This is a genomic window from Pseudomonas guariconensis (assembly GCF_900102675.1).
GTDB lineage: Bacteria > Pseudomonadota > Gammaproteobacteria > Pseudomonadales > Pseudomonadaceae > Aquipseudomonas > Aquipseudomonas guariconensis.
The window spans coordinates 457469-512811 of record NZ_FMYX01000003.1 but is presented as its reverse complement, the minus strand read 5'-3'; the positions used below and the strand labels follow the sequence as shown (position 1 = coordinate 512811).

The 55343-nt window shown below is 60.2% G+C and carries 61 protein-coding genes and 1 pseudogene (2 of these 62 running past the window's edge); 11 read left to right on the top strand and 51 right to left on the bottom strand.

All coding sequences use genetic code 11. The features are described 5' to 3' along the window. The 9 genes from BLS27_RS07780 to BLS27_RS07740 form a co-directional block, all read right to left on the bottom strand. Positions 1 to 514, bottom strand: partial view of an ABC transporter ATP-binding protein/permease gene (locus BLS27_RS07780; protein ID WP_090343998.1) — the start only. It extends 1304 nt beyond the left edge of the window; only the first 514 of its 1818 coding nucleotides appear in the window; it begins with the start codon at positions 512 to 514; its stop codon lies off the left edge, out of view. Between the two features lie 179 nt (positions 515 to 693). Continuing rightward, the gene (locus BLS27_RS07775; protein WP_070571044.1) at positions 694 to 909 is read right to left on the bottom strand and encodes a formate dehydrogenase subunit delta; all 216 of its coding nucleotides are present in this window, start codon (positions 907 to 909) and stop codon (positions 694 to 696) included. Continuing rightward, on the bottom strand, positions 906 to 3791 hold the full coding sequence (gene fdhF, locus BLS27_RS07770) for a formate dehydrogenase subunit alpha (protein WP_090343996.1): 2886 nt from the start codon (positions 3789 to 3791) through the stop codon (positions 906 to 908). Before fdhF ends, BLS27_RS07775 begins: the two co-directional genes overlap by 4 nt. Beyond that, entirely contained in the window at positions 3788 to 5347 is a 1560-nt protein-coding gene (locus tag BLS27_RS07765) for a formate dehydrogenase beta subunit (protein WP_043212921.1), read from the bottom strand. Before BLS27_RS07765 ends, fdhF begins: the two co-directional genes overlap by 4 nt. Beyond that, a complete protein-coding gene (locus tag BLS27_RS07760) occupies positions 5341 to 5823 on the bottom strand; it encodes a formate dehydrogenase subunit gamma (protein WP_043212943.1) in 483 nt (160 codons plus the stop codon). The genes BLS27_RS07765 and BLS27_RS07760 overlap by 7 nt, the downstream gene beginning before the upstream one ends. A gap of 409 nt (positions 5824 to 6232) precedes the next feature. Beyond that, the gene (gene hutH / locus BLS27_RS07755) at positions 6233 to 7756 is read right to left on the bottom strand and encodes a histidine ammonia-lyase (protein WP_090343994.1); all 1524 of its coding nucleotides are present in this window, start codon (positions 7754 to 7756) and stop codon (positions 6233 to 6235) included. 12 nt (positions 7757 to 7768) lie between these two features. Next, positions 7769 to 8587 (bottom strand): quaternary amine ABC transporter ATP-binding protein, encoded by an 819-nt coding sequence (locus BLS27_RS07750; protein WP_371906654.1) that lies wholly within the window; start codon positions 8585 to 8587, stop codon positions 7769 to 7771. 11 nt (positions 8588 to 8598) lie between these two features. Further along, positions 8599 to 9450 (bottom strand): ABC transporter permease, encoded by an 852-nt coding sequence (locus tag BLS27_RS07745; RefSeq protein ID WP_070571041.1) that lies wholly within the window; start codon positions 9448 to 9450, stop codon positions 8599 to 8601. 75 nt (positions 9451 to 9525) lie between these two features. After that, positions 9526 to 10494 carry an ABC transporter substrate-binding protein gene (locus BLS27_RS07740; RefSeq protein WP_043212914.1) on the bottom strand — a complete coding sequence of 323 codons (969 nt, stop codon included), beginning with the start codon at positions 10492 to 10494 and terminating at the stop codon, positions 9526 to 9528. Between the two features lie 174 nt (positions 10495 to 10668). Here BLS27_RS07740 and BLS27_RS07735 point away from each other — a divergent pair, with 174 nt between their 5' ends. Continuing rightward, positions 10669 to 11583, top strand: a complete 915-nt coding sequence (locus tag BLS27_RS07735) for a LysR family transcriptional regulator (RefSeq protein ID WP_043212912.1) — start codon at positions 10669 to 10671, stop codon at positions 11581 to 11583. A 91-nt stretch (positions 11584 to 11674) separates the two neighbouring features. Here BLS27_RS07735 and BLS27_RS23970 read toward each other — a convergent pair. Then, positions 11675 to 11842, bottom strand: a pseudogene (locus BLS27_RS23970) (site-specific integrase); the annotation flags it as partial. A gap of 539 nt (positions 11843 to 12381) precedes the next feature. Here BLS27_RS23970 and BLS27_RS07725 point away from each other — a divergent pair. Then, positions 12382 to 13638, top strand: coding sequence for a hypothetical protein (locus BLS27_RS07725; protein ID WP_090343990.1), 1257 nt, complete (start codon positions 12382 to 12384; stop codon positions 13636 to 13638). A gap of 179 nt (positions 13639 to 13817) precedes the next feature. Here the strand turns inward: BLS27_RS07725 and BLS27_RS07720 are convergent, their stop codons facing one another. After that, positions 13818 to 14021, bottom strand: a complete 204-nt coding sequence (locus BLS27_RS07720) for a hypothetical protein (protein ID WP_372340663.1) — start codon at positions 14019 to 14021, stop codon at positions 13818 to 13820. Between the two features lie 186 nt (positions 14022 to 14207). Here BLS27_RS07720 and BLS27_RS07715 point away from each other — a divergent pair, with 186 nt between their 5' ends. Next, the gene (locus BLS27_RS07715) at positions 14208 to 14507 is read left to right on the top strand and encodes a helix-turn-helix domain-containing protein (protein WP_090344058.1); all 300 of its coding nucleotides are present in this window, start codon (positions 14208 to 14210) and stop codon (positions 14505 to 14507) included. A gap of 9 nt (positions 14508 to 14516) precedes the next feature. Here the strand turns inward: BLS27_RS07715 and umuC are convergent, their stop codons facing one another. Next, positions 14517 to 15788 (bottom strand): translesion error-prone DNA polymerase V subunit UmuC, encoded by a 1272-nt coding sequence (gene umuC / locus BLS27_RS07710; protein ID WP_090343985.1) that lies wholly within the window; start codon positions 15786 to 15788, stop codon positions 14517 to 14519. Beyond that, positions 15778 to 16206 (bottom strand): LexA family protein, encoded by a 429-nt coding sequence (locus tag BLS27_RS07705; RefSeq protein WP_090344056.1) that lies wholly within the window; start codon positions 16204 to 16206, stop codon positions 15778 to 15780. The genes umuC and BLS27_RS07705 overlap by 11 nt, the downstream gene beginning before the upstream one ends. Before the next feature lie 104 nt (positions 16207 to 16310). On the opposite strand from BLS27_RS07705, the gene BLS27_RS07700 reads away from it, so the two are divergent. Beyond that, positions 16311 to 17030, top strand: a complete 720-nt coding sequence (locus BLS27_RS07700) for an SOS response-associated peptidase family protein (RefSeq protein ID WP_090343983.1) — start codon at positions 16311 to 16313, stop codon at positions 17028 to 17030. A 131-nt stretch (positions 17031 to 17161) separates the two neighbouring features. Further along, positions 17162 to 18514 carry an MORN repeat-containing protein gene (locus BLS27_RS07695; RefSeq protein ID WP_090343982.1) on the top strand — a complete coding sequence of 451 codons (1353 nt, stop codon included), beginning with the start codon at positions 17162 to 17164 and terminating at the stop codon, positions 18512 to 18514. 36 nt (positions 18515 to 18550) lie between these two features. On the opposite strand, the gene BLS27_RS07690 is transcribed toward BLS27_RS07695, so the two are convergent. From BLS27_RS07690 to BLS27_RS07525, 34 genes are all read right to left on the bottom strand, one after another. Next, complete coding sequence (locus BLS27_RS07690; RefSeq protein ID WP_090344054.1) at positions 18551 to 19075, bottom strand: lysis protein; 525 nt, start codon at positions 19073 to 19075, stop codon at positions 18551 to 18553. A 23-nt stretch (positions 19076 to 19098) separates the two neighbouring features. Beyond that, complete coding sequence (locus tag BLS27_RS07685) at positions 19099 to 19650, bottom strand: glycoside hydrolase family 19 protein (protein ID WP_090343980.1); 552 nt, start codon at positions 19648 to 19650, stop codon at positions 19099 to 19101. 48 nt (positions 19651 to 19698) lie between these two features. After that, positions 19699 to 20748: a phage late control D family protein gene (locus BLS27_RS07680; RefSeq protein WP_090343978.1), complete on the bottom strand. Its 1050-nt coding sequence runs from the start codon at positions 20746 to 20748 to the stop codon at positions 19699 to 19701. Between the two features lie 57 nt (positions 20749 to 20805). Continuing rightward, positions 20806 to 21012: a tail protein X gene (locus BLS27_RS07675; RefSeq protein WP_090343976.1), complete on the bottom strand. Its 207-nt coding sequence runs from the start codon at positions 21010 to 21012 to the stop codon at positions 20806 to 20808. Continuing rightward, a complete protein-coding gene (locus tag BLS27_RS07670) occupies positions 20987 to 21832 on the bottom strand; it encodes a phage tail protein (protein ID WP_167358072.1) in 846 nt (281 codons plus the stop codon). The genes BLS27_RS07675 and BLS27_RS07670 overlap by 26 nt, the downstream gene beginning before the upstream one ends. 9 nt (positions 21833 to 21841) lie before the next feature. Further along, positions 21842 to 24613: a phage tail tape measure protein gene (locus BLS27_RS07665; protein ID WP_090343974.1), complete on the bottom strand. Its 2772-nt coding sequence runs from the start codon at positions 24611 to 24613 to the stop codon at positions 21842 to 21844. Positions 24614 to 24744: 131 nt separating this feature from the next. Then, complete coding sequence (locus BLS27_RS07660; protein WP_090343972.1) at positions 24745 to 25041, bottom strand: phage tail assembly protein; 297 nt, start codon at positions 25039 to 25041, stop codon at positions 24745 to 24747. 27 nt (positions 25042 to 25068) lie between these two features. Further along, positions 25069 to 25578, bottom strand: coding sequence for a phage major tail tube protein (locus tag BLS27_RS07655; protein ID WP_090343970.1), 510 nt, complete (start codon positions 25576 to 25578; stop codon positions 25069 to 25071). A gap of 12 nt (positions 25579 to 25590) precedes the next feature. Further along, on the bottom strand, positions 25591 to 26757 hold the full coding sequence (locus BLS27_RS07650) for a phage tail sheath subtilisin-like domain-containing protein (RefSeq protein ID WP_090343968.1): 1167 nt from the start codon (positions 26755 to 26757) through the stop codon (positions 25591 to 25593). Between the two features lie 84 nt (positions 26758 to 26841). Next, positions 26842 to 27234 carry a phage tail assembly chaperone gene (locus BLS27_RS07645; protein WP_090343966.1) on the bottom strand — a complete coding sequence of 131 codons (393 nt, stop codon included), beginning with the start codon at positions 27232 to 27234 and terminating at the stop codon, positions 26842 to 26844. Next, positions 27234 to 28190 (bottom strand): glycine-rich domain-containing protein, encoded by a 957-nt coding sequence (locus BLS27_RS07640; RefSeq protein ID WP_139205745.1) that lies wholly within the window; start codon positions 28188 to 28190, stop codon positions 27234 to 27236. The genes BLS27_RS07645 and BLS27_RS07640 overlap by 1 nt, the downstream gene beginning before the upstream one ends. Before the next feature lie 14 nt (positions 28191 to 28204). After that, a complete protein-coding gene (locus BLS27_RS07635; protein ID WP_244155217.1) occupies positions 28205 to 28579 on the bottom strand; it encodes a phage tail assembly chaperone in 375 nt (124 codons plus the stop codon). A gap of 65 nt (positions 28580 to 28644) precedes the next feature. Next, positions 28645 to 30717 carry a phage tail-collar fiber domain-containing protein gene (locus tag BLS27_RS07630; RefSeq protein ID WP_090343959.1) on the bottom strand — a complete coding sequence of 691 codons (2073 nt, stop codon included), beginning with the start codon at positions 30715 to 30717 and terminating at the stop codon, positions 28645 to 28647. Next, positions 30710 to 31321 (bottom strand): phage tail protein I, encoded by a 612-nt coding sequence (locus tag BLS27_RS07625; protein WP_090343957.1) that lies wholly within the window; start codon positions 31319 to 31321, stop codon positions 30710 to 30712. Before BLS27_RS07625 ends, BLS27_RS07630 begins: the two co-directional genes overlap by 8 nt. A gap of 1 nt (position 31322) precedes the next feature. Beyond that, a complete protein-coding gene (locus BLS27_RS07620) occupies positions 31323 to 32195 on the bottom strand; it encodes a baseplate J/gp47 family protein (RefSeq protein ID WP_090343955.1) in 873 nt (290 codons plus the stop codon). Positions 32196 to 32197: 2 nt separating this feature from the next. Continuing rightward, positions 32198 to 32524 (bottom strand): GPW/gp25 family protein, encoded by a 327-nt coding sequence (locus BLS27_RS07615; protein ID WP_090343953.1) that lies wholly within the window; start codon positions 32522 to 32524, stop codon positions 32198 to 32200. Positions 32525 to 32530: 6 nt separating this feature from the next. Further along, on the bottom strand, positions 32531 to 32755 hold the full coding sequence (locus BLS27_RS07610; protein ID WP_090343951.1) for a hypothetical protein: 225 nt from the start codon (positions 32753 to 32755) through the stop codon (positions 32531 to 32533). Positions 32756 to 32800: 45 nt separating this feature from the next. Further along, positions 32801 to 33382, bottom strand: a complete 582-nt coding sequence (locus BLS27_RS07605) for a phage baseplate assembly protein V (protein WP_090343949.1) — start codon at positions 33380 to 33382, stop codon at positions 32801 to 32803. Further along, entirely contained in the window at positions 33379 to 33879 is a 501-nt protein-coding gene (locus tag BLS27_RS07600) for a hypothetical protein (RefSeq protein WP_090343948.1), read from the bottom strand. The genes BLS27_RS07605 and BLS27_RS07600 overlap by 4 nt, the downstream gene beginning before the upstream one ends. Further along, positions 33872 to 34534, bottom strand: coding sequence for a hypothetical protein (locus tag BLS27_RS07595; protein WP_090343946.1), 663 nt, complete (start codon positions 34532 to 34534; stop codon positions 33872 to 33874). Before BLS27_RS07595 ends, BLS27_RS07600 begins: the two co-directional genes overlap by 8 nt. Further along, a complete protein-coding gene (locus BLS27_RS07590) occupies positions 34489 to 34845 on the bottom strand; it encodes a head-tail joining protein (protein WP_090343944.1) in 357 nt (118 codons plus the stop codon). The genes BLS27_RS07595 and BLS27_RS07590 overlap by 46 nt, the downstream gene beginning before the upstream one ends. 2 nt (positions 34846 to 34847) lie before the next feature. Next, positions 34848 to 35843 carry a major capsid protein gene (locus tag BLS27_RS07585; protein WP_090343942.1) on the bottom strand — a complete coding sequence of 332 codons (996 nt, stop codon included), beginning with the start codon at positions 35841 to 35843 and terminating at the stop codon, positions 34848 to 34850. Between the two features lie 63 nt (positions 35844 to 35906). Continuing rightward, positions 35907 to 36254, bottom strand: coding sequence for a head decoration protein (locus tag BLS27_RS07580; protein WP_090343940.1), 348 nt, complete (start codon positions 36252 to 36254; stop codon positions 35907 to 35909). Positions 36255 to 36256: 2 nt separating this feature from the next. Beyond that, positions 36257 to 37423, bottom strand: coding sequence for a head maturation protease, ClpP-related (locus BLS27_RS07575; protein ID WP_090343938.1), 1167 nt, complete (start codon positions 37421 to 37423; stop codon positions 36257 to 36259). Beyond that, positions 37420 to 38913 (bottom strand): phage portal protein, encoded by a 1494-nt coding sequence (locus tag BLS27_RS07570; RefSeq protein WP_090343936.1) that lies wholly within the window; start codon positions 38911 to 38913, stop codon positions 37420 to 37422. Before BLS27_RS07570 ends, BLS27_RS07575 begins: the two co-directional genes overlap by 4 nt. After that, the gene (locus BLS27_RS07565; RefSeq protein WP_090343934.1) at positions 38910 to 39116 is read right to left on the bottom strand and encodes a phage head-tail joining protein; all 207 of its coding nucleotides are present in this window, start codon (positions 39114 to 39116) and stop codon (positions 38910 to 38912) included. Before BLS27_RS07565 ends, BLS27_RS07570 begins: the two co-directional genes overlap by 4 nt. A gap of 1 nt (position 39117) precedes the next feature. Continuing rightward, the gene (locus BLS27_RS07560; RefSeq protein WP_090343932.1) at positions 39118 to 41163 is read right to left on the bottom strand and encodes a phage terminase large subunit family protein; all 2046 of its coding nucleotides are present in this window, start codon (positions 41161 to 41163) and stop codon (positions 39118 to 39120) included. A 4-nt stretch (positions 41164 to 41167) separates the two neighbouring features. Continuing rightward, the gene (locus tag BLS27_RS07555; protein ID WP_090344050.1) at positions 41168 to 41755 is read right to left on the bottom strand and encodes a terminase small subunit; all 588 of its coding nucleotides are present in this window, start codon (positions 41753 to 41755) and stop codon (positions 41168 to 41170) included. Between the two features lie 149 nt (positions 41756 to 41904). After that, positions 41905 to 42945, bottom strand: coding sequence for a hypothetical protein (locus BLS27_RS23610; RefSeq protein WP_139205744.1), 1041 nt, complete (start codon positions 42943 to 42945; stop codon positions 41905 to 41907). A 154-nt stretch (positions 42946 to 43099) separates the two neighbouring features. Then, complete coding sequence (locus tag BLS27_RS07545) at positions 43100 to 43447, bottom strand: phage holin family protein (RefSeq protein ID WP_090344048.1); 348 nt, start codon at positions 43445 to 43447, stop codon at positions 43100 to 43102. Between the two features lie 511 nt (positions 43448 to 43958). After that, positions 43959 to 44324 (bottom strand): PA0613 family protein, encoded by a 366-nt coding sequence (locus tag BLS27_RS07540; RefSeq protein ID WP_090343929.1) that lies wholly within the window; start codon positions 44322 to 44324, stop codon positions 43959 to 43961. Further along, the gene (locus BLS27_RS07535) at positions 44321 to 46537 is read right to left on the bottom strand and encodes a virulence-associated E family protein (RefSeq protein ID WP_090343926.1); all 2217 of its coding nucleotides are present in this window, start codon (positions 46535 to 46537) and stop codon (positions 44321 to 44323) included. The genes BLS27_RS07540 and BLS27_RS07535 overlap by 4 nt, the downstream gene beginning before the upstream one ends. Next, the gene (locus tag BLS27_RS24185; RefSeq protein WP_425262098.1) at positions 46527 to 46649 is read right to left on the bottom strand and encodes a TraR/DksA C4-type zinc finger protein; all 123 of its coding nucleotides are present in this window, start codon (positions 46647 to 46649) and stop codon (positions 46527 to 46529) included. Before BLS27_RS24185 ends, BLS27_RS07535 begins: the two co-directional genes overlap by 11 nt. Before the next feature lie 88 nt (positions 46650 to 46737). Continuing rightward, positions 46738 to 47256, bottom strand: a complete 519-nt coding sequence (locus tag BLS27_RS07525) for a phage regulatory CII family protein (RefSeq protein WP_090343922.1) — start codon at positions 47254 to 47256, stop codon at positions 46738 to 46740. Between the two features lie 661 nt (positions 47257 to 47917). Here BLS27_RS07525 and BLS27_RS07515 point away from each other — a divergent pair. Further along, positions 47918 to 48625 (top strand): LexA family protein, encoded by a 708-nt coding sequence (locus BLS27_RS07515; protein WP_090343920.1) that lies wholly within the window; start codon positions 47918 to 47920, stop codon positions 48623 to 48625. Position 48626: 1 nt separating this feature from the next. Here the strand turns inward: BLS27_RS07515 and BLS27_RS07510 are convergent, their stop codons facing one another. Further along, the gene (locus BLS27_RS07510) at positions 48627 to 49835 is read right to left on the bottom strand and encodes a HEPN domain-containing protein (protein WP_090343918.1); all 1209 of its coding nucleotides are present in this window, start codon (positions 49833 to 49835) and stop codon (positions 48627 to 48629) included. Between the two features lie 312 nt (positions 49836 to 50147). Between BLS27_RS07510 and BLS27_RS07505 the strand changes: the two genes are divergently transcribed. From BLS27_RS07505 to BLS27_RS07475, 5 genes are all read left to right on the top strand, one after another. Further along, the gene (locus BLS27_RS07505; protein WP_090343916.1) at positions 50148 to 50459 is read left to right on the top strand and encodes a hypothetical protein; all 312 of its coding nucleotides are present in this window, start codon (positions 50148 to 50150) and stop codon (positions 50457 to 50459) included. Between the two features lie 9 nt (positions 50460 to 50468). Continuing rightward, the gene (locus BLS27_RS07500) at positions 50469 to 50753 is read left to right on the top strand and encodes a phage antirepressor KilAC domain-containing protein (protein WP_090343915.1); all 285 of its coding nucleotides are present in this window, start codon (positions 50469 to 50471) and stop codon (positions 50751 to 50753) included. Positions 50754 to 50911: 158 nt separating this feature from the next. Beyond that, positions 50912 to 51226 carry a pyocin activator PrtN family protein gene (locus tag BLS27_RS07490; protein WP_090343911.1) on the top strand — a complete coding sequence of 105 codons (315 nt, stop codon included), beginning with the start codon at positions 50912 to 50914 and terminating at the stop codon, positions 51224 to 51226. Positions 51227 to 51283: 57 nt separating this feature from the next. Next, positions 51284 to 52204: a hypothetical protein gene (locus BLS27_RS23890; RefSeq protein WP_208599406.1), complete on the top strand. Its 921-nt coding sequence runs from the start codon at positions 51284 to 51286 to the stop codon at positions 52202 to 52204. Positions 52205 to 52700: 496 nt separating this feature from the next. Continuing rightward, positions 52701 to 52976: a pyocin activator PrtN family protein gene (locus tag BLS27_RS07475; RefSeq protein ID WP_090343909.1), complete on the top strand. Its 276-nt coding sequence runs from the start codon at positions 52701 to 52703 to the stop codon at positions 52974 to 52976. 227 nt (positions 52977 to 53203) lie between these two features. Here the strand turns inward: BLS27_RS07475 and BLS27_RS07470 are convergent, their stop codons facing one another. The 3 genes from BLS27_RS07470 to BLS27_RS07460 form a co-directional block, all read right to left on the bottom strand. After that, positions 53204 to 53920 (bottom strand): hypothetical protein, encoded by a 717-nt coding sequence (locus BLS27_RS07470; RefSeq protein ID WP_090343907.1) that lies wholly within the window; start codon positions 53918 to 53920, stop codon positions 53204 to 53206. A gap of 41 nt (positions 53921 to 53961) precedes the next feature. After that, positions 53962 to 54657 (bottom strand): hypothetical protein, encoded by a 696-nt coding sequence (locus tag BLS27_RS07465; protein WP_090343905.1) that lies wholly within the window; start codon positions 54655 to 54657, stop codon positions 53962 to 53964. A 138-nt stretch (positions 54658 to 54795) separates the two neighbouring features. Then, positions 54796 to 55343 carry the final stretch of a tyrosine-type recombinase/integrase gene (locus tag BLS27_RS07460; protein WP_090343902.1) on the bottom strand. The gene runs 574 nt beyond the window's last position, so 548 of the gene's 1122 nt are visible here — the last part of the coding sequence; its start codon lies beyond the right edge, outside the window — the gene reads right to left on this strand; its stop codon occupies positions 54796 to 54798.

Here is a 55343-nt window from a genome sequence, read left to right as displayed (position 1 = left end):
TGACGTCCAGTTCGATACGCTGGTCAGGGTTGTCCACCGGCTCGGCGAGAAACCGCCCGCGGTAATAGGCATCGCCCTTCATCCAGTCTGCGGTCAGGCGCTCGGTGAGCCAGACACGCCAATCAATGTTGAACGCCTGGGTGACGTAATAGGTGAACAGCGAGCGCAGCACATGGATGGTGGCCAGCACCGCGAACACGCCCAGCAGGTACCAGAAGGCTGTCTGGTCCAGGGCCTGCAAGGCGCTGTAGAAGCCGTTGTACCAGAACGAGAACAGCACGTTCAGGCGCACCGAGAACAGCGTCAGCACCAGCAACAGGGCAAACACCAACAGCGGGCGCCAACTGCGTCTGAAACTGAAGTAAGGCCCGGCGAGGGACCAGAATTGACGCCCCCAACGCGTAAAACGCACCGCCAAAGCGCCAGCGGCGGTGAAACCGATGAGGGTGATGATGGAGGCGATTGCGAGCCAGCTCAGGCTTTCTTGCAGGGCCTGGTGCCAGTTCATGTCCATAGCGGGGTATCCATTTGCGAGGTTTTTGCGAGCGTAGCATTCCCCGACGATTTATCTGGCATCCATGACGGACTTTTCATGTTTGCCAGGCGCCAATCGCGGGACACGTCGAAGCGCCTAACCTGCGCACCGGCTTGCCCCGCGATCGGACTGCAAAGCAGCCCTGCTGGTCTACGGCCTCACGCCGCCTGCTGCAGCGCCTCCTTCACCAACGGATCCACCCCCTCCCCGCCATCAGCCTGCAGTCGCTCCCCCAACTGCCGACGCATCGCCGGCGTCCAGAAGCTTTGCAAATGCTGCCTCACGCCCTGCACTGCCAGCGCCCGGTCAGGCTCGCTGGCAAAGTACTGGGCAATCTGGTTGGCCATCTTGACCAGGCTGTCATGACCGCTCATCGACGCACCTCGGCTTTCTCGGATTTCTCGGCCTGGCGACGCTCCTTGAGCAGGCGCTGTTGCTCGTCACTGAACGCCTGGTAACGCTTCTGCCATTCCGAGGGCTGGAACACCTTGACCACCTCTACCGCCGTCACTTTGTACTCAGGGCAATTGGTGGCCCAGTCGGAGTTGTCGGTGGTGATCACGTTGGCGCCGGATTCGGGGAAGTGGAAGGTGGTGTACACCACCCCCGGTGCTACGCGGGAACTGACCTTGGCCCGCAGTACGGTCTGCCCTGCCCGGCTGCCCACGCCCACCCAATCGCCATCGCTGATACCACGAGCCTCGGCGTCGTTGGGGTGGATCTCCAGGCGGTCTTCGGCGTGCCAGGCGACGTTGCCGGTACGTCGGGTCTGGGCGCCGACGTTGTATTGGCTGAGTATACGGCCAGTGGTCAGCAGCAGCGGGAAGCGGCTGTTGACCTTCTCGTCGGTAGGCACGTAGCCGGTGAGCATGAAGCGCCCCTTGCCACGCACGAACTGGTCGATGTGCATGGTCGGGGTGCCGTCGGGCGCTGCGTCGTTGCACGGCCATTGCAAGCTGCCATGGCGGTCGATCTCGGCATAGCTGACCCGGTGGAAAGTCGGCGTCAGGCGCGCGATTTCGTCCATGATCTCGGACGGATGACGGTAGTCCATCCGATAGCCCAGGGCGTTGGCCAGGGCGACGGTGGCTTCCCAGTCGGCCTTGCCGGCCAGCGGGTCCATGACCTTACGCACCCGCGAGATGCGGCGCTCGGCGTTGGTGAAGGTGCCGTCCTTCTCCAGGAAGGAGCTGCCCGGCAGGAACACGTGGGCGAACTTGGCCGTCTCGTTGAGGAAGATGTCCTGCACCACCACGCACTCCATGGCCATCAAGGCCGCGGTGACGTGCTGGGTGTTGGGGTCGCTCTGGGCGATGTCTTCGCCCTGGCAGTAGAGCGCCTTGAAGCTGCCATCGAGGGCCGCCTCGAACATGTTGGGGATGCGCAGGCCCGGATCAGGCTGCAGGGTCACGCCCCAGGCCTGTTCGAACTCGGCGCGCACGGTTTCGTTGGAGATGTGCCGGTAGCCCGGCAGCTCGTGAGGGAACGAGCCCATGTCGCAGGAGCCCTGCACGTTGTTCTGTCCCCGCAGCGGGTTCACGCCCACGCCTTCACGGCCGACGTTGCCGGTGGCCATGGCCAGGTTGGCGATGCCCATCACCGCGGTACTGCCCTGGCTGTGCTCGGTGACCCCCAGGCCGTAGTAGATCGCCGCGTTGCCGCCGGTGGCGTACAAGCGGGCGGCTTCGCGGATCTGCTCGGCAGGCACGCCGCACACCGGGCCAAGCGTCTCCGGGGCGTTTTCCGGCAGGCTGACGAAATCACGCCAGCGGGCGAAGTCTTGCGCCTCGCAGCGAGCATCGACGAACGGCTGGTCCACCAAGCCTTCAGTGACGATCACATGGGCCAGGGCATTGAGCATGGCCACGTTGGTACCCGGACGCAGTTGCAGGTGCAACTCGGCGCGGGCGTGGGGCGAATCCACCAGGTCGATGCGCCGTGGGTCGATGACGATCAGCCGCGCGCCCTGGCGCAGCCGGCGCTTGAGCTGAGAGCCGAACACCGGGTGGGCGTCGGTGGGGTTGGCGCCGATCACCAGGATCACATCGGCCTGCATCACCGAGTCGAAGCTCTGGGTACCGGCGGATTCGCCCAGGGTCTGCTTGAGGCCATAACCGGTCGGCGAATGGCACACCCGCGCGCAGGTATCGACGTTGTTGTTGCCGAAAGCGGCGCGTACCAGCTTCTGCACCAGGTACGCTTCTTCGTTGGTGCAACGGCTGGAGGTGATGCCGCCGATGGAGTCACGTCCATGCTTGAGCTGGATACGCCGGAACTCGCTGGCGGCATAGTTGACCGCCTCGTCCCAGCTGACCTCTTGCCACGGGTCGTTGATGTGCTTGCGGATCATCGGCTTGGTGACGCGATCCGGGTGGGTCGCATAGCCCCAGGCGAAGCGGCCCTTGACGCAGGCGTGGCCGTGGTTGGCGCCGCCGTTCTTGTCCGGGACCATGCGCACCAGTTGGTCGCCCTTCATCTCGGCGCGGAACGAACAGCCCACGCCGCAGTAGGCGCAGGTGGTGATCACCGCGCGCTCGGGCTGGCCCAGCTGGATCAGGCTCTTCTCGCTCAGGGTCGCGGTCGGGCAGGCCTGCACGCAGGCGCCGCAGGATACGCACTCGGAGCTCAGGAAGTCGTCACCACCGGCAGCCGCCACGCGGGACTCGAAACCACGACCGGTGATGGTCAGGGCGAAGGTGCCCTGGATATCTTCGCAGGCGCGCACGCAGCGGCTGCAGACGATGCACTTGCTCGGCTCGTAGTCGAAGTACGGGTTGGAGACGTCCTTCTTCTCCTTCAGGTGGTTGGCACCGTCGTAGCCGTAGCGCACCTCGCGCAGGCCGACCTGGCCCGCGACCGTCTGCAATTCGCAGTTGCCGTTGGCCGAACAGGTCAGGCAGTCCAGCGGGTGGTCGGAGATGTACAGCTCCATGACATTGCGCCGCAGATCGGCCAGGCGCGAGGTCTGGGTCCGCACCACCATGCCTTCGCTCACCGGCGTCGTGCACGAAGCCGGGTAGCCGCGCATGCCCTCGATTTCGACCATGCACATGCGGCAGGAGCCGAAGGCTTCCAGGCTGTCGGTGGCGCACAGTTTGGGAATGGTGGTGCCAAGCAAGGCCGCGGCGCGCATCACCGAGGTGCCGGCAGGCACGCTGATCTCACGGCCATCGATGACCAGGCTGACCTGCACGTCGCTTTCGCGGGCGGGGGTTCCCAGGTCGAGGTCGTTGGTGGGGTCGAAGAAATTGATCACTGGGCGGCCTCCGTGGTGGTCAGACCGAAGTCAGCAGGGAAATACTTGAGGGCACTGGCCACCGGATACGAGGTCATCCCGCCCATGGCGCAGAGCGAGCCGTACTGCAGGGTGTCGCACAGGTCGCGCAGCAACAGCGCCTGGTCTTCACGCTCGGCCATGTCGGTGCTGGCGATCAGCCGATCCACCACTTCCATGCCGCGGGTCGAGCCGATCCGGCAAGGGGTGCATTTGCCGCAGGATTCCTCGGCGCAGAACTGCAAGGCAAAGCGGGCCATGCTGGCCATGTTCAGCGTGTCGTCAGCTACCACCACACCGCCATGACCCAGCATCGCGCCCATGGCAGCGAAGGCCTCGTAGTCCAGCGGCGTGTCGAAGCCACTGGGCGGCACCCAGGCGCCCAACGGCCCGCCCACCTGTGCGGCCTTGAGCGGCCGGCCACTGGCCGTGCCGCCACCGTAGCCTTCCACCAACTCACGCAGGGTAAGACCGAAGGCACGCTCCACCAGCCCACCGTGGCGAATGTTGCCAGCCAGTTGGAACGGCATGGTGCCCAGCGAGCGGCCCATGCCAAAGTCGCGATAGAACGCCGAACCCTTAGCCAGGATCACCGGCACCGAGGCCAGGGTGAGCACGTTGTGCACCAAGGTTGGCAGGCCGAACAGGCCTTCGAGGGCTGGCAACGGTGGCTTGGCCCGCACGATCCCCCGCTTGCCCTCGATGGACTCGAGCAGCGCGGTTTCCTCGCCGCAGATATAGGCGCCGGCGCCGACCCGCACTTCCAGGTCGAAGGCCAGGCCGCTGCCGGCGACGTCATCGCCCAGGTAGCCTGCCGCGCGGGCGATGTCGAAAGCGGCATTCAGTGCACGGATCGCATCCGGATACTCCGAACGCACATAGATGTAGCCCTTGGTGGCGCCGACGGCCAGGCCGGCGATGGCCATGCCCTCGATCAGCAGGAAGGGGTCGCCTTCCATCAGCATGCGGTCGGCGAACGTGCCGGAGTCACCTTCGTCGGCATTGCAGACCACGTACTTCTGCGCAGCCTGCGCGTCACGTACGGTGCGCCACTTGATACCTGCCGGGAATGCCGCACCACCCCGGCCACGCAGGCCAGAGTCGAGCACCGCCGCGACCACGTCCGCGCCATCGAGCGCCACGGCCCGGGTCAGGCCTTCGAAGCCCCCGTGGGCGCGGTAGTCCTCGAGCGACAAGGGCCGGGTGATACCGGCACGGGCGAACAGCAGGCGCTGCTGGGTTTTCAGATAAGGGATCTCGGCCACCGGCCCAAGGGCCAACGAATGGCCCGCCGGCTCGCTCACCAAGGCATCCAGCAGGCTCGGCACATCCTCGGCGGCAACCGGGCCAAAGCCCAGGCGCTCGCCGGCTTGTTCCACTTCGACCAGCGGCTCCAGCCAATAGAGGCCGCGAGAGCTGGTGCGTTGAATGTCCACCGGCAGCTGTCGGCGCTCGGCCTCGCGGGCCAGTGCGTCGGCGACCTGGTCGGCGCCTACCGCGCGGGCGACCGAATCGCACGGAACGAATAGCTTCAGCATGCTTCTTCCTCCCGGCAGCCGTTGACCAAGGCGCTCAGGCGCTCAGGGGTCAGGCGCGCGTGCAGTTGCCCGTCCAGTTCCAGGGCTGGCGAACAGGCGCACGCACCCAGGCAATACACCGGCCGCAGACTGATGGCGCCATCGGCGGTGGTGCCGTGATCGTCCAGCGCCAACTGCTCACGCAATTGCGCGGCCAGCGCCTCGGCGCCCCGGCTCTGGCAGGACTCGGCCCGGCACAGGCGCAAGGTATGGCGCGCCGGGGGCGACGTACGGAAATCGTGATAGAAGCTGATCACCCCGCGCACCTCAGCCAGGCTGAGGTTCAGGGCATGGGCGATTTCAGGGACGGCGACGTCAGGCACGTAGCCTGCGTCTTCCTGGATGGCATGGAGGATCGGCAGCAAGGCACCGGCGGTGTCCTTGTAGCGCTCCAGCACGCGCTGGATCAATGGCAGGTGAAGCGTCTCTTCAGGCATACAGCGGACCTCGGCATCACGGACCGCTGCAGGGCAAGCGTCCGGCGTCTTCTGCTGCGGCGCACCGTCCATGTCACGGTCACATGGTCACCGGGCGCCCTCCGTACCTAGGCCCTGCGTCTGCGCGCAGTGGGTCCGTAGGCATCCTGCAAGCATGGCACCCCTGGCGCTGGAAGGTTGCGCCCAAGCGACAGGGCTCATTCTGAAACCGACGCGGGGATGGTACCTCTGCGATCGAATCTGCCTGGCGTCTTGCGGCGCCTTGGTTTTCCAAAGCCAAAGCACAACGCCGCCAAGCAGAAGAACGATTGTCACGCCCAACGCTCTCTCAGCTGGCACTTTGCCGATATTGCATCGGCATGTGACCTGCACGATTCGAAGCCATGGGAGCGTCAGGCGCTTACATCTGTCACAACAGGTCGGGGAACGCAGCGCCAAGCAGGACCGGATCCTTCAGGATCGATGCACTGCTGGCGATATCCGGGGCCAGCCAACGGTCCTGGGCATAGGCCGGGACCCGTTCGCGCAACAACCGCCAGGCAATGTGGGTACCGGCGCCAAAGCGTTGCTGCTTGAGAAACTCGAACGCTTGGGCCGCCAACAGGTATTCGATGGCGAGGATCTGCGTACAGTTCTCCAGAGCCCGGTGCAGCTTCAACCCGGCATTGGTGCCCATGCTCAAGTGGTCCTCCTGCAGCCCGGAGGTGACGTAGTTGTCGATGACTGCCGGTTGTGCCAGCTGACGGTTTTCAGCACAGAGTGAAGCGGCCACGTACTGAACAATCATCATGCCCGAATTCACACCCGGTTGGCTGACCAGAAAAGCCGGCAAACCGCTTACCAACGGGTTGATCAGGCGATCGAGACGACGCTCGGCAATGGCCCCGATCTCGGCCACCGCGATGGCCAGCAAGTCGGCCGCCATGGCCACGGACTGGCCGTGCGGGTTGGCCTGGGAAACCACCCGGTACGACTCGGGTGTACCCAGCAACATCGGGTTGTCGGTAGAGGAGTTGAGTTCGGTCTCGATCTGCCGCGCCGCGTGTGCCAACTGATCGCGCGCGGCGCCATGCACCTGCGGAATCGAGCGAATGCTCAAGGCATCCTGGGTGCGAATGCCACGGCTGCTGGCAATGATCTCGCTGCCGTCCAGCAGGCGGCGCAAGTTGCTGCCCACACGCTGCATGCCCGGGTGCGGTTTCATCGCGATGATTTCAGGGTCGAAGGCATCGAACTGGCCACGCAGGGCCTCGAAGCTCATGGCGCCGATGACATCGGCCCATTGGCTCAAGCGCGTGGCGTCGTCCAGGGACAGGCAGGCCAGGCCGGTCATGCACGGGGTGCCGTTGACCAAGCACAGACCATCCTTGGCTCCCAGTTTCAGCGGTGACAGGCCGACCTCGGCCAAGGCTTGCTGCGCCGGCACGATCTGGCCACGGTAGCTGACCAGGCCGACGCCCAACAAGCTGATACTGATATGGGCCATGTGGGTCAGGTAGCCCACCGAACCCTGTTTCGGCACCTGCGGGGTGATGTGCTCGTTGAGCAGCGTCAGCAGCGCCTCGACCACCTTGCGCTGCAAGCCGGAACGGCCCTGGCAGAAATTGATGATCGCCGCGCACATGATCGCCCGGGTCTGTTCGTCCGACAGCGCCGTACCCACGCCGCAGGCATGGCTGAGCAAGGTGTTGCGCGACAGCTGGCTGAGTTGTTCGTCCTGCAACGACACATTGCACAGGGCGCCAAGCCCGGTATTGACGCCATAGGCGCGCTCACCGCTGGCAACGATGCGCTGGACGATCGCCTGGGCGTTCTCGATCCGCGCCCAGGCCGATGGGGCCAGCTCAAGCTTCGCCCCATGCCGCGCCACGGCTACCACATCCTGCCAGCGCATAGGCGCTTCGGCGATGATGATTCTTTCGGCAATCGACATACACGCGGTTCCTTAAAGCGAAGCTACGCGGCGTTGCACGAAACGATCGACGTATTCGTCCGCAGGCTGGTAGAGAATTTCCTTCGGTGTGCCGACCTGGATCAGGCGACCGTCCTTGAGAATGGCAATGCGGTTGCCGATACGCACCGCTTCATCCAGATCGTGCGTGATGAAGACGATGGTCTTGTGCAGGGTTTTCTGCAGCTCAAGCAACTGGTCCTGCATTTCGGCGCGAATCAGCGGATCGAGCGCACTGAAGGCTTCGTCCATGAGGATGATGTCGGTATCGGCGGCCAAGGCTCGGGCCAGGCCGACGCGTTGACGCATGCCACCTGACAACTGATGCGGGTACGATTTTTCGTAGCCCTTGAGGCCCACGGTGTTGATCCAGTGCAGCGCTCGCTCAGCGCACATGGCCTTGCTCTCACCACGGACTTTCAGGCCATACGCGACGTTGTCCAGCACGGTGCGGTGCGGCAACAGGCCGAAGCTCTGGAACACCATGCTGATCTTGTGCCGGCGGAATTCGCGCAGGGCTTGCATGTCGTATTGCAGGATGTTCTCGCCATCGACCAGGATCTCGCCGCTGGTCGGCTCGATCAGGCGGTTGAAATGACGCACCAGGGTCGACTTGCCCGAACCCGACAGCCCCATGATCACGAAGATCTCGCCGCTGCCGATGGACAGCGAGAGATCGTTGACCCCGACCACGCAGCCGGTTTGGGCCAGCACCTGATCCTTGGCTTTTTTCTGGCGGATCATTTGCAGGGCATCTTCGGCGCGAGCACCGAAAACCTTGAAGACATGCTTGACTTCGATCTTGTTCATCATCGGCTTGTCGCTCATTTGCCCACCCCATGCCGTGGCCGGCCATAGGCCTGGGTAATACGGTCGATCACGACCGCCAGAATCACGATGGCCAGGCCCGCTTCGAGGCCGCGGCCCACGTTCAGGGTCTGGATGCCGACCAGCACATCTTCACCCAAGCCACGAGCACCGATCATCGAGGCGATGACCACCATCGACAGGGCCATCATGGTGGTCTGGTTGATCCCGGCCATGATGCTCGGCAATGCCAGTGGCAACTGCACGCCGAACAGTTGCTGCAGGCGATTGGCACCAAAGGCATTGATCGCCTCCATGACCTCGCCGTCCACCTGGCGAATGCCTAGATCGGTCAGGCGAATGAGCGGCGGAGCGGCATAGATGACGGTGGCAAAGATCGCCGGCACCTTGCCTAGGCCGAACAGCATCAGGACCGGAATCAGGTACACGAAGCTGGGCATGGTCTGCATGATGTCGAGCAATGGCATCAGCACCGCCCGCAGCCGATCGTTACGCGCCGAAAGGACACCCAGCGGAATGCCGACCAGGACCGAGATCAGCGTGGCCACCAGCATCAGCGCCAAGGTCTGCATCAGCTTGTCCCACAGGCCTACCGCACCGACCAGGAACAGCAAGCCGACGATCACCACCGTGGTCACGACTTTACGGGTGGAGTGCCAGGCGATGCCCGCGACGATGGCCAGGACCAGCCACCAAGGAGTTGCGCGTAGCAGGCCTTCGAGGTTGACGATGGCCCACAACAGAGTGTCGGAAATGTGCCGGAACACATCACCGTAGTTGCTTACCAGCGCATCGACCCAGCCATTGACCCAGTCGGCAATGGAAAACGTGAAGTTTTTCGGAAACATGGAATTGTCTCGAGCAAGTGCATGGAGCGGACCGTCGCGTGGCCTGTCCGGCAGGAGCCGGACGACCCCACAGGCTCAGAGTGCTGCGCCTACCTTTTTGGCAGCGTCTTCGCTGACCCAGCTGTGCCAGATTTCGGGGTGTTCCTTGAGGAACAACCTGGCCAGCTCGGGCGACTCGATACGGTCCTTGCTCATGCGCGCCAGGTTCTGGTTCAGCAGGTCGATCGGCAGATTGATCTTTTCGAGCACCGCCACCAGTTCCGGCGCCTGCTCGTGGAAGGCCTTCGACACCCCAACCTTGATGGTCACGGATTTATCCACACCGGGTTGCTCGTCCAGCTTGACCAGGTCGGCCTGGCCCATCAGCGGGGTCGGCGACCAGTAATAGAACAGGATCGGCTCGCCGCGCTTGTAGCTCGACAGAACGGCGGCATCCAGTGCCGGGCCGGTGCCCGGGCGGAAGTTGGTATAGGCGTTTTCCAGACCATAGCGCTTGAGCATTTCGCTGTTGTCCAGCTCACAGGTCCAACCAGCCGGGCAATTGTAGAAGCGCCCTTTGTCCGGCTCTTCCGGGTCCTTGAAGACTTGGGCGTATTGCTTGAGATCGGCGATGCTCTTGAGGTTTGGCGCCTTGGCTTCGAGATTGCGCCCGGCATCGCCTTCGATCACATAACGCGGCACATACCAGCCTTCGACCGCACCAACCACCGGCGAGCCGATGCCGACGACCTTGCCGGCCGCCGCAGCCTTGTTCCAGACCTCGCTGCGCCCTACCCACTCTTCAGCAAACACCTGGATATCGTTGCTGCTCAAGGCGTTTTCCATGGAAATGGAATTACCCGGCAGGCTGTCGGTATCACAGCCATAACCATTTTTCAGCACGAACTGCATCACGTCGGTGAGCAGCATCCCGCTTTCCCAGTTCAAGCCGGCGAATTTCACCGGCTTGCCAGACTCGCACCAGCCGGCCGCCTGGCTGACGCCAGCGGACGCCAGCAGCCCGAAAGAAAGTGTCGTAGTCAGCAGAGCCTTTGTAATTGTCATTGTGACGCTCCCAAACAAGAACATTGATTGCAGTAGTCGAGGGCATCCGGCCCAAAGAGGGACGCCAGACTGGCTGAGGACCCTTGCCTTGGTGAGCACTGCGTGGGCGAAATATTTCATAACCTAAAAAAAGGATAAAATAATAAGTACTGATGCATCACAAAGGTAAAACCTATGAAGTTCACACTGCGGCAACTTCGCTATGCGCTCGCAGCGGCCAAGCACGGAAACCTGACCACTGCCGCCATGGAACTTCATGTTTCACAACCCTCCATCTCGGCGGCTATCACCGAACTGGAGGAGGTGCTGGGTCAATCCATCTTCATACGCCAACGTGGCCTTGGCATATCGCTGACCCCTTTTGGTCGTACCGTCATGGTCCAGGCCCGTCGCGTTCTGGCAGAAGCTCAGACCTTTGCCGAGATCAATACCAATGCAGGCGAGTGCGTCGGGGAATTGGTGGTGGGATGCTTTGAAGACCTGGCGCCCTACTGCCTGCCACAAATCGTGCGACGGATGCAGGAGTCCTGCCCAAGGGTCACTGTCGATATGCGCGATGGCAGCTTCGATTATGTTGGCAAGCGGCTGGCTGAGGGGGCGATAGAGTTGGCGATCACCTACGACCTGGGTTTACCGCCGAACACTCAATGCACTCAACTGTGTCAGTTGACCGCTCAGGTACTGCTCTCGGCCGATCACCCACTGGCCAAACAGTCGCGTGTCAGTCTCAAGGCGCTCTCCGAATACACCTTGGTCGTCACCGATCAGGCCCAAAGTTGGCAGCATGTGCTAGACCTGTTCAGCTTTTACGATCTGTCACCCGCGGTCGTGCACCGGGTGCGCACGTTCGAGTTGCAGCGTAGCCTCGTCGCAAATGGGTTTGGCGTTGCGCTGATCTACACCCGGCCGTTTGGTGACCGCAGTTATGACGGTCAAGCGCTGGTATGTCGGCCGACCGAGGAAAAACTGCCAACGCATAGCATCGTGCTGGCGCATGATCAGCGCTATCCGTTGACGCCTTCGGCTGAGGCGTTCAAGGAGTTGGCGGTGGCCTGGTTCGCGGAAAGACCGTCGTTTGCATCCGAATGAACAACGGGTGGGCAAGCCCTGATTGGTCGATGGCCTACCACTGCTCGCGTCCACCGGCACCTGCAGAGACACCTCAGAGACAACACTCCACCAACCCGGTCTTCCGTCGCTTCACCCAAGCCTGCGCTGCCTGCTTGCGGGCGAACGTCTGGGCTTCTTGGTAGACTAGGGCACCGTTTTTCTCGAGGCGGATCTGGACGGTATCGCTCACCGTACCATCGGCCTTTTTCCTTGCTCTGATCGTTGCCCTATTTTCGATGGTACGAGCGTGATTGGCAGTGGTACATCCCACCACTGTCACACCCAAAACGCCCTCAAAACCCCGGAAGATGGTACAAAAATGCGTAGACCAGAATGCCCTTAGAAACAGCCTTAACACCACAAACCACACGCCCCGAGCCCTCTCGGCGATTTAGCGTTGCACCGATGATGGATTGGGCAGGTACTTCCTAGAGCCCTTTGTGTACGCAACCTTCAGGAAGTACAAAAGCCTTTCGTACCATTTTTGTACCACTCACTTTATGACCAAGCCAGTCAGGTATTGAAAGTCAATACGGCTAAGAAATGGGACCGAACCCGCGCTGCCTTCACAGCTAGCCGCATTAGGGCCGCTTAAACCTAGTAGCCCATGATGATCAGCCGACCTTCGCTGGCCTGTAGCATCCTGATATTTTTCCCTAAATTTGCTCTACCACCCCAGACCACACTTTCCCACATATTGAAAATTCGCTCGCAAGCGTGCATCGTCCGGCTTCCACAGCCTCTCCATAAGCGCAGATCGCGACGCACGGAAAGCACATGAAAGCAAGAGATATCTTCACCCCCGGCCGCTTCCCCAGCTATACATTCGTAGATGACCATCTGGTGACCAAACGAGAGGCGCTCGAAAACGCCCTGGACACCGGATCGATGCTGATTTCAGTTTCTGGGCCCTCGAAATCAGGGAAGACCGTCTTCATCGAAGAGGCGATAGGCAAGGACAAAATCATTCAGGTGACTGGCGCAGGAATCAATACCGTAGATTCCCTTTGGAAGCGAGTTTTTGATTTACTCGGAACTGAATTGCCAACCACTCAAACCAGATCCGCCTCTACTACCAATGGTTTCTCAGCCAAAGGAAGCGCTAGCGGAAATATCTTCGTTGCCAAAGCTGGGGCGGAACTCGCAGCCAATCACACCTCGACTGACTCAGACACCATTACCTCGAATCTGACAATCGACTATTTGCAATTGCTGATCCAGGAGCTGGCTGACCAAGATCTAACTGTTTTCATTGATGATTTTCATTACATCCCTAGAGATGTCCAAGCGGAAATCGCCAAACAGATTAAAGAAGCAATCCGCAGTAACGTTAAATTCATCGTCGCCTCAGTCCCCTACCATGCGGACGATGTAATTCGAAGCAATCCCGATCTGCGGGGGCGCATTGTTTCCATTGATTTCGGTTATTGGAACATCGATCTCCTAGAGAAAATTGCACAGAAAGGCTTCGCCGAGCTGGGGATTACCTGCGACACCACTATGATTCGGATACTTGCCGATCAGGCTGCGGGCTCGCCACAGCTGATGCAGTATCTCTGTCTCAACTCTTGCTATGCAACAGGGGCACGAGAGAAGGTTCTTACAACTCACATCATTCCAAACGATCAAAGCTTACTTGAGCGTATCTGTAAAAGTACCGTCCTCTCTACCGACTACAGCTCTGTTGTCGACAAGATGATGGAGGGACCACGGGTACGGGGCTCTGATCGGATCAGCCATATGCTAAAGGATGGGAGTACCGGCGACGTCTACTCCTTGCTTATCAAATGCCTCGCAATCGATCCTCCGCAGCTGACGCTACGTTATGATGATCTCGTGGCTCGAGTGAAATCTCTGTGCCAATCCCAAACTCCGAGTGGTTCAAGCATTACTGGTGCCTGCAGTCACATGGCCAAGATCGCTAATGATTCGGCCGGTGAGAACATCATTGAATGGGACGGCGATAATGACGTGCTGGACATCCGCGACCCTTATTTGCTGTTCTACATTCGATGGGGTGAGATTTTCAGCTGAAGGCTGTTGGCCTTAGCTATACATACACCAATTGTGCTGGGGTATTAACCAGAAAAAGCGCCCAAGCCCCGTGTACAAAGGGCTTGGGCGCTTTTTTATGCCTGCTGCGAGATCGCCCAAAGGGCATAGAGGGGCATAGAATGGCGCTCGGTTTGCCCCATTTTTGCCCCACGGTATCGTTAGTGCCGCGTGCGGTCATCCGCCGATCTGAGCTGATATTCCGTCACCGCTTGGTACAACGAATCCGCGATCAGACGCAGCCGCTCAATCTCAACCGCTGGCCGCCCTTCAGCCTCAGCTTGGTGATACGCACGTGTGGCCTCTATGGCTTCTCGTATCAACTGCTCGCCGGCCTCGACTACCCCTTCCAGTGTCTTTTTCACCCGTCGCTCCAGCCTGCATTCAAGCTGCATGTTACTACCTGAGCCTGCCGGTATAACGATTTTGCATGGGGAGATCCAACCCTTATACTGTATGGATATACACATAAGGTAATCCAACCCATGTCTGCAGACGTAATCGACCCGCAACCCATTCGATTAGTCCTGGATGACGAACAGCTCGAGGCCATGGAGTGGCTGAAGGAGCAATTGCCGCTCGGCTTCCTGCCCGGGCACTGCGCCGAGGCGCGCTCCATGCTGGGCTGGAGCGTAGAAGCCTTGGCATTCCGATCCGGCGTGTCCCCTCGAGCAATACGGTGCATCGAGAACGGGGCCGAGCTGCGCCGCGTCACGATGCAAGCGCTCGCATTCGCCATGGAGGCGGAGGGCCTGGTGTTCTTCCCCGGCCACCCTCCTCTGCGCGCTGGCAACTGCCGAGGGGCTACACCCGACCCTAGGACACGGGACGACTATCACCTGCTCGAGTGACGGTCGCGCTCAGCGCACCCGCCATAGCTGATCGATCCGTGTCGTGTATGAGCGGCTCATCATCTCGCGGCGCATACCCCAGTCGGGGGTGCGGGGGACGCTAGCGGTGCGCATTGTGCCGCGCCCGTACTTCCCATTGATCTCGTCCAGCACCGACATCAGCCGGTCACAGGCCACCGGCTGTGTAATAGCGAATAGATCATCGGTGAACTCCCCCGGCTGCCGCAGATCCATCAGCAACACCTCGGCCTTGCTGTAACGGAACCCCGGCCGGTAGACCTGCTCCACAGCCTCGGTGGCCGCTCTGGTGAGCAGCAGCGTATCGTTGGTGGGGTAAGGTAACTCCACCAGGGCGCCCTTGGCGTACTTGGCTTCGTCCGGGTTGAACATGCCAGTACGGATGCTCACCCGCATGCGCTTGCACACCGAGCCCTGCGCCCGGAGCTTCTCCGCCGCTCGCCCGGTGTAGGTGGCCACCGCCTGTTTGATCGGCGGCAACTCGGTCAGCCGCTTGCCGAACATCCGACTGCAGCAGATCTCCTGTTTGGGTGGAGCCGCCTCCTCGAGCTCGAGACAAGGCGTTCCCGCAAGCTCCCTGGCCGTCTTCTCCACCACAACACTGAACTTCTGGCGCAACGTCCACGGGTCCGCCTTGGCCAGATCCATCGCCGTGCGGATCCCCATCGCCTCGAGGTGGGCAGTCATTCGCCGACCGATGCCCCAGACCTCGCTGACTTCTGTATTGCGAAGGACCCAGTCACGCTTGAACGGGTCGCAGATATCGACCACACCCCCGGTCTGCTGCTGCAGGCGCTTCGCCGTGTGGTTGGCCAGCTTCGCCAGGGTCTTGGTGCGAGCAATGCCCACACCTACCGGGATGCCGGTGCACTTGAGCACCTTGGCGCGGATCTGCCGACCGAGCTGAGTCAAATCACCCTGGATACCTGACAGGTCCGCGAAGCACTCATCGATCGAATACACCTCTGCAGCCGGCACCATCGATTCGATCAGGGACATGACCCGCTCACTCATGTCACCGTAGAGTGCGTAATTCGAGGAGAACGCCACGATCCCATGCCGACGCAGCTTGTCCTTGATCTGGAAGAAGGGTTCGCCCATTTTGACGAACGGCTTCGCATCATAGGACCTGGCGATCACGCAGCCGTCGTTATTGCTCAGCACTACGATAGGGGTTTTGGCCAGATCCGGCCGGAACACGCGCTCACAGCTCGCATAGAACGAGTTGCAATCGATCAGGGCGAACACCGGTTCACTGGGCATGATTGCGCACGCTGTAGCGAACCACGCCCCAGATCACCAGGTCATCACCCTCCATCACGTGCCTGGGCGGGTAGGCAGGATTCTCCGACTGCAGGATCACTACGCCATTGCGTCGGTACAACCGCTTGCATACGGGCTCGGTATTGATCGCGGCGATCACGATGTCGCCGTGCTCGGCATCGCTGCTACGGTCTACGATCAGAAGGTCACCGGAAAAAATGCCGGCTCCCTGCATGCTGTCGCCCTCGACCTGGACCAGGTACACATGCGGCGCACGCAAGTCGAACAACTCATCCAGGGAGATCTGCCGCTCCATATGATCCGCAGCAGGCGAAGGAAAACCGGCGGGCACGCGGAACGAGTAGACGGGCAACTTGGTGGGGCCACCGGTTGGCATTCCCAGGATTGTGATGGACATGATGGACTGACCCAGCAAAACTGTATAAACATACAGTTAACTGGTAGATCGGGCTCCGGTCAATGCCCGAGCTTGCAGATCCCGATAAACGCTTGAGGTGGACTATGTGTGGGCGGTACTCGATCTACGATGCAATGGACGACTACCTGCGCCATCTGGCTGCGGATCGGACGGTTATCAACGGTTACGACCATGAGCGGATTAATCGCTACAACGTCGCACCCTCTACCCGAGTTGAGCTGATCCGGCAGACCGCCGACGGCCTGCGGGTAGATCGCGTGAAGTGGGGATGGGCGCCCTTTTGGGCGAAAGGGAAGCGTCCCGACCCGATCAATGCGCGGGCCGAAACGGTGATGACGGGAAAATTCTTCAAGGCGTTATGGCCAGTAGGGCGCGCCCTGGCCCCGGCGAACGGCTGGTTCGAGTGGATACCCGATCCAGCTGATCCGAAGCGCAAGCAGCCCTACTACATCACAGCCGCCAACAACGAGCCGCTGTTCTTCGCAGCCCTGGCAGAAGTCCATGGCGGACTCGAGCCTGACGACCGCGACGGCTTTGTGATCATTACCGCTGCAGCGGACGAGGGCATGGTGGACATTCACGACCGCAAACCACTGGTCCTCACTCCCGACCTGGCCAGGGAGTGGATGGCCCCCACCACAACGGCCGAACGCGCCGAAGAAATCGCACGGAACGGCTGTCGCCCTGCCGCTGACTTCAAATGGCACCCTGTCAGAAAACTGGTGGGGAACGTGCGAAACCAAGGACCGGAGCTGATCGGCCCGATTCCCTGGCCCCCGGCAAAATGTCAGGACCATGCTTGAATCAATAAAATGAAAGCCTTGTCGTATTGATTCAGACCAGCTTTGACACGAAATCAAGGTCTTTTTTATGGAGCTGTCGCGTCTAGGTCGAAGCGAATAATCGACCACTTACAATAACGGAAAATGCCCACATGAAACACACTGAAATTAAAAACCATAAAATTATAACCATCGCATTTACTCTCGCCATCTCCAATCTAGTTCATCAACAATCTTACGCTAAAGATCTTTATACATCTAACCGATGCCTCGTATCAAAAGCTGTGAACCTTGAGAACTCTCCCCCTGCTGGCCTAATACTAACCTGGACCGGGGCATGCCTTAATAATTTCATCGATGGAAAAGGTTTACTAACAGCAAAAAAAGGCAATCATGTAATTTTCACATACGAAGGTTACGTGCTTGCTGGAGAGCTAAGCGGCCGCGGGTCAATTCAATGGCCAGCCCTTAATACCTCCTACACGGGCGAATTTGCCTCAGGAGGAATAAACGGCAGAGGAGTATATAGATATGACGACGGGGGAATCTATGAGGGCGACCTGCAAAAGGGAGAGCCCGAGGGCCATGGAAAAATGACATGGCCGGATCAGTCATACGAGGGGGAATGGAAAAACGGTTTAATCAATGGGAAAGGCGTCTATCGTTTTCCAGATGGGCGAGTTTACGAAGGCTATATGGTCAACGGAAAGCTCAACGGACAGGGAATTATGCGTTGGCCGGGGGGTAAAGAGTCGTACCAAGGAGAATGGAAAAACGATAAAATGAATGGAAAGGGCACCTATAAATTCGCAGATGGCAGAATTTATGTAGGCAATCTGAAAAACGATTCATTCGCCGGCCCTGGAGAATTAACGTGGAAAGACGGATCGTCATACACAGGCAATTTTAAAAACGACGAACCCCATGGAAACGGAATACTTCGCACACCCGACGGAGAAACAAAAAAAGTCCACTATACAAACGGAAAGCTATCCGCACAAAACTCATCTAAAGAACCTAATAAACCAAATCCAAAATTTAGCAATAGCCTCGGCCAACGTTGCCCGTGGTCGATTGACATATCAGACATAATGGGCAGGCCGTATTACGAAGGCTACATCAACACCTCTAACTCCTATCAAAGAAAGGGCCACATTCAAAGTTTAGCCGAATGGAAAGAAGCTATTCGATACGCCTTTTCAATAGCCGAACAGACCTATAGAACTTATTTTTCCAAAGGCAATCTAACTGAAGAAGAAAGCAGGACGCTTGAAATTAGCAAGCGCAGCTCAGAAACATTAGGCTGCTGGCTAATGAACGCAGATGATATTTTTGAGGAGTATTGCAGCTTCTTAATGACTTATAACGGCCCTACCGATAAGCGAGTAGGCGGTTTTATTTTCCCTGAGGATCAACCCTGCGACCTACGCAAGGCTCACTCTTCTGCAGTGAGAGCAAAATGGAAACAAGAAAATGATTTCATACAGGACATTATAAGGCCTTAACATTCGCAAAGGAAGGCGGAAGAACTCCGCCCAAAGTCACTGATAATTACTTAAAGTTTTAACATAGGCCTGACACGCCCGCAGGGCAATCAGTCCTCGGTCGCCTTCATCGGTGACGGCGACAATTCGTTGAGCATGCGCTCGGTCAAGTTCGGCGCGTACGGTTCCATGAACCACGCCTCCGGCGCCGGGGGCTTGTCGCAGCCCACCGTCACAACCCTGGGCGGCAACGGATCCGGCATTGACAAGGACTGACAGCCGCAGGTCAGCAGTAGCAAGGCGGTCGCGCAGGCGAGCCTGAGCTTGTTGTGCATCGTTCATCTCCTTCCAATGTGCCTGGTCCTGCGCCTGCAGACGCGCCTCCAGTTCACGGCGAGCAGCCTGCTGCACCGCCATCTGATCGAGGGCCGCTGATGCGGCTTCCTCACGTTCGCGGGTATGGACGCGGTCCTTCTCCGCCAGTTGCTTGCCATAGTCCGCAGCCTGCTCGGCGAGCTGTGTGCGATAGGCGTTGTCCTGCCAAACCCAGGCGGCACTGCCGGCGATGACGGCACCGAGCATCAACGCCGCCAGCGTGACCTTGCTCACTGCAGCACCTCAAGCGCTCGCTTGTAGAGCGCCTCGCGATCCTCGAGGCCATTGGTGCCGCCGTTGATGCGCTTGGTGATGGCCACGAAATCACCCTTGTCGGCCAGGGTGTTCAACCCCTCCTTCTGCCAGAACCAGCCCGCCGACAACGCGGCGTATACCGGCTGCTCGAGCAGCTCCGGGGCATTGAGCAAGCGGCTGTCGCCGAACAAGGCCTCGCTGCAGGCTTCGTAGTTGTGGTGGCCGGTGACTTGGATCAGTCCACGGCCACGGTACTTCTGCCCGTCGCCATCAGCTTCGGGCGTGTTGCCCAGGCGCCGGGCCAGACGCCCGGTGTCGTACTTGGCCAGGTACTTGTCATTGCCCAGCTCGCGCACGTAACGCAGCTGCCCCGACTCGTGTCCGATCTGGGCGATGAACGCCGCCATGCGCAGCCGGGTGATGATGGCGAACTTGCCCATGGTGGCGTTGAGGCCAGGAACAAAAACGCCGGCTTGGCGGCCGGCGTTGGGGAGGATCTGCAGGAGCTGTTTTTCAGTGATAGGCATTGCGTGTAATCCTTCGTGTGGACATAAAAAAGCCGGCGACTGCCGGCGTTATCGAGGTTGGACTTCCACCACCTTGAGTGGCTTCTTCTCCTTTTTCTTCTTGCCAGCGGCCTTGGCCTTGCCCTGTTTGCCGGCATTGCACTCGACCGTGGTGGTCCACCCGGCCTGCGTGAACACCTGCTCCACGCTGTCGACCAGGTACTCACCGTCCAGGCCAGCTTTGAACCCCTGGGCGTTGATGCGGCGCTCGGCGAACAGGTCGGTACGCCCCACCATCTCCAGGCGCACCCCTGCAGTGCTGCGGTTGAACGCCGCCAGACGCGCCTTGGCGGCCTGTTCGGCGGCGCCCTTGTCGGGGTAGATGTGGCGGTCGGTGTGGACAGCCGGCAAGCCTGCAGGCGCTTCATCGTTGCTCAGCTCGATCACAGTCAGCGCACCCGACTTCTTGTCCTGATGCTTGGTCTTGACCGCCTTCTGCGAGCTGCGATCACCGAACTTGAACGAGTACCGGCTGACATCCGCCCGGGTGATCGTGATCATGGCCAGGGCTTTGCCGCTCGCGCTCTGGCTAGCCTGACGCGGCATGACCAGCAACTTGCCGTCGGCCACCTTCGCCGTGCAGTCGTACTGCCGAGCCAGGCGCGTAATGAAGTTGAAGTCGGATTCGTTGTTCTGATCGATGCGGGCGACCTTGGTCTGCACCGAACAGACCGGCGTCCAGCCGTTGCGGGCGGCCACGTCGCGCACGATCTGCGCCAGTGGCACGCCTTCCCAACTACCGCTGCGCGTGGTCTTGCCGCTGCCGCGCATGTCGCTGGCCTTACCGCGAATGGTGATGGTGTCGGGCGGGCCGGTCACTTCGACCTCATCGACGGTGTAGCTACCCAGGCGTGCCAGGTTCTGGTCATAGCCCAGATACACCTCGATCTTGGCACCGCGCACCGGCAACGACACCGCCTGATCGCGATCATCGATACGCAGCTCGAACTCGTCCGACTCCATGCCGGGTTTGTCGGAAGTGCGCAGCAACAGCAGGCGGTCATTGATCAGCGCCGTGATGTCCCGGCTATCAGCCACGATACGAAAGCTGGGTTTCATGCATCCTCCAGAAATGATGAGCCCCGCACGCGGCGGGGCTCGGGGTACAACGTGGGATCAATCCCACAGCATGATCGTCTCGACTGTCGTGGGCGGCAGATCCGGGAAGTGGATCAGCAGCCCCGCACGGTAGGGCTGCGGCTCATCCGCCAACCCTGGATTGGCCTGCAGCACCAACTCCACGGTGCCGCTCAAATGGCCGTAATAGCGCTGACAGAGAGTGTCGAGCAGATCTCCATCAGACGCTCTGCAGGTCGTCGCCATAGCTCACAAACTCCAGACTGAAGCCTTGTTTCCGAGGAATCCCACCGGCCAGCAAGCTGGCTTGCTCCTCATCGATGCTGGTCAGGCACCAGGTGCCGAGCACTTCGCCGTAGCCGGTGATCAGGCTCAACGGCTGAAGCTGCCGACCGATACTGCGCAGCGTCTGCAGCTGACCCAGGCCGCCCTTGAAGAGGGGGTAAATCGCCCCCTTGAGCGAGATCTTGTCGTCGCCCTGCCCTGTTGCCTGCTGCGCCGGGCTTCGCGTCAGGCGTTCCTGCGAGGCCCAGCGGAAGCTGGTTTGCCGGCGCAGTTCATCAAACGCAGCCGTATCAAGGTTGAAGTAATACGGCTTCGCCTTCGGGTCCAGCGGCTGCAGGATCAGCAGGTGCGGGAATGGCTTCACCGCCTCAGCCGCGGGAGTCAGCTCGCCGCCCAATGCCCCGGTGGGGAGGATGTTGGCCAGCGACGGGCTGACCTTGCCCGCGATCCGGTTGATGGCGGCTCCAGCCCTGGCAGCCTGCTCCTTGAGCGCACCGATGCGCTCCTGCACCTGACTGGCCGCCGAGACGGCCCGACTGTACATCGAGGCCACCTGCCCCACTCTGGCCTGCGCGGCGTTGATCGCCCGCATGGTCCGCTGCAGCTTGGCACCCACGGCCGGGCCAATGATCGGCAGGTCTTCCAGCTCTGAGGCCGCACCGGTCATGTCGCTAACCGCACCGTTGAGGGGGCCAAGCATGCCGTCGAGGCTCGTCCGGCCCGCCTCGCCGGCTGCAACAACCGACTTGAGCGCCGACCCCATTGATTCCATGTAGCCCATACCACCTCCTTAAACGTGAGCAGGATCGAACAGCTGGGTAGAAGACTGACGAGCCGCCTGCTCCCGACTGAAGGTGTCGAACATCGCCCGCAGCGGCCCCTCCATCTCACGGACCAGCTGTGCCGGATCCTTCACATCCCCTTGCACGTTGATGGCCATGTTCGGCGAGAACGCGAACGACTGATCTACCTTCGGCGGCTCCACCTTGGGCGCTGCCGCCTTGGCAATCTCTGGGACACTGGGTGCCGGCGGCGAAGCCTTGGCCAACTCGCGGACCACATCGCCCGTCGCCGGACCCTGCGGCGGCACCAACCCCGCTCCAGGGAACCGCACACGGTTGGCAGTCAACGCTGGCAACAGGAAGGGATCCTTGGAGTTGGGATCAAGCGGGTCGTAGGACACGGCCGGTGCAGCTGGTGTCGACGGCGGGTCGGCCTTCTTGGCCACCATGGTCGGCGCCTCCGGCTTGGCCTCATCGCCGCCGAACACCTTCTTGCCCAGATACCCACCGACAGACTCACCGCCGATACCACCCAGCACCGCGCCAATGGCGCCACCGACCACCCCGCCGATGGCGGTACCGATGCCGGGCACGATGGAACCGATCAAGGCCCCGGTCGCCGCTCCCGCAGACCCGCCCGCCCAGGCGCCTGCCAGGCCACCCGCGACGCTGCCATAGCCCTCTGCCTTCTCATCCCGCGTTTCGGCATTGAGCGCGGTATCGATGACACCGGGGATGGCATCGACCAGCTTGCCACCTGGGATCTTCGACAAGCCTCTGGTAATACCGCGCAGGCTGCGCACTGTTCGACCGATGGCCTTCCCATCCAGCGCCCCCGCTGCCTCGCTGGCAATCGTTGCCATACCCGGTGTCGCGACTCGAGGCGCTGGCACCCGAGTGTTGCCAAACGCTCCACCGGTTTGCCGACGCGCCCGACGTCCACGACGACGCTTGCCCGATGCTCCGGCGTCGGCACCGGCCGGCGACCCAAGGCCTCCGATAGCACTGGCATTGACGACGAAGACTCGTTGCGGATCGTCGCTACGGCCAGGGTCATTACTGGCCGGACCGCCCAACACCTTGCCGAGCACACCAAGGCCTGCGTCCACCACCTTGTTACCGGTGGCGGGCAATTCGCCGGCACCGCCACCGCCCAGGCCCCGCTCCATGCCCCGGCCACGCGCAAGATTGAACACGCCACGCCCGATACGGACTGCGCTACGCGCCGTGAGGAAGGTCATGACCGCAGCAGCGACTCCCGAGACACCCAGAGCCAGGCCCGGCAACCTGTCGGACAGGTCGGTGACGACGTGGGCCGTCTTGGTCAAGCCGACAGCGAGCATGTCGGTCGCCGGACGAATGGCGTCGCCAATGCTGCGCATGGAGTCGTCCATCGCCTGGCCAAGCTCCGACCAACGCTGCGCAGAGGTTTCACGGCGCTCGGCCAGGTTCTTGTCGAGGATCCCGGCGACCTTCTTCGCATCGGCCGAGTCGGCTTTCAGCGTGTTGTACAGGCCCCGGTTTTGCGCATAAGCGGTCAGCGCCGCCTTGACCTGCTGGTCGGCAAACACGTCCCCGGTACGCAGGGATTTCTCCAGGGCCTGGAGAGCCTTGGTGGCCTTCTCCGGGTCGACTTCCTTGTCGATCTTGGCTTGGGCCTCCTTCAACTCCAAGGCCTTCTTCGGGTCGGTCTTCTCGATGTACTGCATCGCCAGACCCATGGACGCCTCGAAGACGTTCATCCCTTTCTGCAGTCCGGTGTTCAGGGACTTTTGGTAGTCGATACCGGCCTTTTCATAGTTCCTCTGGATGTCGCCCGCGCCGATCTTCTCCATCCAGTTCTTGAAGTTGTTGGCTGCTTCGTCGGAGCTACCGGCCGTCTTCATCTGCACCTGCAGCATGGCACCCAGTGACGTGACCGCATCCAGCCCGGTGACGCCGTTCTTCTCCATACCGGCCAGCAGCTGAGGGAACCACTTGGCCATGTCGGCGGCCTCGAACGAGCCCGCCTGCCCCTGATAGGCGATGGCCTCCAGGGCCTGCTGCATCACCTTGGGGTCGGTGATCTTGGCGTTTTGCTGCAGCGCCTGGATCATTGCCGCCGTATCGACGCCCGACGACCCTTGGCCGATGGCGAACTTGGCCGCCGTTGGCGCGTAGGCCATGGCCTTTTCGACGTCCATACCGGCGCCGACCAACTGGTTGATCAGGTCTGCCACGTCATTGCGCGACATACCGGTATCCCGTGCGGTGTCGATCACCGCCCGGCTCAACTGCGCCTCCTGCGGCTTGTTGACGATATCCGACTTGATCGCGATATCACGGATGATCGCTTGGTAGCCCGCGCTGATAGTGGTCGGTACCGCTGCCAGGCCGACACCGATTGCCGCCCGACCGAGGTTCGACTTAAGCCCGTCCTTGCCCTGCTGGATCTGCTGGTGACCTTTCAGCTGCAGATCTGCAGCTTTCGCCTCGCGCCCTAACCGCTGGTATTCCCGCGAGAGACGCCCGACCTCAACCCCCTGCTTGCGCAAGGAATCGAGATTGCTGTCGAGCTTACGCAGCAGCTTGTCGGCACCGGCAGCACCGGTATCGTGCGCCTTCTTCCACTCGGCCTGCAGGCGCTGCGTGTCGCCAATCATGCCCTTGAGCACTTTGGCCTTGTTGCCTTTTGCCTCGAGCTTGGAGATGTGGCCATCGACGGTTTTGAACGCCGATCCCAACGAAGAGGAAACGACGCCACCGAGCTCCAGCGCTATCGAGAGCTTGTTCTTTGCCATGCGCTAACCCTCAGTAGGCTCAATCCGTGAGCCACCAGACCATGTCCTCCCAGGGCATGGTCATGATTTCTGCAGCCGAAAAGCCGAGATCCCGCACTAACCGCTTGGCCATGTGCTTCTGCAACTGGGGATCAAAACTCGTCGTCCTGCACCAGGCGAAAATAGCCGGCCGAGAGGCGGTTGTAGTCCTTGAGGGCCAGCCCTTCGAGATCCTTGATGCCGACCTCGCACAGGCTGGCAAACAGGTTCAGCTCGCGCTGGTTTTCGTCGCCATTGTCCGTGGACTGGGCGGCACGAACATCGCGCACGGTCGGCGCCCGCATGGTCAAGGCGTCGACCTGTACGCCATTGGCCTCGCTGGGAGTGGAGAGTCTGACGGTAACGCGATCAGTCTGCAGCGACATCCAGGCGGGGATTTTCTTGCTCATATGTAAATACCTTTGTTTGGAAGGGGATTACAGGCCGAGGGCCTGGCGTTGCGCGGCGAGCTGGTCGACGCCGTCGATCACGCGCTTCATGCCGAGCGGGTCAATCTCATAGATCACGCGCCCTTCGACCTCGAGCTTGTAATAGGTCACAGCAACGCTGTGTTTGAACTCGGCCTTGTCGCCCGACTTCCAGTCGCCCATGTCGACTTCCTTGAGCGAGCCGCGCAAGGTGACGACCACCGGAGTGATCTTGCCCTTGAGGCCCTTGAAGGCACCCCGGAAAGTACCGTTGAAGGCTGTCCCATCGGCGAGGCCGAAGAACTTGAGCGACTCACGACGCACGCCCGTGGTGGTGAACGCCGCCTCCTGCTTTTCCATGCCCTGGTCCATTTCGACCGGGATGTCCATGCCACCGGCCCGATGCTCCTCCATCTTCAGGGTGAGCTTGGGCAGGGTCAGACTGGTGCATTCGCCCTGGAAGCTGATGCCATCGACGAACAGGTTCAGGTTGGATAGGGATTGAGGAATCATTGCCATCGGTTGCGCTCCTTAAGCGGCGGACGAGAGGACTTCGGTCAGCCACTGGTTGGTGATCTCGACGCGGAAGTTGGGGTTTTCGGCAGGCGGAACGTCGGTGAAGCGGATGTTCCAATACACCTTGCCCTGCTCGAGCTGGCTGGCGGTGTTCAACACCGGGTCTGCATAGACCTCGAAGTTGATGATCGCGCCCTGGTTCTTCAGGTCGCGCATGAAGGCCTGCAGGCCCTCGGTCACATCAGCGACATAGGTCGCGGTGATAGAGCGGTCAACGGCCCACTTGTGCCCGTAGAGGATGGCGTCCATGACGATGTCCATGGTCCGTACACGGGTGACGAAGGCCCACTTGGGATCGCTCGACAGGGTGCGGTTGCCCCACAAGCGGTAGCCGTCGTCGCGGATGATGGTGGCGACATTGGCGTTGTTCAGCAGGTTGGCCCGGCAGGTGTCATCGCCGTCGAGGAACTCCACAGAGCGCGTGGTGCCGGTAATGCCGACGAACTCCTTGTTCGACGGCGAGGCCCAGAAGCCGTACTCGCTGTCAGTCCAGGCGAACAGGCCGGCCACCCAGGCCGAGCTGGGCGCGTCGACCGTTGCATCGGCGTCGGTATCCCAGAACTGCACACCAGGGTCGACCAGGAAAGCACGCTTGGCGCCGAACTCACCCGCGTAAGCAATGGCCGCTTCGTCAGTGGTGTTCGGCCCATCGATGATGGCGATGCCGCGCAGCTTGTCGGCCAGGGCGACGAGCGCGGTACCGACGGCCTGCGTCGCGCTGTGCTTGGGCGCCACCAGCAGGCGGGGCTGCGCGTTGAAACGACTCTTGCCGTCGAGCAGCGCCTGCAGGCCGGTGCGCTTACCGTCGGCCAGCACCCCACCGATGATGGCCGAAGTCAGCTCGGCCGCATCCGCGACCTGGGCCACGCCGCACGCCACGATGACGGCCTTGGCGCGGGTATAGATGGCCCGGCAGGCCTTGGTGATCGCCGAGTTCGGCCCGAACGCTGCAACCGCCTCGCGTTCGTTGGTGATCACGACCAGATCGTTGGCCTTGGCCGTGGTGTCAGGGCCGGGGGTGAAGGTATCGACCAGGCCAATGATCGAGGACGACGGCAGTGCGATCACGCGGGCGCCGACATCGACGTTCGTTACGGTAACGCCGTGGAAAAATCCGCTCATAGAGACTCCAGAAACGAGAAGGCCCCGCAAGGCGAGGCCAGGATGGGTACAGCAGAAAAGAAAACGCCCCGTCGGTGCGGGGCGTCATTGGGTTTGTTCGGCGATCCAGAGCGGCGCCACGGGTCGCTGGGCGCTGTCGGGGAAGGCCTCGGCCGCTGGCCAATCGCGCAGCGCCTGCAGGTACTGCAGCAACTCGGCGTACTGCTCGGCGGTCAGCGTGGTGTCGCGCTGCAGCTCGACCTCGGCGCGGTGCCGCGACACCAGCCACTCATGGGCGGCGATTTCACCATCACGCCAGGAACGCTCGGCCTCGGCCGGGTCGGCTGCCAGCGGCGGCCAGAAAGCGCCGTCGTCGTAACGATCCCCTGGCGCCACTTCGGCACCACACCCTACCCAGGTCAGTGTTGGATGGAAGCGCCCAGCCGGGTCAATCTCGGTCACTTCGCGCACGGCGCCATCAACGATCAATGCCCACATCACGCCACCTCCACAATGACTTCGCCCGGCTTGCCAGCACCGCCACCTCGCGTACCGCTGGTGCCAATTCCGCCGGCACCACCACCCCCAGGGCCTACGCCTGGCAGCCCAGCCAGGAACGAGGCTGCATAGCTGGGAGCCCCGTAGCCACCACCATGGCCCAAGCTTCCATCTGTACCGGCTCCGGCAGCAGCAACCAGATGGACGATATCCCCGGTTGTGGTTCCAGACATGCCGCCGCTTGGCTGCGTGCCACCCACACCGCCCGTCGAGCTGATGTAGATGCCAAAGGACGACGCCCCGCCCGAAACTCCGACGTTTACCGCTCCAGCGGCTCCGCCCGCGCCACCGGCACCTACGGTTACCGTTACCGTGGAGACCCCGTATAGATCGAGGATGGAAGTTCCCCTTCCACCGCCCCCACCGCCGCCTTCAGCGCGAGTGGTATTGAGCGCCCCTTCGTTATGCCCACCACCACCACCGCCGCCCGTAACCGTCACGCGTGCCCGGCGGCGACCAGATCGAAAGACGGGCGGAACGGTGTAGGTGTATACGCCAGCCACGGCGTACTTGGTTACGACGGACGTTACGCTTGCCGGCAATTGGGCCTGAGCGACGCACCACCACTTGCCGGCGCCATCGCTGCGCAGGGTCAGGTAGTCGCCTGGGAAAAGCAGCTCAGTGGCGGCAATGCCATCAGCTGTGCCGGGCAGGACGATCTTGTCAGCGCCTGCCGTCACGATGCTCAGGACGTTGGCCGTGACGTCTTTACGGCGTAACGTGACCTCGACCCCGCCCAGTGCAGCGCTGGCACTCGGCAGGGTGACTGCAACAGCGCCTGCCGCGGCGTCGACCACCACATGCCCGAGCTGTTCGGCGGTCAGCGTCGTGGACGCCACAATCGGATCGACGCCGATGCGCCAGGAGCGCAACAGGACGGTGTCCAGCAGCGCCATGATGCTTGCTCGATTCATTGCATGCCCTCCAGGGCGGACAGGAAGGCCGGCGCCACGGGGCGCTGCTCGGCGTCCGGGAAGGCCTGGGACTGGGGCCAGTCGCGCAGGGCCTGGCGATACACCAGCAGTTCCGCGAACTGCTCGGCGGTCAGCGTGGTGGCCAACTGCATGTCCTGCTCGTCGCGGTGACGATTCACCAGCCACTCAGTTGATGCCACAGCTTCGTCACGCCAGGTACGCTCGGCGGCGGCCAATTCATCCGCACTGAACGACGGATCGAGCAACACCGGCAACCCGTCGTCATCATGACCTCGGACCTTGCCAGGCGTGGGGCGCGCAATGACTGCCAGGAAACGCTCCTCGCTGATGGGCACTACATCATCAGGCATACCCTGATGCACTCCCGCCAGATAAGTACTGCCTGTAGAACGACTGTAGAAGCGCATAAAGTCCCTCAGTTTCCAAAGCCAAAGTAGCGAACGGTTTGTGTCGACTCGGCATAGATCACCGCCCCGTCCTTGGTGTACGAGTTGATCCACTGGTCGTTGTATTCAGCCGCCACCGTTTGGTTGGCCTGCCCGGTCAACATCAGTCCCAGGCACTCCGTAGGAAACGCCGTAGGGAATGAGATGTTTCGAGCACCGGCAGCACCGGCAATGAATCCCCACACCAGCACAAAGCCCATCAGCCAGTCGGGGAAAATGATGTAGCCGTTCGGAGTGAAGCTCCACGCGAACCCCCAGCGCAATTTCTTGGGGGTAACGATCACGTCGTCAGCCGCTCCGGCCTTCAGCTGGTCCTGGGTTGCCACCTTGGCCGTACCCAGCTTGATTTCAGTGGCCTGAGCCGCCAGCGGCGCGAGCGCGGCAACATCGATCTGCCCCTGATTCACGGGCGCGTTCCAGGCCTTGACGCACCACATAACCGCAAGGTTGCGCGGGCGATTCTCTGCCGCTGTCGGGACTTGAAGCGAAGCGTCAAACTTGATCTCGACCGTCTGATCGGCAATGTTCGAACCGGAGACGATCTGGCCAGGGCTCTTTAGGCTGTTGGCATAAACGCCAGTGGCTTCGCCTGAATCTGCACGGCGGTAGACCTTGCCCAGGGTGCCGGACAAGTTGCGTATTGCATCGCCCTGGATCGAACCGATGGACCGGCCGGCATCGACACCGCGCCCATGGTCCCAGCCACGCAGGAACTCGCCACGTGACTCGGGCAGGCGGAAGTAACCTGCAGGCTCGCCGCCTGTGTTGAACGTCGTGCCCAGGTACGCCGCCAGGTCAGGGTACGCCGCAGCGCTCTGCAGGCTACCGTCGACCTCAAGGAAGCCAGGCGGCACGGTGCCCTTGGGAAACGGCAGCATGGTGCCCACCGGCAGTCCTGCCGAGGCGGTCAGCAGCGCGTCGACTTCGGCCTTGGTATAGGTGTTCGCCGACTGGAATGAGCTAAACGCCAGGATCTGCACCGACTCGCCAAAGTCACACGGCTGCTGCAGGGTCACGGCCTGGCCGTCCGACAGAAACTCGCTGACCTCGCGGCCGTTACGCATAACGATGACGTTGCCCACGGTATGCGGCACGGGGAACACCGCCTGCCCCACCGAGGCCTCGAACGAGAACCGCTCGAACGCCTTGCCGGCGCCGACACCGCCACCCAGCTGGAAATAGGTCCCGTCGTAGTTCAGGTCGTACAGCGCGCCGGCACGGATGTCACCGCCGACCAGATCCACCAGGCCGCCGCCCTCGGACTTCTTCACCGCCACCGCCGCCAGAGCACCGATCTTGGCCGTCACCGGGCCGGTGTTACTGGCCGTCGCCTTGAACTGGAAACGCTGCCCCGCCGCGTAGGCCATCAGCGTGGCCTCGGCATGCTTGAGGGTCAGGGTCAGGGCGTTGGCCGTACCGACCGCATCGCCCAACCAGGCCAGCGGCCCCGAGTCCTTGGCCACTGCCGAGCGCAACAGGTATTGCGGGTGCGGGTTCGCCGCGTCAGTGTGGGCCTTGAGCTGGTTGCGGGCGTACAGCTCGGCCGCTTCCCGCGCCTTGTCCACGTACTCGCGAGTCGCCAGGACAATGCTCGGATCGATCTTCAACGTGATGTTCGCCACGTTGCCGAACACGACGTGCATGCGGATGGTTTGCGTGCGGCCCGAGCCCTGGACCAGCAGCGGCTTGTAGCTGGGCGCAGGGCTGGCCACGGCAACGAAATTGCCGTTTGCATCCTCCAGGGCCAGCTCGCGAATCCACCAGCCGCCCGTCTCCGGGGGCAGGACCAGCTCGGCCACCAGCACCGCAGGGTCGGCCGGCGACGGATACAGCGCGTTGAGCTGGGCGCGCAGCACCTGGTGCACCAGGGCGGTTTGGGTCGGCTTAGGCACCGGGTCAGGGAACTGCGCCGGGTCGCCGCCGCCGTCCCCAATCAACATGTGGGTGATGCTCCAGGGCACACCCAGGGCAGCGCTGTTCGCCTGCTGGGCGATCCCGACATTGGTCAGGAACCCGCCAAATTGCGTGGTTGAGTTAGCCATTTAGGTATACGTCCAGGGTTTCTAGTGTGTGATCAGTCAGGCGGTTATGAGCGCCCACGCTGACATCGATGTCGGCGGACTCCCACGGGAAGACCTCCAGCAGCTCGCCCTCGAACACAGGCACGGCCTGATAGGCCGGCACGCGGGTTTCCAGGCTGATGTCCAGGCCGATCAGATGCCGGCTGACGGGCTTGGCGTCATCGATCAGCCGCGTCAGTTCTAGGTAGGTTTCCTCGCTGATCCCTTCGTCAGCGACGCCGACCTTGAGCGCGAAGGTGCCCGGCACGCCGGGCGGCGTCAGCTCGAACCATTCGATAATCTCGATGAGGTAGCCGAACGGCTCGACCACGCGGCGCAAGGCGCCGACGGTGCCCTTGTACTTGTGCACAAAGAACGCCGAGCGGATCACCGAGCGCTTGGTGGCCTCTGACCACGTGTCATCCCAGCGGTCGACCGACCAGGCCCAAGCGAGCTGGTACAGCAGGTGCGGCGGGCAGGTGTCCGGGTTGTAGAGCGTGCGCAGGGCCGACCGCAGATCCTCGGCGGCGGCAGCGTCCAGGGCGCGCTCCAGGGGCGTACTGTTGAGCGGCAGCAGACCTGTCATGTCAGCCACCCCGCGTCACAGTAAAGCCCTCGCACCAGGCCGCCTGGGCCTTGGTAGGGCGAATGTCGGACCAATCGGCCAGCTCCACCCGGCTGACACCACTGATGTGCAACTGAGCGTCGACGCCCGAGCGGGACACCTCCAATCCGAGACGACGACGCGGATTGATCCAGGCCGTCAAGCGGCGCTCACACTCGGCCAGTAACGCCTCGTTCTCCGGGCCGGTGCCAGCCATGTACACCGCCGCGTCGATGCGGTACGGCAGGATCTCCGCCGACTGAACCGTGACGCGATCCGCCACCGGGCGAACGTCGTCATCATTGAGGTACTGCCGCACCGTCTCCAGCAGCTCGGGCGGCGCCGCGCCGTCACCGTCCAGACCAAGCACCGTCACCACCACCTCGGCCGGGGCCGGGCTTTCCGCCGTGGCGTCAGCAACCAGGCCCGAGGCGTTGCGTGCGTGCAAGATGTAGCTGTTACGGGGACCTGCCGTGGTAAGCCCCTCGTAGACCAACTGCACCCGCTCGCGCAGGGCGTCGTCAGCTTCCAGCACAGCCGGCACTGGCGGAACCGCCTGCAGATCTTCGGCCTGGATGACCAGGCGCTGCAGCGACACGTTGGCGGCCAACTGATCGAGGTCGCTGCCCGAGGCGTAGGCCAGCAACAAGGCTTTGGCCGCGTCGTTGATCCGTGCGCGGTTCAGCACCTTGCGGTACGCGCCGACCTCTAGCAGCTTGGTCACCGGATCGCTCTCCAGCACCGCATCCCAGTTGTCACCCATGAAGTCGCGGAACGTCTCGAGATCGGCCTGGTACACCGACTCGTAGTCCAAGTCCTCCAGCACCTGCGGCGCTGGCAGTTGGGAAAGATCCATTGTCACGCGCTCACCTCCAGCACCGCGCTGTCACCGAGGTAATGACCGGTGACCTTCAGGCTGATTTGCCCATCGATCACCGCCACCACCAGGACGCGCTCCAGTTTCAAGCGCGGCTCCCAGCGCCCTAGGGCACGGGCCACCTCGGCCTGCACTGCACTTTTCCACCCCTCGTTGACGGGAAGGTCGACGTAGCGGCGCAGGTTGCTGCCGTACTCCGGCCGCATGCGGCGACTGCCCAAGGGCGTGGTCAGGATGTCCTCGATGGACTGCCGCAGATGTTCCTGGCCGGCCAGCGGCTGCCCCGTGCGGCGATCCATTCCGATCATGGGGAGTTACTCCTGCAGATGCTCGAAGTCGTTGCGCTTACGGAAGAATGCAACGGCGACCGTATCGTCAGCCTCGACCGTCACCCGCCGACGCTCCACGCTCACTTGCCGGCGATCCGGCAGGATCAACGTGCGCGAGGCGTACTGCTTGTCATAGAACGTGATCGGTTTTACCGGTACCGACTCGACCGCCTGCCCCGCCTCGGGGGCGTCTTGTTCTGGCTTGGCCATGCTGTGTGCTCCAGGCATAAAAAAGCCCGCGATTGCGGGCTTGGTTCAGTGTTTGTGGTTGGCCGTGTTTCCGGACGTGTCGATGATTCGGCCTCCGCCATTGATGTCGCCGGTCACCGTCAGCGGGCCGTTGATCTGTACCTGACCCTCCAGTGTGATGGTGGCCGCCTGGATGATTGCGGACGTGGTCACGGCAGTGATCGCGTCGTCAGTGAGCGTGGCCACCGTGCCGCCCACCGTGATCTCCACCGTGCCGCTGGGCAGCGTGATCTGATAGCGCTTGGCCTCCCAGTCGTACAGCAGCGACCCGCCGTCGTCGAAACGCCAGACCTCGACGTGGTCACGGTTGTCAGGCTGGCTGCCGGCATTGCCATACAGTCCCGGCACGAAGGTGCCCTGCGCGGGGTTGCCGCTGGGACTGAACAACACGCCCTGCTCGCCCAGGCTCGGCGCTCGCCAGTGGCGGGCCTTGCCAGCTCCCTGGCTGTGCCAGCGGACCCAGGCACTGGTCCAGTCGCCACCGTCCGACACCCGCACCATCGCGGCGGCGAGATCCACCGCCACAACGCGACACGGGATAATCAAGCCGGCGATCATGCGGTCATGCTCAGCAGAGGCGTAGCTCATGGCAGCACCTCGACTTCCATGTCAGCGGGCAGCTCCAGGTCAGCGGGCAGCATGCCGGGCCACGGCCATTCTTCCTGGCCGAGGTAGAGGATCTGGGTCCACTCGACGACCCAGACCACGAAGTTGTCCAGGTCGGGGCGGGTCCAATCGCGCTCGGCCCGCACGAATTGAGCGAACTCAACTGGCAGGCCCCAAGACTGCATACGCAGGAGAACCGCGATCTGAGCCGCAACGAAGGCCGCGACGTGCGTGCAGTTTTCCTCTTCTTGACCAACGATGACGCGGGCCTCGAACCGCGCATCCACTGCAACCTCGCCCGTTCCGGGGTCCTTGTCCGCATCCTCGAAGCCCACCAGCTCGAGCACCACAGCGGGTGGATCGATACACACCCGACCTTCTGGCATGGTGCCAACATAGACCAGGCCGGGTATCGCTTCCTTTATATGCCCCTCAATGGCGGCGTACACCTGACCGAGAGGAATCGGATCATCATCCATTGCCTGTTCTCCGTAAGAACTTCTGCAGCTCAAAGTTCAACTCTTGCTCCACGATCTCCAGCAACCGGGCATGGGCACGCTCGACCCAGGCCTCAAAGTGCGGCCGAACGTCATCCAGGGAGATCTTCGCCTTGGCCAGCGGGAAGCGACTGTCGTTCTCTGAGATCCAACCAGAGCTGGCACCACCGCCACCCGAGACATCACTGTCGGGATAGTCGTCAGCATCAAAGTGCTTGCTGGCCGTGCGAATCCAGATATCGGGCTTACCGCCATAAACGCGCTTGTAGAAAGCGCCCTGGTAACGCCGGCCAGCCACGGAGACACCGGAGCGGGATTGGCGAGGCCGGCCGGCCCGGCTGGCCTCGATGGGGTTGATACCGAACCAGAGCCGCCCCTGCCCATTGCTGGACACGGGGTAGGCTTTCAGGCGATCCCGCACCGCTGCGATGGCGATACGCTCCTGCCGGCCTACATCGCGGGCAATATGGGTGCGCAGCCAACGCAGCGTTTTGTTGATGGCCCTTCGCTGGGCATTTGCGACCGCCTTGGGTACCAGCTGGACGAACGACTGGAACCCTTCAACGTCCTGCGGATCGGCTCGCAGTGAGATCAACCGACCGTTTGCCGATTGCTTGTGATAGCTCCCGACAGACATGCTTTTTTCCTCAGCACCAGCGTTACAAGACCGTCTCCGCCTGGCTCGATGCCGGTGATCAGGTAGGCACCTCCACCGTCTTCTGCCGGTAGATCGATGACGACCTCCTGCTTGGTTTCAATGCCGACGTTATCAACGACACGGATGACCAGGTGCGGCTCACGCAAAGCCGTCCGGGTCTGGCCGAGCTTGGGCTGGAGCCAGAGCGCCGAGAACATGCCCGACACCTCACGGCCCTCGATCAGCGCAAGATCGCCCAGGACTTCAAACACCGTGTCGTCGACGTCGTCGATCAGATCCCGGAAGGCCATGGTCAGCGCGTCAGACGGATAATTGCGCGGGGACGGGTCACCAGGTGCAGCGGGTTCGACTGCGCCTCACCGGCTACGCCCTTCTTGAAAGGCATCATTTCCAGCTGACTGTAGTACGGCAGCCCCTCGGTGTTGACCGTGTCCATGTAGTCGGCCGGGGCAAAGCGGGTGATGCACAGGCCCGGCACCCCTTCCGGTACCAGGCGCGCTTCGTCGTCGTGCACAAACGAAACGCTGCCCACTTTGCCGCGATAGCGCTCCCAGGTGATGCCGCCGAACTCGAAGGACTCGCGGCCGTCGGCGCGGAGCGCCGAGGCATACTGGGTACCTTCGTAGGTTTTCACGACGCTTCTGTGCTCGATCAGATCGCGCCAGAAGTTCTTGCCGCAGAAGGCTCGCGCCCCCGAGGTGGTAGTCGCACCCAGCGCTTCCTCTTGCGCGTCCAAGGCGTCTACACACTTCACCCGCACTTTGGTGTCCGGGTTGGACAGCTCCATCGGGATGACGATGGCCTGCAGGCCAAAGCGGGCATACACATCGAGCAGCACCGTGCTGCCATCCGCATCCAGTACATAGCCACTCAAAGCACCCATACGGTGGAATTCGTGGGTAGCGTCCAGCTGGCGGCGCGCCTTTGCCAGCCGTTTGTTAACGACGTCCTGCACTGCCTGCAGTTCGGTTTGCTCACCAAACGCACGGATGCCCTGGATTTCATCCGCATGGATAGAGAAACGTTGCGGCAGGTGGACAGTGTTGAAGGGCAGCAGGATCCGCTTGCTGCCACCGACTACCAGCCCAGACGTGCCGCGCTCGCCTGCAGGCACCAACGCCAGGGTATCGCCGTCCTTTTCGATCTGGACGACCACCGAGTTAACGCCCTCCTCTTCAAACAGCCCAAGCTCCGCCAGCCGTCCTGGCACGAACGGCTGTTCGTTGATTGCCGCCGTAAGCGCCGGGACGGTAAACGCGTTGTCTTCGAAAATACTGATTTCAGCCATGAAGGCACTCCAGAAATACAAAGCCCCGCACAAGGCGGGGCTGGATAAAAGAAAGGGACGACGTCAGCGAACGATGATGAACTGCGCCGCCAGGGATTTTTCAGCATCGAGGTCCAGGCCGGTCAGCAAGGCCTCGCTGACTTCAGCCAAACGCACCACGGCGCGCCCTCGGCGCATCTCCTCGGAAGCACCGACCGAAGCGAACAGGATGCACTTGGCTGTCTCGCTACCGTCCTCGGCCTCCGGGTTGTAGGGCGCAAACTGGCCGGTGGCCGTGAGCTGGCCGAGCACCTGCCCCGCCACCAGGGCAGCACCAGGGGCCAGGTTGATGGCTTCGCGGGAGATCTTGCCCGCGCCCTCGGACAACAGGAATTCACCGGCATGCACCGGTTCGACGTAGGTATTGCTCATGTTCAGGCTCCTTGGCCGGGACGGGGTTGGATGACCTGCCGACGGGCAGACCAGATGCTACTGGGATTGGGCGCTTTCGCCTGGACCTTCTCCGGTGCGTCATCGGCCGGAGGCAGGCTATTGTCGATCTCGAAGCCCTTGCCACCGCCGACCAGCTTGTCGAACAGACGCGCCCGTACTGCGGTTGCGTCCAGGCCGGCCCGGACGTAATCGGCGGTCATCTCGGGCAAGCGGGCAGCGACACAAAGATCCCGCACCGCCTTGGCGCGGGTCAGCGCTTCCTGCACGGTGGCTTCGTCCGCCAGCTTGGTCGAGGCGATCAGCGGCTCGACCAGGTTGCTGATGCCGGCCTGGGCGCAGGCCGAAGTGATCATCAAGGCCAAGGCCGCAGAGTCACTTGCGGTCGGCGTCGGGGCGGCAGGCTTGACCTCAGGCTCAGGGACAACGGGCGCGTCCGGTTCCTCCCTGCTGGCCTTTAGCTGATCCAGCAGCGCCTGCGGGGTATTCCGATAGCGCGCCATGGTAGAGCCTTGCCCCAGGCAGGCCTGGACCTTCACGTCAGTGCTGACCTCATCGGCCAACCCCAACGCCAAGGCCTCCGAGGCCGTGAGCCAGCTTTCATCGTTGACCAGGCGGCGCAACTCCGCGTCATCGATGTTCGGCGCCTTGGCCTTGTAGGCCGCGACCATGGCCTCGAAGGCCTTATCGAGAACATCCGCCACCCGACGCAGATCCTCGGCATCACCGCCCACCCAGGTGTACGGGTTGTGGATCATAAGAAAGGCGCTCGAGGCCATGATCACACGGTGGGCGCCGCAGACCGCCACGCTGCCCGCACTGGCGGCCAGGCCATCGACACGACCGGTGCAACGCTCGCCCAAGCGCCTCAGCGCGTTGTGGATGGCAAGGCCCTCGAACAGGTCGCCGCCGTTGGTGTTGAAGGCCACCACGACCGGCGACACTCCATCGTCCACTGCCTTGAGATCCTGGAGGAACTGATTGGCCGTGATGCCCCAGGCTCCAATCTCGCCGTAGACATAGACCTCGATGACCTTCGAGTCGGCATCCCCTTCCTGCGCCGCAGCGGTGATCGAATACCAATGCCCATCCTCGACTGGCAGGAGGGCCTTGGCCTTGTTGAAGATGCGGAACGGCATCAACGGTTTCATGTTTTCCCCTTCTGTTCGGAGTCATCAGGCTCGTCATCAATCGCTGACAAGCCGCTGTATTGGAGGCCCAAGGCATGCGCCCGAGCGATGTCGGCGGCGTTCTCTTCGTCGACGATCTCCGCGTCGGTACCCGAGCGCAGGCACATCTCGCTGCGGGAGGTGAACCCCGCTGCGACTTCGAGCATGCGCGCCTGCACGTCCTGCACCGGCTGGATGTAGGCCCAGCCCTGCGGCACCCACCGCGTCCGCAGGTACTGGCGGCGGTTTAGGGTGTAGTCGACTATGTCCAGCGCCCCGGCCAGGAATGCCATGTCCATCCAGGCCGCCCGCACCGGGCGACACAATTGATGGACATAGACAGAGAACTGCAGCTGCTCCAGGCGGCGCCGGAACTCGTTCAGCACCACCCGGATAACACGGTCATTCACCCCGCGCATGTCGCCGGTCATCAGCTCGTAAGGCAGACCCGCACCAGCGGCGGCAGCCATTAGCTGCTGCCGCATGAAGTCGGGGTAGTTGTTGCCGCCGTCAGGCGGGTCGGAGAACTCCACCTGCTCGCCCGGCCCCAGCTCCTGCATCGTGCCGGGCTCGAGAGCCACCATGGGGGTGAAGGCATCGCGGTCATGCACGATGGCTCCGCCTGTGATCATGTCCAGGGGCGGACCACCTCCCGCTTCCGGCGCAGGCTTACGAACGAAGCCGGCGAACAGGTTGGCCACCTCCTGTCGGAACAGCACCGCGTCGTCATAGTTGTCCAGGCTGCGCAGGCGCTTGAGGATCGGCGCCAACCGGGGCACCCCGCGCAACTGGCCGGGCTCCAGCGGCTCGAAGATGTGCAGCATCTGCTCAGCCGGAACCCGCACAAGCGGGTTATACCCTGCGTTGAGCGAAGCCCTGTCGCTGGGATGGTTGCGGTAGCACCAGTAAGCCACCCGGCGCCCGATGCTGTTGAACTCGATACCGGCCCGGATCGTGTTGCCGGAGCGCGTCACCTCGAACTTGTCGTGTGGCACGAATTCAGGCGCCAGACACTGCAGTTGCAGTGGAACCGCAAGGCCGTCCTCCAGCCGGCGTGGCCGCAAGCGCACGAAACATTCACCGGACTGCTCAACCGTGCGTGCCACCAGAGCCTGCTGACCGTAGAAGTCGGTACGCTCGTCGGCGTCCGACTCGTCCACCCAGTCCTCCCACAGCTCCTGCATGGCTTTGCGCAGGTCCTTGTCCAGCAACCGTGGCTGCGGCGTGATGCCAGTACCGATTAGATTGCTGACCCGCTTGTCGATGATGTTGGCCGCATACGGGTCATTGCGTACCGCTGCCCGCGACCGCGAGCGCAGATTGCGCAAAGCCGGCATGATCAGGCTATTCGGCCCAGTGTCTGGCGCATCCCAACCCGAGGAGCGCCGCCCTTCGGCGGCGCCCTCATAGCTGGCCTTGATCCGCTCGGGCACCAGAAGCCCCGAACGCGTGGAGATATAGCGGCCGCTCACAGCCCCTTACCTCCATGGTGGAGCCGGACCACACGGGAGCGCGGGCCAGCCGCCTGGGCCAGCTCGGTGCGGATCTGATCGCGGACCTTCATGAGCTCGTCCACTGAGCGATATTCGACGGTGCGGTCGCTGTAGCGAACGATTCGTTCGCCACGCGCAATCGCACGCTCGACAGCAGCGAGTTGTGCCGGGGTGTATGCCATGTCAGCGTCTCTTCAGATAGCCGCTGCTGGAGCTGCGGCGTTGCATTGGTTGAGGTGCCGGGCGAGGTGCCAGGCGAGGCGACGACGGAGGGGCCGGTGGAGCGGGTCGAGCCGGGGGCGGTGCCGCTGACACGGGTTCGTCGTCGGCGTCATCGTCATCATCTTCGTGCTCGATGACCGGTGGCTTCGTGGGCGGGGGCTCATCAAACAGACTCGCCTGGGCCAGCGCCTGGCGCAGCTTGTCCCAGTCCTGTTCGCCGTAGCGATGCAGGCCGAGGTAGTTGGCCATGGCCAGGTTGTACACCATGAGGTCGAGCGCCTCGTTACGGTCGGCCTTACCCTTGACCCACTCGATCCGCTTGTACCCTTTCACATAGCGGGCGATCTTGCGTTCGGCCACGCACTGCTGAAAGAACTCGTCCGGCAGATCCTTCGGGAAGTGCAGCGCACCCGGCCCGGATTCGAAGCTATAACGGTTGTAGATCCAATCCTTGGCGGTATCGGTACCCACCATCCACAGCTCGGCGCCGTTGCGTTCGGTCTGGCCTTTCCAGGTGACATCCACCAGGGAGGGCCGCTGGGCTATGACCGGTTTGCCCGGCTTGCTCGCCCCCTTCAGCGCAAAGATGTTGCGCCAACGGCGGACACGGGTGAACTGGTAGACCTCATGGGTATGGTGACCACCGGAGTCGATACCGACAGCCAGAATGCCCAAGTTCACGCCGCAGGGATGGCGGTACCGAACCTTCAATCGCTCGTCCAGCAGATCCCACGTGCGCTGATCAGCCGGGTCACCTGGGATCACCTGGTGATCGATGACCCACCGCTCCATGCCAGCACCGTAACCCAGGGTCATCAACTCCAGGCGATTGGCCTGAACGTCGACCGCGCCGGTGATCACCAGCACACCGACAGGCACGGTACCGAGGACATAATCCTCCTGCAGCGCTCGCGCCTGCAGCACCTCGGCCTTGGTCTGCTCGACCGCGCTGTCCCACACCTTCGCCAAGCGGGTGTTGTAAAACACCTGCATGGGCTCAAGGTCGCCTCGATCCTGGGCGCGCTTGGCCTTCTCGAATTGCTTGGCCAGATCAGCCCATGAGGTCCAGCCGAGCGGGGCGTATAGAGCATTGAGGTGGAAACCAACTGTTTCACCGTCGCCCTTCGCGTGCGAGCGCCATTCACCCTTGGCGAGCATTTCGCCCTTGTTATGCTCCTCGATCAGCACATCGCAATCAGGGGACGAACACTTGTAGTGGACGGTCTGGAAGTCCTCGGAGTACAGCAGACGCTCCCACTCCAGCACCTGCATATGACCGCAGGCTGGACAGGGCACGTAGTAGTGTCGCTGGTCGCTTGTCTCGAACAGATCAGCGATCCGAGAGGCCCCCTTGATGGTGGGCGAGCTGGAGAAGTAAAACTTCGCGTTGCGCCCAAAGGTACTGCCCCGCGTCTCTGCCAGATCGATGGGGTCGCCCTCTTCATCGACGTCTACGTCCCACCGGTCGACCTCATCACCGTAAATGAATCGCGCAGCCAGCTCTGCCAGGTTGGAGGCCGAACCGGCCGTGGTCGCATATAGCGTGCCGCCCTCGAACTCTTTGGTATCGATGGTGTTTTGGGCACTCCGTGACCGGGCGGCCGCCACGCGGGACTTCAGCTCAGGAGTGACGTTGATGGTTTTACCGATCCTCGCAGACACCCGCTTGGCCAAGGCCAAGCTCGGCAGCAAGGTCAGGATATTGGAGGGAGACATATGGATCAGAGCCCCAATCCAATTCAGGGCAATCTGAGTTTTCATGAGCTGCGAGGCGACCATGGTGATGACGCGCTTGCAGGGGTGCGCTGGTGACAGGCAGCGCATGGGTTCACGGGCATACGGCGTACGGTCGGTGCGGTACTTGCCGGGCTCGGCGGCGCCAGTGTCACGCGGGATCCGCATGTACTCATCCGCCCACTCATCGACCCAGAGCTCCGGGTCGGGCATCAGCCCTCTGCAATACGCTTCACGGTACGCCTTAGCACCGTCTGCGTATCCGGTAGGCATAGGTTCAGCTCGGTTTCATGGCTCTTTCGAGGTCAGCGTCGTTCATCTTCGCGGCGTCCATGAAGACGCGCCGGAAGGTGTCGGTAAGGTGTTTTTCGATATCCCAGGGGTCGGTCATGCCTGCCAATTCGGCAGCTAGTTGGGGGGCGAGTCCGAACACCTGGTCTCGAAGCGTCCGCCCAGCAACGAACGCAGCTTCTTCAACAGCCTTCCGATCAACCAGGCTGCCTTGAAGCTTGTAGAAGTTCGCCTCTTCCTGCTGGGCCAGAAAGTACTCGCGGTGCGCTTTGGATTTCTGGAAGCTTCTCTCAGCACCCGAGAGCAAGAGCGACTGCGCTACCGAAGGTGTTTTGTCGGTGATTTCAGGGCCTGTAGAGGGGTCTCGCTCACGCTCAGTACGCTTTGCCTCGTGCCGTGCCGCGATGGGAGCCTTACTTGGATCGGCAGACTCATCCAACAGTGCTTCAGTTGCGACCACGTCGATTTTCCCGTCATCCGTCAGGACCAGCCTCCCCTGTTGATCTAGCTTCGTGACGTAGGATTTCGACCAGCCGCGTCGGGCTGCGAATTCAGTTTTGGTCAGAAAATGCATGTTCATCTTGCCAGTTCACCCAATGAATCCAGGGGGTTAACCAGTTCACCTCAGTTCACTAAGCTGGTGAACTGTCCGCTAACAAAGAACCGCGGGTTTCCCGCCCCGTGTTTCGCGAGAATACCCAGGGTCCCCTGCCCCCGCCAAAGCTATTGAAGCGACGGGGCCGCTTTAATACCTTCACTTTCGACCCCGCCTTGGTAAAACTCAACGTATCGATCTCGGGCATCTCCAAGAACCGCTACAAAATGCTCATCAAAGAAACCACGAGTAAACAACCTCATACCGGGAACAATGGGCTCAGGAAATTCGAACGTACGCTGCATCATCTCTGAAAAATCCTCACAGACGAGTAGGGTCATGAAAGCAATCATTCCAAGCGCCGGCATCAAAGGTACTAAATCGTTTTTCACCTTATCTGACTCGCGCCAAACTTTCACATCACCGAATGGCTTAAAGTTCAGATTCACAAGATAACCACTCTCACCAGAGAAAATAGTTTGAACCTGAGAGCCATTATGAACAATGTTATCTCTAAACTTTCTGATCTGAAGAAAAAAATCGGCATGCCTGAGATAGAAGTCAGCCCAAGGCTCTGGCAAACCAAACCGAGACTGCAACTCCTCTTTCGTGGTCAAACGATCCTTGTACCAAACCATTTCGCGAAATGAGTTACGAAGGTTTTTTTTCTCTGGAAGGTAATCAACATAAATAGTCAATTTGTTCCACAGCTTGCAAGCTATCTCTTGAAATAGATCAATCATGCTCCGACAGACGGAGAAAAAATACTCGACCTCCGTTACCACCATTCGCGAATCGCCGACACCAAGTACATCCTTAGTTTTATGAATATGGGAAATCTTAGCCAAACTCGCTGATAGATTACATAAATCATCATGCAAGCCGAGAAATGGCTTACTGACTTCTTCATAACTCGCTTTCTGAGCTATAAAATCCATAAAATGCAAATACACATCAGTTTCTTGCTGGGCGGCGTCACCAAAATAACACCCCTCTGCTGGCCAGCCATAGGTTTCGACAAAGCGCCCGTCACCCAAGGAAAGCCAAATCCTCCACTCGCCTTCTTTAAAGAAATTTAGCGAACTGCAAAATTTCCCACCTGCTTGGGACAGGTTGAGGAATGGAATGTCGTTCAGTGTGCCTATCGAGCCTTTGGTCATATTGTTCACTGACTTCGTTGGTCTGAAGTCTGAAATTTAATAGGACAGACATGGTGCGATCAATCTCAGATGGAGCCAGTTTGAGAGTTCCAGCACCCGTGTAGGGGGCGGGCCAGGGGGAGGACCCATAAAATCCGCAGCACTGCCCCCCACCCCCTGCCGGTCACTGACCCGGCTCGCCACTGCGCGGCGGCATCTCGCAGACGCCCAGGCGCTTGGCGGCCCAGCGTTCGTACAAGCCGATGGCGACATCGGCACCGGCCATCGCGGTCAAGCAACCGATCCCGCCTGCCGTCCAGATCGACATGCCTGCCGAGTAGAACAACATGATTGTGGACAAGCCACACACCACGCAGGCCCCCGACCGCAGGGCAATTCGGCGGAGCAAAGGCCAGCCCCGCACACCAGCCTTGTCGGCACGCCACATCTCGCCGGACACCCCGCCGACCAGGGACAGTACGATCACCATCCAGATCGGTGCCTCGGCCAACGCTTGTTGTTCGCTGTTCATCGAATCCCCCAAATGCAAAAACCCCGGCGCCAGGGCCGGGGTTTTCAGTGTTTGGCGGGCTGCTTTGTGCGCCCGCACGTCTCGAAGATGGGTACTTTTTACAGGTCCAGTTTCCTGGCAGCAAGCGAGTTTTAATGCCACCCGGCAATAAGGGGTAAACGCCTGGGGAATGTCTGGCAAATGTCGGGGGAATACACCACCCCGGCTTAGCTTCACTTTGGCGCTGCCCCATAGGTCTCAAAGGGGGTGGTGACGGTGGGACTTATGGAGCCCTTGAAAATCAAGGGCTGTCCCACTGTCTAACTATTTTTAACCCTTTCCCGTGTAAAGAGAGAGATTAAAACCACGCTGCGCGCAATGCGCGCGTAACGCGCTGCATGCGCCTACGTGCGCGCTTTCGTGTGAGCGGTGGGACGGTGGGACAGCCCGCGAGCTGCGCGAGCTGGAGCTGGGCTGACCTGCAAAAAATGCGGCAGGACCACAGCGGGACGGTAGGACCAAAGGTGGCGGATCATGCAGCCTTCTTCCCTCTCAACACCCCCTGAATAGCCACATGGGCCTGATGCAGGCGCTCATAGTACGTCTTTCTGCTGCACCTGCAATAAGCCATTTTCTGCTCGAGCAGGCTGTCATGGTTGCAGTAGTGTTCATGGACAATGACGTACAACTGGGGCTCCAGGTGCTTGTTCACGATGATCTCAATATCGGCAGACTCATCGAGCAGCACCCGACTTCCTCTAGTGCCTCGGATCAGGTCGCCCTGACAGTCCATGAGGAGGCCGAGCATGCTACCACCACCCGAACCGCCGAAACGCTCGCATGACGTGTGGAGCTCTTGCGCCCACAGCTTCAGCATCTCATCGATATGCTTGATCAAAAGCAGTCCTCCTTCGGCACTGGCGGCTGCTGCTCCAGGGCGCTGGTGCGCCCCCAGCCCTCGGGCTTCTGGTATGCCCAGGGGCGCTTGCCGCTCTTCGGCAGCGCGGCGAGCCGCCGACGCCGCCAACCCAGGCGGTGCATGATCGACCCCACACGCATCTGCTCGGGCTTGCCCCAGTGGCCAGGATCTAGGTTGAGCGCCTGACCCAGCACCTCACTGCCGGTAACCGTCTCACCGACCTGCGATTTCTCCAGCCAGTCAAGGATCGGCCCTTCCCATTCATCCACCACGAAGCGCTCCTCCTGCTCCTTGGTGAACAGTTCCTCTTCCTCACGGGTGACCCACCAAATGTCACCGGCCTGATAGCAGAACATAGCCTCGGCCCACAGCTGGTCACGGACTCGGCGCAACGCCTCCAGATCGACCTTGACGCAGGCGACCGGCCAATAACGCCGGTTACCGGTGGCGTCTTTTAGGTATTCGTCTTGGTTGGTGGTGCCCGCGAAAACACACTGGCGTGGCACGTCGCTCGTTCTTCGCCCATAGCTTTCGCGGTAGGTGTCGATTGAAGCCGAGAAGAACTGCTTGGCCTTGGTGCTCTCAGCCTTGTTGAAACTGTCCAGTTCGCCGAGCTCGACGATCCACTTGCCTCGGATCGCCTGGAACGCGTCCTTGTCGCCCAAGGTGAACGGCGTGTCCATGAACCATTCGCCGCCGAGGATGCCCAGGGCTGTCGACTTACCTGCGCCCTGCGCGCCCTCAAGAATCATCACCGCATCCGCCTTGCAGCCGGGCTTCATCACACGGGCCACCGCCGAGATCATCCAGCGCTTGCCAACCTTGGCGCTGTATTCGTTCCGAGGGACGCCGAATATCTCATGCAGCCAGCGCTCCAGGCGCGGCACACGATCCCACTCGAGCTTGGCCAGGTAGGTGCAGACCGGATGGAAGGCGTTGTCATGCGCAACGACGCTGACCGCTTCGACGACGTGGGAGGCTTTCACGCGCAGACCCTGCTGGGCCAGCCACTTCATCACACGCATGTCGTCGATGTCGCTCCACTCTCCCGGCACGCCTCCATAGGGCGCCGCACGGAGGCGCATGATCTTCGAGCTGAAGGCGTTGTAGCCGATCACCCCACTCCACCGCTCATCGTTGGCCAGGATCAGCTCGACGTTCTGCATGTGCGCGATGAGGGCGCCGTTTTCGGTCCTGGCCAGCATGTCTTTCCAGCCCCCCGTGGCCGGGGGCTTGATCACCGCCGTGACCTGCCGACGCACCGCCTCGAGGCCTTCGGCGCAGTGCAGGTCGTTGAAGTCGGTCCACTTGTCCTCGCGGTCGCCGGAGAAGATCGGACCGACAACTTGGCCGCCGACCACCACCGCCGCATTGTTGGCCTTTTCCTCGCCGGGATTCCAGGGCTCGCCCGTGGGCCGCTTGGTCTTCCAGTCGTCATCGCGGCAGATGATGATGGACCGACCCGGGAAGCGCTCGCGCATGTGCTTGGCGACCGCCATCAGGTTGCCCGCGTCGAAGGCGATGGCCACCGCCTGGGAAGTCGCCATGTGCAGGCTAGCGCCGGTGGCGTAGCCCTCACACACCAGCACCGGCTCGCCAGGCTCAGGGTGGCCACCGATCATGTGGAACGCGCCCTCCTTCGCCATGCCATGCGGCCAGTAGGACTTGTCGCGCCCGGTGTCCGCCTGGGCCTCCGGGTAGATCACCTGCAGGCCGACGATGACGTTCTGTGCATTCTGCATCGGGACGAGAACCGCGCCCGTCTTCGGTGCATAGCGAACGCCGAAGCCGACCACTTGCTTGCGGTCGAGGTAGGCGCTCCGGCCCTTCTCAGGCATGCGCTTGAACAACGCTTCCGCACGTGAGGCCGCACGACGGGCCGCATTGGCAGCGATCTCCGCTGCCCGCCGCTTGGCGTCGGCCTGCCGGGCGCGCATCACTTCACGCTCGTCCGGGGTCAGCCCGCGACCGTCGGTCTTGACCTTCTGCGTTTCGCCGAGACGCCAGTCACCGAAGCTGCCGAAGATCAGGGTTTGCCCCTTCTCGGTCATATGCTCATGCAGGACATACCAGCCGTTCTTTTCCTTACCCTTGTCATCCTGGGTGCGGCAGCGGGTCAGTTTGCCGAAGATCAGGGGCTGATCGGGCTGCAGACCGTAGTCGTGCAGCTGGTCGAGTACCTTATCGAGCATACTGCGCCCTCCGATCCTCATGGAGGGTCTGGCAGGCCCCACACCGCACACAGCCACGGGCCGCTACCCGGCGCGACTCCGGGATTGGGTCGTCACAATCGATGCAGTCCATGCGGGATTCGCGCACGGGCGCTGCCACTCGAGCGGCAAGCGCCTCCTCCAGGCGCTGCTGAACAACGTCATTCGCCATATCTGCGATATCAGCCACGACGCGCCCCCCGAGTGGTCTGGTTGACGTATTCGGCGCGGCGATACATGCCGAGCAAGCCCTGTATACCGCGAAACACCTGCTGCTGAATCTCCGCGAGCTCCTGATCGTCGACCTTGCCGTCGCCGATGCTGCGCGCCCAGGTTTCAGACAGGTTGGCGACCTGGCGGAAGAACTCCGCGAGGCCCATGGTCAATGTTTCGGGCACGTCTTGGCTGTAGGCGCCCGAGAGCTCTTGCCAGATGGTGTCGCCGACCAAGGCATGCACCGAGTCGAGGATCCGCGGATCCTTGGTCAGCTCGAGGATCTCGCCGAACTCTTGGACGTTGACGATGTGGGTCGGATGGGTGGGAGACAGCTTGTGCTGGAGGGTAGTGGCGTTGCGGCCGGTGGTGGCAGCGATGGCGGCAGCACCACCCGGATAGTCACGTACAGCGTGGTAAAGCGCGAGTTCGAGCGGCAGCACTTCGCGCTTCGCGCGCTCGAGGCAGCTCATTGCAGTTCGGCTCATGGCATTAATCCTTTTAGGTTGCCAGTGCCAGCGGCGTGTCGTGGTGATACATTTGCCGCGTGGCATGAGTAGGCCATACGCCGGTTAAACCTCCAAAGGGATACCGGCACCAAGCCGGGGTGTCGATCCGTCGACTACCCCTGGCAAAACTGCCGCCTGATCTGTGGTGGAGATGGCGGCCTCCAGGCTTCCTGCCTGGTGTCCGCACCGAAAGGAAGCGATTGCATGTGGTGTGCTCGCTTCTCGTTGGTACGGCCCTGCAGCATTGTGGTGATGCTATGGGGGGAGAGATGGGCGGTCGAAGACCGCCTGTATCTTCTCAAGTCACATGGCTTTTGCGAGAGCCAGCCTCTAGAAGCCAGTCTTCCTCAAAGTGGTTTCCCAGTTTTCTTGCAGCTTCTGCGAGACTTCGCGCGTAACGTGTTTCACCTGTGTATTCCGTACGAGGTAGCGCTCCAAGCAAGCGCCATTTGTTTAGCGCTTGAGTACTTCGGCCACAAACTTTTGCAGCAACCCCGATGCCACCTGCCGCCTCAAATGCGTAGGCGATTGCATTTGAGAAGTGATCAGGCCTAAGCACCATTTTTCGCTCCATTATCAACCGTCAGTTGATGTTACTAATCAACTGACTATTGCGCAAGCCTTGTGTGAAGCTCAACCTATGGTTGACAAAAATGATCTACGTAGAGCGTTCACCGCTCGCTTACATGAGGCTCTGAACGACGCGAATGTCCGGATTCGGGGCAGAGGTGTGGATGTCGCTGCGCGGTTGAAAAGGATGGGAGTCGCGAAGACACCTCAAGCGGTCAGCAAATGGCTGAACGCTGAAGCGATACCCGAAGCTATTAGCTTGGACGCACTTTCAAGTTGGCTGGGTGTCAGACGTGAATGGCTTGAATATGGAGTGCAGCCTAAAAGCATAAACTCCAGTTCAGTACTGAACAATATTTCAGATGTCCAGCACCGCTACCATAAGGTTCCTTTAATTTCGTGGGTCAAGGCTGGCGCCTGGTGCGAGGTGATCAATAATTTTGAACCTCACCATGCGGATACATGGCTATCGTGTCCGGTTCCTATTAGTCGAAGCGGGTATGCATTAAAGGTGCATGGAGATTCCATGACCAACCCAGGTCCAGGTCGTAGCTACCCTGCAGGCTGTATAATCTTTGTAGACCCTGAAATTGAAGCAAAAACAGGTGATCGTGTTATCGCTCGATTAACAAGCACAAACGAAGCCACATTCAAAGTTCTTGTAGCCGATGCCGGACGTAAATTTCTTCGCCCCATCAATCCGCAATACCCGATTATAGAAATCACTGAAGAAACTCATATTTGCGGAACCGTTGTGGGCGCTTTTATTCCTGAATAAATTATAATAAATCAATATACTTACTCATTAAGACTTCCCGCAGATTTTGAGCAGCATTAATGTAAGTCTCAATGTATTCTTGAGGGTTAAAAACTGCACCATGCACTAATGCGTTCCTAAAAATATTCACATCATGGAACCAGTCAAAAACTTCTTGTTCAATGACGTCACTATCTTTGAGCATACGCATACATATTTTAGGATCCGGCACCACATTTTTCCCATCGATCGCAAAACCGATCTTAGATAGTTTGAAAATATCAACTATCAACTCAAGAACCGAGTTCCACAGCGCAAGAAAGTCGGCATTCTGTTGACTAACCGTCCCTACGACACTCTCTGCTACTTCTTCTTTCTGTACGTCAGAGACATGCAGCTGATCGATACCAGCGATAGCCTCATCAAGCTTTTCCTTAACCTCAGCCGATACTTTAATTATTTCGTCGAACTCATCTTGGCTCAGGAAATTATTGTGCGCGACAATACAACGTAAGTCGTATAGCTTGCGCCACCGGGCATCCAAGTAATCGCTATTACAATTAACGAGCGGGACAAAGTATCGCTCCCAATTTGATTGGGGGATCATCTCCTTCAGCTCACTGAAGTCAACATCATTGATGCTATTAGCTTTTGAAAGCTTTGCTAAGAGCTTATCTGAGTTCGCTGTAGAGTATTTCTTGAACAAGAAATTAGCAAGCTGGATAAAGTCGGCATCGTAAATTATAGTCTGCTGACTTTTCTTCACTTTCACAGAATCGGAAACTTCTTTAGGCACTGCACTGCTAACCCATGAAGCACCAATACTAATAATCATAAACTTAGTAATAAGTTTACGCATTAAATTTTCAAGCTCATGAATAACTGGGTAAGCCTTTGCGCAGAGCTCGCTACTTATATCATCCCAAATAACTTCAGGGTTTTTTACACTAACCTTTTGCAAAATCGTGCGCACAAGACGGAGAAACTTCTTATAGTCAGATAGATTTTCTTTTTTACTAGTAAATTTCACATGAAAATACACCTGGCCACTATCTGACACCCCTCCTTTTTGAACGGAATAGTCAAAAGTTGAGTCCAGATATTTGACTTTATCTGGCAGTGTTTGAATGCTGCCATAAGCCTGAAGAAGGGAGTTGAAGGCTTCAACAGTGCTACAGAAATCCTCTTTGGTCTCAATGATGGCGAGGTACTCGGTTCTGTAGGCCTTCATCAGGGCTCCTTGGTTTGAGGCGCAGGGGCCACAAATGATGCCAAAATGCCAGCCATGACGCCACGCCCCATCAACGGCTTGACTAATATCAACCGTCAGTTGATATTTATCTCACTCTTCCACCACAGAGTGAGGCAACACCATGCACACCACAGCATCACTGCACGTCCATCCGGCCGCAGCTACCGCCGATCTCATCTTCGAGATCCGCCGTTTAGCTCTAAAACATGGCTGCGCGTTTGTCACCACCAAACGAGCACCATCTGTTTCTGCATTCCGCCAAGTCTCTCCGAGCACCGGAGGGCACGCAGCATGAGCTATGCACTCAGCCAAAACTCCTTTGCCTGCCTCAAGGCGCAGACCAATATGTCCGGGCAGTTCACCCACATCCTCCGCGACGAGGCGAACGGTACCTGTGCCAAGGCCACCCTGCAGACCGAGGTCTATCTCGACCAGCTCACCGTGACGATCCGCATGGGCTCCACGGTTAACAGCCTGACCGTGCCCGCGAACAACCTCGGCAGCGCAAGAAAGATCGCGGCACACCTCGAGGCCATCGCCAACGGCAAGCTGGATACCGCTGACATGCCACCGGCCGAGCCCGTGCTCGCCAACGTAGCGTAGGAAGTAGTCATGGAACGCACCCTTGCACAGACCGCGAAGTATTTCGGCATCAGCCGCACCGAACTGATCAGCCGGATGCGCGAGCACGACCTACTCACCGAGGGGAACCTGCCCCGCTACCCCACCCGTGACCGCGAGTACCTGCGGACCAAAGAGGGTAGCTGGTACCACCCCACAGCCGGCATGCAGTACAGCCAGTCGACCCGCGTGAAGCAGGCCGGGGTTCCTTGGCTGGCCGAACGCCTCGCGCTGCAGCTTCCGACACCACCGGAAGACAAGCGTTATGCGGCCTAGGCAGTACGCGGCCCAGATCCTCCAGCTCAAGACCCGTGCGGAGCGCAACGAAGCGCTCCTGCAGGTCCCAGAAGAATGGCGCGACCTGGTACGCAAACACTGCGAAATTACCTGGAACCATCCGTCACGCCACAAGCTCAGGGAGAGCCCGAAGCCTGATGAGCACTACCGACCAACTCGCGCTGCGCCTTCCGCACGCACCTGATGCAACCACCGTGGAGCTGCTGTACCGCACCTTTGGCGATGTGCTCATCCCACTCGAAAAGGTGCGCGTGCAGTACTTCCGCAACCTCAACGAAGACACATTTGCCGAGCAATTGAAGGTCGGCCGGATCTGCTTGCCAGTCACCACGCTGGACAACAGCCAGAAGGCCTTGAAGTTCGCCCATATCCGCCATGTTGCCGCCCTGATCGACAGCAGGGCCTACCTGGCGGACGAGAAGCAGTCCCGCCCAACCGAGCAAGACAAGTAGCACCACCACCAGCAAGAGCCGCCACCACCGGCCCGCACACCACAAGGAGTAAGAACCATGACAACTCAACAGGTCGTCGCCCTCTTCGTCATCTGCCTGTTCATCATCGGGCTGTTTGCCTACGCCTATTTCCTGGGCAAAAAAGCAGGTCGTGCCAACCACCCAACCGGCTTGCTTTTCGATTCCCCGCCGCGCGCAGGACATAGCCGCCCCACTTCGGTATCGCTGCAGATCTCTGCATCGGAGGGAAGCGGGCACGATATGACGCAGGCGATCCGCGATGCCATTCCCGCTTCGCTCCGCGAGGTTTCCAGCATCGACGCGCAGAAAACAAAGAGTCTCTGCTGCGAAGCAGCAGGCATTATTCATCCCCTCAGCAGCCCCGCCGAGGCGCTGATACCCCACGACAAGCTGCGCGAGGCAGCGCCCGTTGATGCAACGCTAATCGCTAAAAATCGCCCGCACGCGCAGCCTGCCGAGGGGTATACGCACCCTTCCGCCGTCAGCTGCATCGTCGCCGCGATGGACGCGACACTGACAGATCAGGCCGGGACCTACGCCACCTCGGAACAGATGGCACAGGCGATTGAAGCCGCCCTACAGCAAGCCGGGTTCCTGAGCCCAACCGACGACTCCTGGCAGGTCGTCCGCGCCCGCCTGGACGAATCGCTGGTCGACCGCGAGGCAGAACAGCGCAAACACCACCACACCGTCGCCAACCTCAAGCGCACCATCACCGAGCTCGAGGAGCGGATCATGTCCTACACCGGCCTGGCGGTGACCAAGTCTGACTATGCCCTCCTGATGGAAACCTCCAGAACGCTGAGGGTGGCCGAGCAGACCATGAAAGCGCTGAAGTCTCAGGTGGCAAACCAGGCTGCCGAGCAAGCCGCTGGCGTCCAGGCGATCGCCAAGCGCGTCCACGCCCAACTACGCAGCACCGCAACCACTACCGCACGCACGGAGGTGGCGGCGTGAGCACGCACAAACATCGCTGGCGCACCGCCGATCCATACGATGGTGGCTTGCACTACTGCCAGAAGTGCGACCGATGGGCTCAAGGCGATCGCCCCGAAGCCAATGACTGCCCAGTATCTGACGCAGAACACAGCGCCGTCGCTTGGCTCGGCCAGGCCGGGCTGTACCGCACCCGGCTTGAAGGCGCGCAGAATGGTGAGCAGTGCCTGCAGCCTATATGCATGGACCAATTATTCCAGTCCGCCCGCAGCGCCGTCCTCCTGCAGATATCGGAGTGCCACCAGAGCAGATCGCGAGGTGCGCCTCATGACTGAGCGCATCCGCCCCCCCTGGCCTCTCAAAGCCTCGACCTGCCCGCCATATGCGATATCTGCGGTAAAGGCAGATCGACCCGACGACACGCGAAATGCAGCCAGATTCGGCAGCAGCGCGAGAATGGCAAATGGGCAGCGTACATGGCCAATGTGACCGCGAAACGAGCAATGGGGAAGCGCGCATGAATACAGCTTTCATGCTAATGGCACAGTACAACGCGAGAGCAATCATCCCGCTAGAGGAGGTATGTAATGACTATTTCACCCACCTTACCCCTGACATGTTTCAACGCAAAGTGCTAGCCGGCCAGATCAAGCTGCCTATCACCCGACTTGAGCCAAGCCAGAAGAGCGCCCGAGGCATTCATATTGCTGACCTGGCTCTCTATTTGGATCAGCAGCGGGATGCTGCGCGAAAAGAGTGTGCGCAGTTGAACAAGTCGCTTCGGGGCGCCTAAGTGCAAGAACACACCTCGCCAGGTCAGTTTCTCTCGCACGCACTGATCGTCGGTATACATTCGACACCGCCAGCTGCAATGGTAACGATGGCCGCCTACAAAGAGCGGCTATCTCCACATAGCAGCGGTTCAGGGAGAGCGACTTACAACAAGTCGACCAATCCAGCCCGGGCTGTTAGTCGCGAATAACCACTTTTATACTGAAACCCAATAAACTTCAAATCAAGCTAAGGCAAATCATCTAACACGAGCGCGCCGGGAGCTGCAGCAGCATCCTTCAAATCTTTAAGTCGAACATTGTCAATATCTTGCATCCGCCCGGAAATATTGTAATCCCAAATACTTCTGGCAGACTCCTCTGAGATTCTTTTGTTATCACGGAAATAGACAACGTCGCGGCGACCAAGCCGATCTTCATACTCCACCCTGCTCACAGTGATAATTTTAGCAAAGTAATAATCTAGAGTATTTGACTGCGAGTTATTATGATCAACAACCTCTTGGTACAAACTGGAAAATTTTTGCAAATTTTTATGCCCAACCTTAGAGGAAAGCTCTCCAACAACATTGTTTGTAGTGAACTGAACAAAATAGTACCCATTGACCGGCAATAAAACGAACGGACGTTGCAGGTTAGAGCCTTCAATCACAACGAATGTCTTGGTCTGCCAGTCAAGATTGGTAAGTGGCGCGCCATTGTTTGATAAAAACAGCTCCTCTTCAGAATATTTATGTGTTTCGTTATCCATACGAGCACGCGAGCCAATTGAAAGGTGCGGGAGCGCAGAAACTTCCGTAGCCGCTAAGATCTTGTCATTAAGGTTCAAGGCTGAGTACGACACGGCAAGCGAAGCACTTCCGATCAACAAGGATGCAGTGATCTCAAAAAAAATCTTATTTTTTTCCAGAGACCTACGAAATCGCGCAAATTTATTTATGGACATTATACCTTCCAATAACGGGCCAACTATTTCCGGCCCAAATACTATGAGATCAAAACAGCAAACCAACAACGCAAGCAGACCACTGCTGCAAATCCACTCCAGAGATATGGCAACAGGTGCTCAGTAGCATACGAAGTTTTGATCCAGAGCTTAATAATAGAGAGCCATACACACAGACAAATCAGCCAGTACGGACAGTCGCGGTCAACCTGGTAAGTTGCAGTGGTTGCGACTCCACCGTCCTCCCCATCTGTTACTACACAATAAGCATGAGTAACCAGGACATCTTTCATACCTCTGATGTACCTGCGCTTCTCGGATGGATCAGTGAAGCGCTTGTACTCTGAGGTTTCAATTACGCACTTGCTCACTCCATTCTTTAAAACAGAATGGATAGTTCCCTTGCCACGCTCAAGCACCTCTTTTTCAATTGAGTGCCTATTAAGCCAAAGCATGGTGTTTCGCATATAACCGGCATAATAGCTCTTGTATTCTTTCAAGCCGGAATATGATACATCCGGCTGTTGCTGATAAAACCTCAACAATAAATAGGCGTTAATTGCAAAGGCGATGATCCAGATGTGCTCGGTATTCCTTCTGAACTCAATTTGGGTGCCTAACACAGAAACGGCTTTCAGGTCCGCCCCAAAAAACCATAGAGCAATGAGCAGGGACGAGAATGCAAGCAGCCACCCGCGTGCTTTTGGGAAAGAGCCTTCATCGAAATCAGAACTCACAGAAAAACTCCAGACAGGTGCCTAATTATCGCAGTTAGCTTTACGTCTGCCGGGGGCAATCAAGCCGAATGCTGGAGAGCTTACGACTGGTCAAGGCGAATACAAAGTGGCAACCAATTTTGTACATTACCCAGCCGACTACTCAGCCCGGGCGCCGAGTTTAACCGGCGCTTGGATGATCTTATCTAGCCACGCCCACCCCTTGTATCGATCCCCTCGCCCACGCAAATGGGTATAACGGCGAAGCGAGTTCCAATCGCGATGTCCGGATACGCTCGACACCCTCGGTATATCCCAGTCCATTTCAAACAACCGGCTCACCCCTTCGTGGCGCAAGTCATGAAAGTGCAGATCCTCGATGCCGGTCAACTTGCACGCCTTGGACCAAGCCGTCCCGATTGAGTCCGTATTGTAAGGGAAGATCTCGGCACAGTCCCGAGGCATACTCTGCACAATAATCCAGGCCTCATCGGGCAAGTAACACCACACATCGTTCCCGAGCTTCTGACCAGGGTTTTTCATATCCCGGACTTTTATGGCCTGCTGATGCTCGTCCAGATCCTCCCAACGGATGCGTGTTATCTCGTCCATCCGCCGCGTGGAATAAATCGCAAACGCAACCACCTTGGGCATGTGAATTACGCTGGGGCGCCGCTGCAGCATGTCGAAGAAATGCTTCATCACCT

Coding starts and splice junctions, on each gene's coding strand:
- BLS27_RS07475 (WP_090343909.1), top strand. CDS start 52,701: ATGAATACAGCTTTCATGCTAATGGCACAGTACAACGCGAGAGCAATC.
- BLS27_RS07575 (WP_090343938.1), bottom strand. CDS start 37,423: ATGAAACCGTTGATGCCGTTCCGCATCTTCAACAAGGCCAAGGCCCTC.
- BLS27_RS07620 (WP_090343955.1), bottom strand. CDS start 32,195: ATGGATCTTTCCCAACTGCCAGCGCCGCAGGTGCTGGAGGACTTGGAC.
- BLS27_RS07715 (WP_090344058.1), top strand. CDS start 14,208: ATGGAGTGGCTGAAGGAGCAATTGCCGCTCGGCTTCCTGCCCGGGCAC.
- BLS27_RS07560 (WP_090343932.1), bottom strand. CDS start 41,163: ATGCCTACCGGATACGCAGACGGTGCTAAGGCGTACCGTGAAGCGTAT.
- BLS27_RS07650 (WP_090343968.1), bottom strand. CDS start 26,757: ATGAGCGGATTTTTCCACGGCGTTACCGTAACGAACGTCGATGTCGGC.
- BLS27_RS07555 (WP_090344050.1), bottom strand. CDS start 41,755: ATGCATTTTCTGACCAAAACTGAATTCGCAGCCCGACGCGGCTGGTCG.
- BLS27_RS07615 (WP_090343953.1), bottom strand. CDS start 32,524: ATGATCGGAATGGATCGCCGCACGGGGCAGCCGCTGGCCGGCCAGGAA.
- BLS27_RS07735 (WP_043212912.1), top strand. CDS start 10,669: ATGAAGTTCACACTGCGGCAACTTCGCTATGCGCTCGCAGCGGCCAAG.
- BLS27_RS07750 (WP_371906654.1), bottom strand. CDS start 8,587: ATGATGAACAAGATCGAAGTCAAGCATGTCTTCAAGGTTTTCGGTGCT.
- BLS27_RS07625 (WP_090343957.1), bottom strand. CDS start 31,321: ATGACAGGTCTGCTGCCGCTCAACAGTACGCCCCTGGAGCGCGCCCTG.
- BLS27_RS07765 (WP_043212921.1), bottom strand. CDS start 5,347: ATGCTGAAGCTATTCGTTCCGTGCGATTCGGTCGCCCGCGCGGTAGGC.
- BLS27_RS07490 (WP_090343911.1), top strand. CDS start 50,912: ATGAGCACTACCGACCAACTCGCGCTGCGCCTTCCGCACGCACCTGAT.
- BLS27_RS07470 (WP_090343907.1), bottom strand. CDS start 53,920: ATGTCCATAAATAAATTTGCGCGATTTCGTAGGTCTCTGGAAAAAAAT.
- BLS27_RS07605 (WP_090343949.1), bottom strand. CDS start 33,382: ATGAGCTACGCCTCTGCTGAGCATGACCGCATGATCGCCGGCTTGATT.
- BLS27_RS07700 (WP_090343983.1), top strand. CDS start 16,311: ATGTGTGGGCGGTACTCGATCTACGATGCAATGGACGACTACCTGCGC.
- BLS27_RS07670 (WP_167358072.1), bottom strand. CDS start 21,832: ATGGGCTACATGGAATCAATGGGGTCGGCGCTCAAGTCGGTTGTTGCA.
- BLS27_RS07725 (WP_090343990.1), top strand. CDS start 12,382: ATGAAAGCAAGAGATATCTTCACCCCCGGCCGCTTCCCCAGCTATACA.
- hutH (WP_090343994.1), bottom strand. CDS start 7,756: ATGTCGATTGCCGAAAGAATCATCATCGCCGAAGCGCCTATGCGCTGG.
- BLS27_RS07565 (WP_090343934.1), bottom strand. CDS start 39,116: ATGGCATACACCCCGGCACAACTCGCTGCTGTCGAGCGTGCGATTGCG.
- BLS27_RS23890 (WP_208599406.1), top strand. CDS start 51,284: ATGACAACTCAACAGGTCGTCGCCCTCTTCGTCATCTGCCTGTTCATC.
- BLS27_RS07515 (WP_090343920.1), top strand. CDS start 47,918: ATGGTTGACAAAAATGATCTACGTAGAGCGTTCACCGCTCGCTTACAT.
- umuC (WP_090343985.1), bottom strand. CDS start 15,788: ATGCCCAGTGAACCGGTGTTCGCCCTGATCGATTGCAACTCGTTCTAT.
- BLS27_RS07760 (WP_043212943.1), bottom strand. CDS start 5,823: ATGCCTGAAGAGACGCTTCACCTGCCATTGATCCAGCGCGTGCTGGAG.
- BLS27_RS07645 (WP_090343966.1), bottom strand. CDS start 27,234: ATGTGGGCATTGATCGTTGATGGCGCCGTGCGCGAAGTGACCGAGATT.
- BLS27_RS07685 (WP_090343980.1), bottom strand. CDS start 19,650: ATGCCTATCACTGAAAAACAGCTCCTGCAGATCCTCCCCAACGCCGGC.
- BLS27_RS07510 (WP_090343918.1), bottom strand. CDS start 49,835: ATGAAGGCCTACAGAACCGAGTACCTCGCCATCATTGAGACCAAAGAG.
- BLS27_RS07580 (WP_090343940.1), bottom strand. CDS start 36,254: ATGAGCAATACCTACGTCGAACCGGTGCATGCCGGTGAATTCCTGTTG.
- BLS27_RS07680 (WP_090343978.1), bottom strand. CDS start 20,748: ATGAAACCCAGCTTTCGTATCGTGGCTGATAGCCGGGACATCACGGCG.
- BLS27_RS07655 (WP_090343970.1), bottom strand. CDS start 25,578: ATGGCAATGATTCCTCAATCCCTATCCAACCTGAACCTGTTCGTCGAT.
- BLS27_RS07500 (WP_090343915.1), top strand. CDS start 50,469: ATGGAACGCACCCTTGCACAGACCGCGAAGTATTTCGGCATCAGCCGC.
- BLS27_RS07695 (WP_090343982.1), top strand. CDS start 17,162: ATGAAACACACTGAAATTAAAAACCATAAAATTATAACCATCGCATTT.
- BLS27_RS07775 (WP_070571044.1), bottom strand. CDS start 909: ATGAGCGGTCATGACAGCCTGGTCAAGATGGCCAACCAGATTGCCCAG.
- BLS27_RS07585 (WP_090343942.1), bottom strand. CDS start 35,843: ATGGCTGAAATCAGTATTTTCGAAGACAACGCGTTTACCGTCCCGGCG.
- BLS27_RS07635 (WP_244155217.1), bottom strand. CDS start 28,579: ATGCCTGATGATGTAGTGCCCATCAGCGAGGAGCGTTTCCTGGCAGTC.
- BLS27_RS07630 (WP_090343959.1), bottom strand. CDS start 30,717: ATGGCTAACTCAACCACGCAATTTGGCGGGTTCCTGACCAATGTCGGG.
- BLS27_RS07610 (WP_090343951.1), bottom strand. CDS start 32,755: ATGGCCAAGCCAGAACAAGACGCCCCCGAGGCGGGGCAGGCGGTCGAG.
- BLS27_RS07705 (WP_090344056.1), bottom strand. CDS start 16,206: ATGTCCATCACAATCCTGGGAATGCCAACCGGTGGCCCCACCAAGTTG.
- BLS27_RS07600 (WP_090343948.1), bottom strand. CDS start 33,879: ATGGATGATGATCCGATTCCTCTCGGTCAGGTGTACGCCGCCATTGAG.
- BLS27_RS24185 (WP_425262098.1), bottom strand. CDS start 46,649: ATGGACTGCATCGATTGTGACGACCCAATCCCGGAGTCGCGCCGGGTA.
- BLS27_RS07535 (WP_090343926.1), bottom strand. CDS start 46,537: ATGCTCGATAAGGTACTCGACCAGCTGCACGACTACGGTCTGCAGCCC.
- BLS27_RS07740 (WP_043212914.1), bottom strand. CDS start 10,494: ATGACAATTACAAAGGCTCTGCTGACTACGACACTTTCTTTCGGGCTG.
- BLS27_RS07660 (WP_090343972.1), bottom strand. CDS start 25,041: ATGAGCAAGAAAATCCCCGCCTGGATGTCGCTGCAGACTGATCGCGTT.
- BLS27_RS07665 (WP_090343974.1), bottom strand. CDS start 24,613: ATGGCAAAGAACAAGCTCTCGATAGCGCTGGAGCTCGGTGGCGTCGTT.
- BLS27_RS07595 (WP_090343946.1), bottom strand. CDS start 34,534: ATGTCTGTCGGGAGCTATCACAAGCAATCGGCAAACGGTCGGTTGATC.
- BLS27_RS07545 (WP_090344048.1), bottom strand. CDS start 43,447: ATGAACAGCGAACAACAAGCGTTGGCCGAGGCACCGATCTGGATGGTG.
- BLS27_RS07590 (WP_090343944.1), bottom strand. CDS start 34,845: ATGGCCTTCCGGGATCTGATCGACGACGTCGACGACACGGTGTTTGAA.
- BLS27_RS07675 (WP_090343976.1), bottom strand. CDS start 21,012: ATGGCGACGACCTGCAGAGCGTCTGATGGAGATCTGCTCGACACTCTC.
- BLS27_RS07640 (WP_139205745.1), bottom strand. CDS start 28,190: ATGGCGCTGCTGGACACCGTCCTGTTGCGCTCCTGGCGCATCGGCGTC.
- BLS27_RS07745 (WP_070571041.1), bottom strand. CDS start 9,450: ATGTTTCCGAAAAACTTCACGTTTTCCATTGCCGACTGGGTCAATGGC.
- BLS27_RS07505 (WP_090343916.1), top strand. CDS start 50,148: ATGAGCTATGCACTCAGCCAAAACTCCTTTGCCTGCCTCAAGGCGCAG.
- BLS27_RS07525 (WP_090343922.1), bottom strand. CDS start 47,256: ATGAGCCGAACTGCAATGAGCTGCCTCGAGCGCGCGAAGCGCGAAGTG.
- BLS27_RS07690 (WP_090344054.1), bottom strand. CDS start 19,075: ATGCTCGGTGCCGTCATCGCCGGCAGTGCCGCCTGGGTTTGGCAGGAC.